The sequence below is a fragment of the Nocardia sp. NPDC058244 genome (genome assembly GCF_042882065.1).
In the GTDB taxonomy this organism is placed as follows: domain Bacteria; phylum Actinomycetota; class Actinomycetes; order Mycobacteriales; family Mycobacteriaceae; genus Nocardia.
This window is the reverse complement of record NZ_JBHVWX010000007.1, coordinates 458,082-514,016: the sequence shown is the minus strand read 5'-3', so window position 1 is coordinate 514,016 and position 55,935 is coordinate 458,082. Positions and strand designations below refer to the sequence as shown.

The following is a 55,935-nucleotide window of genomic DNA, read 5'->3' as shown; positions in this document are numbered from 1 at the left end:
GGAGGACCGGTAGACGTCGATGCGCAGGTCGGTCTCGTCGATCTGCACCTGCTCGACCTCGTCGGGCTCGGGGTAGATCAGCACGCCCGCGGCCGAGGTGTGGATGCGGCCCTGCGATTCGGTCACCGGCACCCGCTGCACCCGGTGCACGCCGCCCTCGAACTTGAAGCGCGACCACACGCCGTCGCGGGCCGCGTCCTTGCTCTTGATCGACAGCGTCGCGTCCTTGTAGCCGCCCAGGTCGGAATAGGTGACGTCGAGCGTCTCCACCTTCCAGCCGTGCCGCTCGGCGTAGCGGATGTACATGCGGGCCAGGTCGGCGGCGAACAGCGCCGATTCCTCGCCGCCCTCGCCGGACTTCACCTCGAGCACCACGTCGTCGCCGTCGTGCGGGTCGCGCGGGGCGAGCAGATCGGCCAGCGCCTGCTCGAGCTCCACCAGCTGGGTCTCCAGGCCGGGCACCTCGGCGGCGAACGCGGCGTCGTCGGCGGCCAGCTCACGGGCGGCCTCGAGATCGTCGCGCACCGACTCGAGCTTGCGGTAGGTCGACATCACCGGCGCCAGCTCGGCGAACCGCTTACCCACCCGCCGGGCCGCGCCCGCGTCGTTGTGCAACGACGGATCGGCCAGCTGCGTCTCCAGGCCTGCGTACTCGGCCAGAATGTCGTCGATGGCGGACGGCTGCGTCACGTGTGCTTCCTTATGTGCGGTGCGGGCGGGATCGGGTCGGGCGAGAAACCACCGACGCCCGGCCTGCGAAAGCAGAACCGGGCGTCGGGTGAGGCAACTAGCTGGCGTCGGCCTTCTTGCCCGCGCGCTTGCCGTAGCGAGCCTCGAAGCGAGCGACGCGGCCGCCGGTGTCGAGGATCTTCTGCTTGCCGGTGTAGAACGGGTGGCACTGCGAGCAGACCTCGACGGTGATCTGGCCGGACTCCTTGGTGGAGCGAGTCTGGAAGGTGTTGCCGCAACCACACACGACGGTGGTGTCGACATACGTGGGGTGGATTCCTGCCTTCATGGGCGTCCTCTCGATAATGGTCGCCGGGTCGTACACCGCTGGAGCGCGGGATACGTGAACCGGAACCGACTAGGCGGGATGTCTGCGAACTCGCAGACACACAGCGATCCAGTATGCCAGACCTGGCCGCACCCTCCGAAAACACCCCCGGCCCCCGGTTTGTTCCTGGCCGGGAAACGCAGCGGGGGCCCCGCCGAAGCGGGGCCCCCGTCGCGTCACTCGTCGAGCGCGCCCGGTGCGGTCTTGGAGACCGTCATCAGGAACTCGAGGTTGTTCTTGGACTTGCGCAGCCGATCCATCAGCAGATCGATCGCCTGGTGCGAATCCAGGCCCGAGAGCACCCGGCGCAGCTTGTGCACCACGGCCATCTCGTCGGGCGACATCAGCAGCTCGTCGTGGCGGGTGCTGGACGGGTTGATGTCCACCGCCGGGAACACGCGCCGCTCGGCGATCTTGCGATCGAGCTTGAGCTCGGCGTTGCCGGTGCCCTTGAACTCCTCGAAGATCACCGTGTCACCGGTGGAGCCGGTCTCGACCATCGCCGTGGCGATGATGGTGAGCGAGCCACCGTTCTCGATGTTGCGCGCCGCGCCGAGGAACCGCTTGGGCGGGTACAGCGCGGTCGAGTCGACACCACCGGAGAGGATGCGGCCCGAGGCGGGCGAGGAGTTGTTGTACGCACGGCCCAATCGGGTGATCGAGTCGAGCAGCACCACAACGTCTTTGCCCATCTCCACCAGGCGCTTGGCCCGCTCGATGGCGAGCTCGGCGACCGAGGTGTGGTCGGCCGGCGGCCGGTCGAAGGTGGAGGCGATGACCTCACCCTTCACCGAACGCTGCATGTCGGTGACCTCTTCGGGCCGCTCGTCGACCAGCACGACCATGAGGTAGCACTCGGGGTTGTTGACCGAGATCGCGTTGGCGATGTCCTGCATGATCGTGGTCTTACCCGCCTTGGGCGGGGACACGATCAGCGCGCGCTGGCCCTTGCCGATCGGCATGATCAGGTCGATCACACGCGTGGTCAGCTTGTTCTGGGTGGTCTCCAGGCGCAGCCGCTGATTCGGGTACAGCGGGGTGAGCTTCTGGAAGTCGGGACGGCGCTTGGCCGCCTCCACCTCGCCGCCGTTGACGGTGTCCAGGCGGACCAGCGGGTCGAACTTCTGGCGCTGGTTGCTCTGCTCGCCGTCACGCGGGGCGCGCACCGCGCCGGTGATCGCGTCACCGCGGCGCAGGCCGTTCTTGCGCACGAGGTTCATCGAGACGTACACGTCGTTCGGGCCGGCCAGGTAGCCGGAGGTCCGCACGAACGCGTAGTTGTCGAGGACGTCCAGGATGCCGGCGACCGGCTGCAGGACGTCGTCCTCGCGGATCTCGAAATCGCGGGCCTCGCCGCCGCCACCACCGGTGCCACCGTCGCGGTCACGACCACGACGACGCTCACGGAACCGGCGACCCCGGCGGCCGCGGCCGCCTTCCTCGTCGTCGCCACCGCGGTCGTCGCGGGGACCGCGATTACCGGCGTTGCCGTTCTGGTTCTGGTTGCGCTCGTTCTGGTTGCGCTCACCACGGTCGCCACCGGCGCGTTCGCCCCGGTCGCCGCCGTTGCGCTCGCCACGCTCACGCCTGCGCTCGCCCTGCTCGCCGCCCTCGGCCTTGTCGGCCTGCTTGGTCTCCTCGGCACGGTTCTCGGCCTGGGCGTTCTCGCCACCGCCGGAACGGGCCTGGTCACGGCCACGACGCTGCCTGCCACGGCCACGCTGACCGCCCTCGCGACCGGAATCCTCGGTCGACTCGGCGGTCTTGGACTCGGCCGTCCCCTGCTCGGCCGGGGCCTGCTCGGTCACGACGGCGGCGGCCTGCTTCTCGGCGGGCTCGGCCTTGTCGGCCTTGGCCGGCTTGTCGGCCTTCGCGGGCGCCTCGGTCTTGGGCGCTTCGGCCTTGGCGGGCGCCTCGCTCTTGGCGGCGGGCGCGTCGGCCGTCACGGCGGCGGCCTCGGCGGGCTTACCCGCCTTCGCAGGCGCTCCGGCCTGATTCTCCTTGATAGCGGCGATGAGATCGCCCTTGCGCATACCGGAGGTGCCTCGGATACCGAGCTCCCCCGCCAATGCGCGCAACTGCGGCAACAGCATTCCAGTCAGCCCCGATCGTGCGACGTCGGTGTGTTCGCTCATTTTCGAAATCTGTCCGGATTCACTTTCGCGGCCGCCCGAGTTCGTAGGGTTGGATTCCACCCCGGGTGTCGCGAGCAGGTCCGTATCTGTCACGGAAATCCTTTCCTTCCCTCGAATGCCGTGTGCTGAATCGAGGGTTCGTTCCGTAGACCCGGCACCCTGTGCCGAGCTCGGATTATGCGTCCGACCGGACGCCTGTGCCGTACTACCCGCCCCGCCGGACCGGAGGCTTCGCCACCAGAAGACAGTGGTGAGGAGAGATCATTCCAGTTGAGCGGCTTCTCGGCGTCGCAGCACCTCCATGGTGTGGAGGCTCGAGCCTGGAGCCTGCTGGAGCGATTGCCCTGATGAAGCACCGGCGTCTGATGCGCACGATGTACGGACTTGCACAGAATAGCTGCCAATTGCGAACAACGGCAAGGCAGGCACGCCGTCAGTCGATCACGACGCCGTCGGCAATGCCCGGTTCGACCACCCGCAGGCCGTCTGATTCCGCCTGTTTGCGCAGGTCAGCGGGGAAATCGTCGGTCGCGAGCGCCAAGATCGTCGGGCCTGCGCCGGAAACGGTGGCCGGAATACCCGCGGCCCGCAGCCGCTCGATCCAGGCCGTGGACAGCGGTAGCGCGGGAGCACGCTGGGTCTGATGCAGCCGGTCCGCGGTGGCGGGCATCAGCAGATCGGGGCGCTCGGTGAGCGCGACGACGGCCAGCGCCGCCCGGCTCACATTGAACGCGGCGTCGCCGTGCGGCACCTGCTCGGGCAGCAGCCCGCGGGTGTGCGCGGTGGACGAGCGTTCCTGCGGGATCAGCACCACCGGGCGCAGCGTCGCGGCCGGGGTCAGCCGCACGGCCCGGTAGGCGCGATTCTGCTCGGCATCGGATTCGGTCCACGACACGACGATTCCGCCGAGCACGCTGGCGGCGGCGTTGTCGGGATGACCCTCGAACTCCGAGGCCAGCTGCACCAGCTGATCGGCGCCGAGGCGCAGGTCCGGATCGAACTTGGCCGCCAGCCCGGCGCCGGCGGCCAGGCCGCCGACCACGGCCGAGGCGCTGGAGCCGAGGCCGCGCGAGTGCGGAATCACGTTGCGGCACACCACGTCGAGACCGTCGGCCCAGACGCCGAGCGATTCCAGCCCGCGCTCGATCGCCCGCACCACCAGATGCGTTGGGCCCCACGGCACGTCGTCGGCGCCCTCACCCTCGACCCGGATCTCGAGACCCGATTCGGTGGTTCGCACCACGATCTCGTCGTAGAGGCCCAATGCCATTCCCAGGCAATCGAATCCGGGACCGAGGTTGGCCGTGGACGCGGGAACGCGCACCGTCACCTCGAGACCGGCGGGCAGGGTGGCCGTCATCAGCCTGCTCTCGCGTGCGCTCAACTCAGGCCAGCTCGAGTTCGTGGGCGATCGCCACCGGATCGACAGCGACCGGCTTGACCTCGGGCATACCCGCCAACGCGTTGTCGGGGTCCTTCAGACCATTACCGGTCACCGTGCAGACCACCGTCAAACCCGAATCCAGCCAACCCTCCGCACGAGCGGCCAGCAGACCCGCCACACTCGCCGCCGACGCCGGCTCGACGAACACACCCTCGGTCGCCGCGACCAGGCGGTACGCGGCCAGGATCTCCTCGTCGGTGGCCGCGCGGAACGCGCCACCGGACTGCTCCTTGGCCTCCATCGCCCCGTTCCACGACGCCGGAGCACCGATCCGGATGGCGGTGGCCACGGTCTCCGGGTCCTTCACCGGCGCGCCGTTGACCAGCGGCGCCGCACCCGCGGCCTGCACACCCAGCATCCGCGGCAGCACCGAGGTCACACCATCGGCGTGGTACTCCCGGTACCCACGCCAGTAAGCGGTGATATTGCCCGCGTTACCCACCGGCAGCACATGCACATCCGGCGCCTTGCCCAGCACATCGCAGATCTCGAACGACGCGGTCTTCTGGCCCTCGATCCGCGCCGGGTTCACCGAGTTCACCAGACCGACCTCGGGGAAATCCGAGGTGACCTTGCGGGCCAGCTCGAGACAGTCGTCGAAATTGCCCTCGACCTGGATGATCTTCGCACCGAGCATCACGGCCTGGGCCAGCTTGCCCATCGCGATCTTGCCCTGCGGGATCAGCACCGCGCACTCCATGCCGGCGCGAGTCGCGTAGGCGGCGGCCGAGGCCGAGGTGTTGCCCGTCGACGCGCACAGCACGGCCTTCTGACCGCGGTACTTCGCGTCGGTCATCGCCATCGTCATACCGCGGTCCTTGAACGAACCGGTCGGATTGGCACCCTCGACCTTGAGGTACACCTCGCACCCGGTCAGCTCGGACAGGTGCGTCGCGGGGACCAGCGGGGTCCCGCCCTCGAACAGGGTGACCGGCTCCCAATCGGCCGCACCGGCCAGCCGGTCGCGGTAGGCCGCGATCAGACCCGGCCAGCGCGAGTGCACGCCGAGCTGGGGGGCGATGCCAGTGGTGCTCATGATTCTTCGGTGCCTTCCAGTCTGAGAACGCTGGTCACGGAGGTGACGGAGTCCATGTCCGCCAATGCCGCGACAGTATCGGCCAGCGAGGACTCCACCGCATGGTGGGTGACGACCACGAGCCGGGCGCCGTCGCCGTGACCCTGCTGACGCACGGTGGAGATGCTCACCCCGTGCTTGGCGAAGGTGTCGGCCACCGCGGCGAGCACGCCGGGACGGTCCGCCACCTGCAGGTTCACGTGGTAGCGGGTGGGGGTGTCCCCGATCGGCGCGATCGGCAGCTCAGCATAGACCGACTCGCCGGGAGCGCGGCCACCGTAGAACTTGTTGCGCGCGGCCATCACCAGGTCGCCGAGCACGGCCGAGGCGGTCGGCGCGCCACCGGCGCCCTGACCGTAGAACATCAGCCTACCGGCGTTGTCGGCCTCGACGACGACGGCGTTGAACGCACCGCTGACCGAGGCCAGCGGGTGCTTGCGCGGGATGAGCGCCGGGTACACGCGCACCGAGACGCGGTCCTTGCCGCCCTCGGCGGAGGTGGGCTCGCCCGGACCGGCCGCGACCCGCTCGCAGATGGCGAGCAGCTTCACGGTGCAGCCGACGGCCGAGGCGGTCTCCAGGTCCTCGGCGGTGATCTTGGAGATGCCCTCGCGGTACACATCGGCCGCGGTCACGCGGGTGTGGAAGGCCAGCGAGGCCAGGATGGCGGCCTTGGCGGCGGCGTCGAAGCCCTCGACATCGGCGGTGGGGTCGGCCTCGGCGTAGCCCAGGTCGGTGGCCTCGGCGAGCACGTCGTCGTAGGCGGCGCCGGTCTCGTCCATCGCGGAGAGGATGAAGTTGGTGGTGCCGTTGACGATGCCGACCACGCGGTTCACCCGGTCACCCGACAGCGACTGGATCAGCGGCCGGACCACCGGGATCGCGCCGGCGACGGCGGCCTCGAAGTACAGGTCGGCGCGGCTGCGCTCGGCGGCCGCGGCCAGCTCACCGGTGTAGTCGGCCAGCAGCGCCTTGTTGGCGGTGACGACGGACTTGCCCCCGCTCAGGGCGGCGCCGATCAGCGCGCGGGCCGGATCGATCCCGCCCATGACCTCGACCACCAGGTCGACGTCGTCGCGGGCGACCAGCGCCTCGGCGTCGGTGGTGAGCAGTTCGGCGGGCAGACCGCGGTCCTTGCCCAGGTCGCGCACGGCGACGCCGCGCAGCACCAGCGGCGCCCCGACCCGCGAGCGCAGATCCTCGGCGTGGTCGCGCAGCACGCGGACGACCTCGGTACCCACGGTGCCCATGCCGAGCACGGCGACACCCAGCGGGCGCCCCGATTCCTTGGTCCCGTTGTTCACCACGGTCATCCTTCCACCTCCAGGCTGAGCAGGTCCGCCACCGTTTCCCGGCGCAGAATCAGTCGCGCCACACCGTCACGCACCGCGACCACGGCGGGCCGGGTGAGCTGGTTGTAGCGGCTCGACATCGAATAGCAGTACGCGCCGGTCGCCGCGACGGCAACCAGGTCACCGGGGCCCGCGTCGGCGGGCATCCAGGTGTCACGAATGACGATATCGCCACTCTCGCAATGCTTTCCGACCACGCGCGCGACGACGGCGTGCGCGTCCGACGAGCGCGAGACCAGACGGCAATCGTAATCGGCCTGGTACAGCGCGGGACGGATATTGTCGCTCATGCCGCCGTCGACGCTGACGTAGCGGCGGCGCGCGCCGCCGTCGAGCTCGACGTCCTTGATGGTGCCGACCTCGTACAGCGTGACGGTACCCGGGCCCGCGATGGCGCGACCCGGCTCGACGGCGATGGTCGGCTCGGGCAGCCCGGCGCGGGCGGCCTCGGCGGCGACCAGGCCGCGCAGGTTGGCGGCGAACTCGTCCAGCGGCGGCGGGTTGTCGCTCGGCAGGTACGAGATACCGAGGCCGCCGCCCAGATCCAGGGTGGAGATCTGCGCGGTGCGCTCGATACCGAACTTGTCGATGGCCTCACGGAGCAGGCCGAGCATCCGGCGCGCGGCGATCTCGAAGCCGTCGAGCTCGAAGATCTGCGAGCCGATGTGGCTGTGCAGGCCGACCAGGCGCAGGTTGTCGGCCTCGAAGACCCGGGCCAGCGCCTCCATGGCGTCGCCACCGGCGATCGAGAAGCCGAACTTCTGGTCCTCGTGCGCGGTGGAGATGTACTCGTGGGTGTGCGCCTCGACGCCGACGGTGACCCGGACCAGCACGTCCTGGACCACGCCCGCCGCACCGGCGACCGCCTCGAGCCGCTCGATCTCGTAGAGCGAGTCGACGACCACGTGGCCGACGCCCGCGGCGACCGCGGTCTCCAGCTCGGGCACCGACTTGTTGTTGCCGTGCAGCGCGATGCGCTCGGCCGGGAAACCGGCGTGCAGCGCGATGGCCAGCTCGCCGCCGGAGCAGACGTCCAGCGACAGGCCCTCGTCGCGGATCCAGCGCGCGATCTCACCGCACAGGAACGCCTTGGAGGCGTAGTGCACGCGGGCGTTGGGCCCGAACGCGCGCACCATGTCGCGGCAGCGGGAGCGGAAGTCGTCCTCGTCGACGACGAACAGCGGGGTGCCGTACTGCTGGGCCAGCTCGGTGACCGGCACGCCGGCGACGCGGACGACGCCGTCCTCGCCCCTGGTGGCGTTGCGCGGCCACACGTTGGCGGGGAGGTCGATCATCTCGCTGGGATCGGTCGGGCGCTCGGCCAGGCTCGGGGCGTGCGGGATCTCTGCGTGCCGGGGACCGGCCGGGTGTGCACTCATGACTGCACCTCGCTGGCGCTCGGCTCCGTCACGAGCGCACAGTGCGCAGGGCTGTTGGTTCGTTCGCTGCGCTCTCTCACGCGGGGTGCGTCCTTCCTGAAAAGCTTGCCGGTGGTCACATGCGCTCCGGTGCGCTGACGCCGAGCAGGGCCAGACCGTTGGCCAGCACCTGACGGGTGGCCTTGACCAGTTCGAGCCGGGCGGCATTGAGGGGGGTGACGGCGTCGTCGCCCTTGGGCAGCACGCGCATGTCGTCGTCGGACTGGAACGGGTGATAGACCCCGGCCAGTTCCTCGAGGTAGCGGGCGACGCGGTGCGGTTCGCGGGTCTCCGCGGCGGTGGCGACCACGCGCGGGAAATCACCGAGGGTGCGGATCAGATCGCCCTCGCGCGCCGAGGTCATCAGCGCGAAATCCGGTGCGATGGTGGCGAACTCGGGGAACTTCGCGGCGTTGCCGAGAATGCTGCTGGTCCGCGAGTGCGCGTACTGCACGTAGTAGACCGGGTTCTCGCTGCTGGCCTTGGTCCACAGGTCGAGGTCGATGTCGATGCTCGAGTTCACCGAGGAGCGCACCAGCGAGTAGCGGGCGGCGTCGACGCCGATCTGCTCGACCAGGTCGTTGAGCGTCACCACGGTGCCCGCCCGCTTGCTCATCTTCACGGCCTGGCCGTCCCTGACCAGGTTCACCATCTGCCCGATCAGCACCTCGACGGTGTCGGGGTTGTCGCCGAACGCGGCCGCGGCGGCCTTCAACCGGCCGATGTAGCCGTGGTGGTCGGCGCCGAGCATGTAGATGGCCAGGTCGAAGCCACGCGCGCGCTTGTTCTGGAAGTAGGCGATGTCACCGGCGATGTAGGCGGCGTTGCCGTCGCTCTTGAGGACGACGCGGTCCTTGTCGTCGCCGTACTCGGTGGACGCGATCCACCAGGCGCCGTCCTTCTCGTACAGGTTGCCCGAGTTCTTGAGCTGCTCGACGGCGGACTCGACGGCCCCGGAGGCGAACAGCTCGCTCTCGTTGAAGTACACGTCGAAGTCGGTGCCGAAGTCGTGCAGATCCTGCTTGATCTGGGCGAACATCTGCTGCACGCCCTCGCGCCGGAACAGCTCGTGCCGCTCGTCGGCGGGCAGGGTGAGCGCCTCGGGGTGCGCGGCGACGATGCTCGCGCTGATCTCGGAGATGTATTCGCCCGCGTACCCGTCCTCGGGGGTCGGCTCGCCGAGCGCGGCCGCGACCAGCGACTTCGCGAAGCGGTCGATCTGCGCGCCGTGGTCGTTGAAGTAGTACTCCCTGGTCACGTCGGCGCCCTCGGCCGCCAGGATGCGGCCCAGCGCGTCACCGACCGAGGCCCAGCGGGTGCCACCGAGGTGCACGGGACCGGTGGGGTTGGCGGAGACGAACTCGAGGTTGATCTTGGTGCCGGACAGCGCGGAGCCGGTACCGAACTTCGCGCCTGCGGCCAGGATCTGCGCGACGATCGCGCCCTGCGCCGAGGCGGCGAGGCGGATGTTCAGGAAGCCGGGACCTGCGACGTCGGCCACATCGATGCCGTCGGTCGCCGAGAGCGCCTCGGCCAGCCAGCCCGCGAGTTCGCGCGGATTGGTTCCCACCCGCTTGGCCACCTGCATCGCCACATTCGTGGCATAGTCGCCGTGTTCGGGGTTGCGCGGACGCTCCACTGTGACCTGCTCGGGCAGGACCGACGAGTCCAGTCCGCGTTCGACAAGCACCTTCGCGGCGGTGGTGCGAAGGAGATCTGCAAGGTCAGCTGGAGTCACGAGTCTCTATCCTATTGGCTGGGCGCCTCGCAACCACGACCGCCCGGTACGAACGTCCCGATCCACACGTCGAAAGAGCACAACGAGCGATGCCGAGCAGGACCAGCGCCACATCAGCCAAGGCCGTCCGGGCCGCGGGGAAGTCGTCTCCGTCCCGCAAACCCGGCAAGGGCAACCTTCCGCACAAGAAGCGCGACGTGCCATGGGCCCTGCTGGGCGCCGGTGTCGCGATCGTCGCGCTGATCGGTCTGCTGGCCTACAGCCTGGTGCCCAAGTACCTCGACCAGGCCGCGATCCGGGAAGCCCAGACCGATCTCAAGGAATGGGTGCCCACCAAGGAGAACCAGGACCCGTCGGCGAAGATCAGCGGCGTCGTCAAGCAGGAGTACCCGGCCGGTCTGCACGTGACCGCCGCCCAGCGCGTCGCCTATGACAAGGCGCCCGCCTACGGCGGCCCGCACGACGGCGCGTGGGCCAACTGCACCGGCACCGTCTACGCCAAGCCGATCCGGATGGAGAACGCGGTCCACTCGCTCGAGCACGGCGCGGTCTGGATCGCCTACAACCCGGACAAGGTCGACGCGGCGGGCGTGGAGAAGCTGTCGAACTTCGTCAAGGGCCGGCAGTACTCGCTGATGTCGCCGTACCCCGGCCTCGACGCGCCGATCTCGCTGCAGTCGTGGGGCCACCAGCTCAAGCTCGACTCCGCCGACGACGCGCGGATCAAGCAGTTCATCTCCGCGCTGCGCGAGAACCCGTACGCCTACCCCGAGGTCGGCGCGAGCTGCTCGAACCCGATCTTCGACGCCAACAACCCGCCGCCGTTCGATCCGGCGCCGTACGGCCCCGAGGCCGTGCCGATGGACGGCAAGGGCCTGACCCAGGATCAGTCCGAGCTGGGCGCGGGCGCCGGCCTGCCCGGCGGCGCCGGTCTGCCGGGTCTGCCCGAGGGCTTCCCGATGCCGGGCACCCAGCCCGCGGGCCAGTAGTGGGTACCGACAGCGCGGTCGACCCCGACGACACCGCCGCCGAGCCGGGCGACACCGCGACGGGCGCGCGCCGCCCGGCCGGGGCGATCCTCGTGCTCGGCGCGATCGGCCTGCTGCTGCTGGGCGCCGTGGCGGGCGTGCTGTTGCGGATGCCGCTGAACGAGGCCGATACTCCGGCGCCGGGCCCTGTCGACGTGGGGTTCAGCCAGGACATGTCGGCCCATCACGCGCAGGCCGTCGACATGGCGGGCGCGGCGCTGATCGGCTCGACCGACAACGACGTGCGCAGGCTCGCCTACGACATCCTCACCACCCAGCAGAACCAGATCGGCCGCATGCAGGGCTGGCTGCAGCTGTGGGGCCAGCCGAACCAGAACGTGGACGGCTACATGGGCTGGATGACCGGGCACGGCGCGGGCGCGCACGGCCACGGCGGCGCGACCGCCACCGAGCACGCGATGTCGGGCCCGATGACGTCGATGCCCGGCATGGCAAGCCAGGAGGAGATGACCACGCTGCGGCAGTCCACCGGCGCCGCCATGGACACCCTGTTCCTGCAGCTCATGCTGCGCCACCACCAGGGCGGTGTGCCGATGCTCGACTACGCCGCCGAGCACGCCGACACCACCGAGGTGCGCACCCTGGCGGCCCAGATGTCGAAGACCCAGGCGGGCGAGTCCCAGCTGATGGAGAGCATGCTGGCCGCCCGCGGCGCCAGCCCGCTCCCGCTGAGCTGACCCGGGTGCCGGACCGGGTCAACCGCCCGGTCCGGCACCGTTTTTGGCGCACCGCACTCGATGCGATACGCTGTCGCTGCCCGATCGCCTCACCGCGACCGGCATCTATCCCGCCCTCGTAGCTCAGGGGATAGAGCGTCTGCCTCCGGAGCAGAAGGCCGCAGGTTCGAATCCTGCCGAGGGCACACGAGAAAGGCCCCCGACCCACGCGGTCGGGGGCCTTTCTGGTCTGCGGCAGTCGGGCGGGTATCCGCTCGCTCGGCCCGTCGGCGACTGCGGTGGCACCGCTGAGCAATCCCCGCGGAGCCGGTCGACGTCGCCGTAGCGAAACGACCCGGCCGAGGGCACACACCCCTCGTCGTCCGGTCGGCACTCCGCAACGGTCCGAACCCATCGTGGCCACATCTCACCGAAATCGAGCATCGAGCCCGAACACACCCCTAATTCCTTTCGTATGGAATAAGTCGGGGTCGGGATCGGCCGCGGACGAGGCCGGCGCGCTGGCACACTCCCGTCACACGCCAGGGACCCACCTTCGGCGGTTCGATGAGAAGCGAGGGGACGATGTCGAACCCGCAGGAACCTCCACACAATCAACCGCACGGCCAGTTTTCACAGGGACAGCCGCCGTACGGTGGTCCCGCGTACGGCCAGCAGCCACCGTACGGCCAGCCTTATCCCCCGCAGCCTCCGCAGCGCAAGAGCAAGGTGTGGTTGTGGGTTCTGCTCGGTGTGCTCGCCGTGATCCTGCTTGGTTGCGCGGGGTGCTTCACCGTGCTGAAAAGCGGGGTGGACAACGCCGCGGAGGACAGCGCGGCGCGTACATCGGTAGCTCCGGTGGGGTCGGAGGTACGCGACGGAAAATTCGGCTTCGTCGTCACCGCGGTCGATCCGCCGGTCGCCTCTGTCGGGGACAACGAGTTCCTGAAGTCGGACGCCCAGGGTGAGTACATCCTCGTACACGTCGATGTGACCAACACCGCGGGCGAGCCGCAGACCTACTTCGGATCGAATCAGAAGCTCATCGACGATCAGGGCAGGGAATTCGCGAACGATACGTCCGCCGAGATCAACCTGAACACCGACCTGTCCGCGGGGATCAATCCGGGGAACAAGAAGTCGGTGGTGATCGCCTTCGACGTGCCCAAGGGGACCGTCCCCGCCGCCATCGAATTCCATGATTCCATGTTCTCCAACGGCGTCCGGGTGGCCCTGCGGTAACAGGTCGGTGCCAGTCGCAACCTCTGTTGCGGTCGGGCGAAAGCGCCCCGGTATCGTCCGGGGCGCTTTCGCATTTCGTCTGTACCGCGCACGGGCACGCTGCGGCGTGAACGCTCTCGGCGCGGGTTCGTCGCACGTACGCATTCAGCGCATGTCGGGTTTCGGGGCGCGCCCCGGTGACGTCAGGAGCGAGCATGACCAATCCACCCGGTGATCAACCACCGTTCGGCCAGCAGTCGCCCGGAATGCCCTCGGGGCCGCCCGGATACCCGCACGCCGGGTTCGGGCCGGGACAGACACCACCGCCGCCGGGATCGCCGGATGTGTTCCCGCCGCAGCAGCAGCCGCCGAAGAAGAGCCGGACCGGGTTGTTCATCGCGCTCGGCGTGGTCGCGCTGGTCGTGATCGGCGCGCTGATCACGGGGGTGGTGCTGACGGTGCAGGGGCGCACACCGCTGGCCTCGGACGAGAAGAAGATCGAGGTCGCGATCCGCGATTTCTACGACACCCTCGACTCGGACGGTTTCATCGCGGCCGCGGCGCTGGCCTGCGCGGCCGATCGGTCCGAGATCGACAACCTGTCCCCCGAGCAGCGCCAGCAGTTCGATTCCGCGACGGTCTCGGTGACCATCGACAAGGTCGAGGACATCGTCATCACCGGCGACACCGCCAAGGCGACGGTGGTCGGCAAGCTGACGCTCTCGGTCGCGGGCGAGGAGCCCAACACCGAGGACAGCACCGAGGAGCACCTGAAGAAGGAAGACGGCACCTGGAAGATCTGCTCGGCGCCCGCCACCAAACACTGACCGAACGGTAACCCGATCCGCGCACGTCAGCCGGGGTATCTTCCTTAGGTAAGCCTCATCACAGGATGGGGACCCTGTGTGGAAGGACGCCGATGACGTCGCGAAGTTGGAAACCCCTGGCCGGGCTGATGGCGATCGCGGTGGCGGCGCTCGGTGTGAGCGCGTGCTCGTCCTCCTCGGGCGACGCCGACGAGATCACCGTCTACAACGCCCAGCACGAGTCCCTCACCAAGGAGTGGGCCGCGGCGTTCACCGCGGAGACCGGGATCAAGGTCGTCCTGCGGCAGGGTGGCGACACCGCCCTCGGCAACCAGCTGGTCGCCGAGGGCGCCAACTCCCCCGCCGACGCCTTCCTCACCGAGAACTCCCCGGCCATGGCCCTCGTCGAGAACGCGGGCCTGTTCGCCGACGTCGACAAGGCAACGCTGGACCAGGTGCCTGACCGGTACCGCCCGTCGACCGGCAAGTGGACCGGCGTCGCGGCCCGCGCCACGGTGTTCGTCTACAACAAGGACAAGCTGCCCACCGCGGGCCTGCCCGCCTCGCTGCTCGACCTGGCGCAGCCGCAGTGGAAGGGCCGTTGGGGCGCGGGCACCTCGGGCGCCGACTTCCAGGCGATCGTCGCGGGCCTGCTGGCGCTGAAGGGCGAGGACGTCACCCGCTCCTGGCTGCAGGGCATGAAGGCCAACGCGACCTCGCTGCAGAACAATGTCGCGACCATGAAGGCGGTGAACTCGGGCAACCCCGAGGGCGGCGTGATCTACCACTACTACTGGTACCGCGACCAGGCCAACACCAAGGAGGGCAGCGCCGATACCGCGCTGCACTACTTCAAGAACCAGGATCCCGGCGCCTTCGTCAGCGTATCCGGCGGCGGCGTGCTGAAGTCGAGCGAGAAGCAGGAGGCGGCGCAGAAGTTCCTGGCCTACATCACCGGTAAGCGGGGCCAGGAGATCCTGCGCGACGGCACCTCGATGGAGTACCCGGTGGCGAGCGATGTCGCCGCCAACCCCGCGCTGCCGCCGCTGGCCGACCTGCAGGCCCCCGCGATCGATCCGAGCAAGCTCGATTCGAAGAAGGTCACCCAGCTGATGACCGAGGCGGGACTGCTGTAGGTGGCCCTGCGGACCGCATCAACGGCAACACCCCGGGTCGGCAGGCCCGGGGTGTTCGTCACGCTCGTCGCGCTGGCGCTGACGGCGGCGACGTTCATCCCGCTGGGCTACATCGTCTCGGTGCTGTTCGACACCGGCTTGCGCGCGGCCGCTGAGCTGGTGTTCCGGCCTCGGGTCGGCGAATTGCTCACCAACACCATCGCTTTGGTGGTGTGGACGGTGCCGGTGTGTGTGGCGCTCGGGGTCGGGCTGGCCTGGCTGGTCGAGCGCACCGACGTGCCGGGCCGGGCGTGGTGGGGTCCGGTGCTGGTCGCGCCGCTGGCGGTGCCCGCGTTCGTCAACAGCTACGGCTGGGTGAGCGTGTTCCCGTCGATGTACGGACTGTCGGCGGCGGTCATCGTGGCCACGATGTCGTACTTCCCGCTGGTGTACCTGCCCGTGGCGGCCACGCTGCGCAGGCTCGATCCGGCGATCGAGGAATCGGCGCGCGCGCTCGGATCCGGTCCGGTGGAGGTGTTCTGGCGCATCGTCGTCCCGCAGATGCGGTTGGCGATCCTGGGCGGCGCGCTCTTGATCGGCCTGCATCTGCTCGCCGAGTACGGCGCGTTCGTGATGCTGCGCTACGACACGTTCACCACCGCGATCTTCGAGCAGTACCAGAGCAGTTTCGCCGGACCGGCGGGCAGCATGCTGGCCGGTGTGCTCGTCCTGTGCTGTCTGGCCCTGCTCGGCGGCGAGGCGCTGCTGCGTGGCAACGCGCGCTACGCCAGGCTCGGCGGCGGCGCCCAGCGCGCGGCGCGCCCGATCATGGTGGGCTGGTGGCGGATTCCGCTGTTCGGCGTGCTGGTCACGGTGGTCGTCGGCGCGCTGGGCGTGCCGCTGTGGACGATCGGGCGCTGGCTGTGGCTGGGCGGCGCGGCGGTGTGGGATACCGAGGTGATCGGGCGGGCGCTGGGCCAGACCATCGGCCTGGCCGCGGCCGCCGCGCTGATCACCACGCTGTGCGCGTTTCCCGTCGCGTGGATCGCGGTGCGCTCGACCAGCCGGTTCGCCCGGGTGATCGAGGGCGCGAACTACATCACCAGCTCACTGCCCGGGATCGTGATCGCGCTCGCGCTGGTGACGGTCACCATCCGCTGGGCCCCGCCGCTCTATCAGACGGTGACGCTGGTGATCATCGCCTACGCGCTGATGTTCCTGCCCCGCGCGCTGGTGAGCGTGCGGGCCGGGCTGGCGCAGGTGCCGGTCGGGCTGGAGGAGGTGTCGCGCTCGCTGGGCGAGTCGGGCTCGGCCACGTTCTTCCGGGTGACCCTGCGGATGACCGCGCCCGCCGCCGCCTCGGCCGCGGCACTGGTGTTCGTCGCCGTGTCCACCGAGCTCACCGCGACACTGCTGCTGGCGCCCAACGGGACTCGCACGCTGGCCATGCAGTTCTGGGGCCTGTCGGGCGAACTCGACTACGCCGCCGCCGCACCGTACGCGCTGATCATGATCGTCGCGGCGATCCCGGTGACCTACGTGCTGTTCACCCAGTCCAGAAAGGCGGCCGGGGTATGAGCGAGACGGCAGCGTGCGTGACCACGGAGGGCGCCCGCGCAGACCGAAAGGACACAGCATGAGTCGGCTTCTCGTGCAGGCGGTGTCGAAGACGTTCGGGGCGACCCGGGTGCTCGATCACATCGATCTCGACGTCCCCGACGGCACCGCCGCGGCGGTCGTCGGCGCGTCGGGCTGCGGCAAGACGACCCTGCTCCGGGTGATCGCCGGCTTCGAGGCACCCGATACCGGCACCGTGCGGCTCGGCACGGAAACCGTTGTGCGCCAGGATGTCTGCTTGCCGCCGCAGCACAGGCGGATCGGTTACGTCGCGCAGGACGGTGCGCTGTTCCCGCATCTGAGCGTCGCCGACAACATCGCCTACGGCCTGCACACCGGCTGGCGCGGCCTGGGCGAGCGACTGCGCCGCCACCGCGACCGCGACCGCGTGGCCGAGCTGCTGGCGATGGTGTCGCTGGATCCCGGGTACGCCGATCGCACACCGCATCAGCTCTCCGGCGGTCAGCAGCAGCGGGTGGCGCTGGCCAGGGCGCTGGCTCGCAAGCCCGATCTGATGCTGCTCGACGAGCCCTTCAGCGCCCTCGACACCGGCCTGCGCGCCACCACCCGGCAGGCGGTGGCCGACACCCTGCGCGCCGCGGGCATGACCAGCATCCTGGTCACCCACGATCAGGAGGAAGCCCTCAGCTTCGCCGCGCAGGTGGCGGTCATGCGCGACGGCCGGTTCACCCAGGTGGGCCCGCCCGAGCAGGTCTATCACCACCCGGCCGACCTGTTCACCGCCCGCTTCCTCGGCGACTGCATTCTGCTCGATGCGCTCTGCGAGGCCGATGTCGCCAAATCCGCGCTCGGCCCGGTCCCGGTCCAGCGCGACGCCCCCACCGGCGAGACCACCCTGATGCTGCGGCCCGAGCAGCTCACCGCCGAGGTCGTCACCGCCGAGCACAGCGGGACGGTGACCGAGGTCGACTTCCGCGGGCCCGATGTCCTGCTCACCATCGACCTCGTCGAGGGCGCGGGCACCGTCACGGTCCGCCGCACCGGCATCGCGGCACCGGCGCGCAGTGATCGCGTCCGCCTGACCGTGCGGGGCACCGGGACGGCCTACGCGAAACAGGCGCCCCACCCGATGGGTGGAGCGCCTGTCCCGATCAGAGCGAGCGGCGGGAATTGAACCCGCGTAAACGGCTTTGCAGACCGTTGCCTCAACCACTCAGCCACGCCCGCCTCGCCCTAGAGAGTGCCCGGTTCGACCGGTGTTGCCCAGAGTTACGCTCGCCGTGAGCGAAATGCCGTCGCGCCGACTGGGCGGCAGCGACCTGGCCCTATGCGATGATCAATGCCATGTCTCGGCCACGACCGCTTCCGCATGACCCGATCGCCGAAGCGCACCGGCAATGGACCGGGCACGGCTGGGGCGCGGTGGCCGACGGCATGGCCGCGGTGACGTCGCTGGTGCGGGCGCAGCAGATCGTCATGGCCAGGGTCGACGAGGCGCTGAAACCCTCTGGCCTGACCTTCTCCCGCTACGAACTGCTGCAACTGCTCAGTTTCAGCAAGACCGGCGCGCTGCCCATGGCCAAGGCCAGCGCGCGCCTGCAGGTGCATCCGACCAGCGTGACCAATACCGTGGACCGGCTCGAGGCGGCCGGCCTGGTGGTCCGGGTGCCGCATCCGAGCGACCGGCGCGCGACGCTGATCGAAATCACCGACGCGGGAAGGACATCGGTGGCCGAGGCGACCGCGGCCCTCAACGCCCAGGTGTTCGCCGAGCCCGGCCTGCCGCCGGACCGGATCCGCGCCCTGCTGACCCTGCTCGCCGAGTTCCGGCACGAGGCGGGCGACTACGAGGTTCCCGACGCGGAAAACCTCGCATTCCACGCGACCTGGCAACCGACCGGCGAATCACCGGCCGACCCGCTTGGCAGCTAGCGGAAATTGGTCCACGATGTAGCCCATGGTGCTGGTCCTGGGGGTATCGGCGGGTGCGGGTGGTGCCCGCGCCGTGCTGACCCACTCCGATCAGCCGCATCTGCCCCCGGTGGACCGGCTCCGGCTACCGCGCAGGGCGGGCGGCTCGGTCGACGAGGCGGTGTTGTCGGTGATCCGCCGGATGCGGGTCGCGGCACTGGCGCGCGGCGAGTGTGTCACCGCGACGGCGGTCACCTGCCGCAGCGAGGCGCACGCCGACGCGATCCGGGCGGCGATCGGTAGGTCCGAGGTCGGCATCGTCGACGAACCGCTCGCGCAGCTGCGCTATCTGCGCTTCACCGGGATGCTGCCCGACTGCGAGTCGGTGATCCTCTACGACCTGGGCTGCTCGGGTCTGACTGTCACCCATGCCGATTGCCGCACCGACACGATCCTGGCCAGCAGGCGCAGCACGGTCCTCAGCGGCGACGGCTACGACGCGCTGCTGCGCTGGCAGCTCGCCCGCGGCGGCGTGCTGGCCGACGCGCGCACCACCAGGGCGCATCGCGAGTCGCTGAGCCGGGCCAGGGTGGTGACGGCGACCGACGCGGACACCGGCGGTCGCGCCGTGGTGACCCGCAGCGACCTGGCCGAGCTGTGCGAGGCGGGGCTGCATCATTCGGCGTCGTTCGTGCGTCAGCTGGTCGAGGAGACGGGTGTGCGGCCGGGCGCGCTGGTGCTGCTCGGCGGGTGCACCCGCAATCCCTCGCTGCGCGCCGATCTGGCCCAGCGGATCGGGCTACCGATCGTCTACGACCCCGAACCGGACTATGTCTCCGCGCGCGGTGCGGTGCTGCTGGCCGCGCAGCGCCCAGCGGCCCGCCTGCGCATGCCGCGCCTGCGGGCGGGCAGCGCGGTGGTCGCCCGCGAGACCCGCCCCCGGCCGGGCAGGCGAAAACTCATCGCCGCGATGGCGGTGACGGCCACGCTCGGCGGCACGGTCGCCGGCCTGCTCGGCACCGACGACCCGTCGGCGCGGTCCCCCGAACCGGGAACCGCGCCGACGACTGCCCAGCTCACCGATGGTTCGCTGCGGCTGAAACAGAACTAGCTGTTGGTGAAGTTCGGCGCGCGCTTCTCGACGAAGGCGGCCATGCCTTCCTTCTGATCGTCGGTGGCGAACAGCGAGTGGAACACCCGGCGCTCGAACAGCACGCCCTCGGTCAGCGTGGTCTCGAAGGCCCGGTTGACGGCTTCCTTGGCGATCATCGCGACCGGCAGCGACATCGAGGCGATGGTCTGGGCGGTCTCGAGCGCGGCGTCGAGCAGCTGGTCGGCGGGCACGATCCGGGACACCAGCCCGGCGCGCTCGGCTTCCTCGACGCCCAAGGTGCGGCCGGTCAGGATCAGATCCATGGCCTTGGCCTTGCCGACCGCGCGGGTCAGCCGCTGCGAGCCGCCGATGCCGGGGATCACGCCGAGCTTGATCTCGGGCTGACCGAACTTGGCGGTGTCGGCGGCGATCAGGATGTCGCACAGCATCGCCAGCTCACAGCCGCCGCCGAGGGCGAAGCCCGCGACGGCCGCGATGGTCGGCTTGCGGAAGTCGGCCAGTCGATCCCAGCCGGCGAAGGCGTTGGCCGAGAACATGTCCATGTAGGACTTGTCCGCCATCTCCTTGATGTCGGCGCCCGCCGCGAAGGCCTTCTCCGAGCCGGTGATGACGACCGCGCCGATGGAGTCGTCGTTCTCCAGCTCGTCGAGCGCGGCGATGACGTCCTCGAGGACCTGCGCGTTGAGAGCGTTGAGCGCCTTGGGCCGGTTCAGCGTGATCCAGCCGACCGCGCCCTTGCCCTCGCCGCCGCCCTTGCGCTCCAGCAGAATCGTCTCGAAATCGGTCACCAGGCACCCTCTTGTTCTTCAGTGGTCACGGATGGTGCAGACGATACCGAGCCCCGCCGCCCCTCGGCCACGCGGGCAAACCGGCTAGTAGGCGTGGCGGAATGCCCGGTGTGCCCGAGCCGCTGAGGCACAATCGGGGCATGGCCACCGACCAATTCGCGCGGATCACCCGGCTGCGCGCGCTGATCGAACACGAGAACACCGGCGCGGACGAGCGGGCGACGGCCCAGCGCATGCTCGACCGGATTCTGCGGAAATCCCACGGCGACACCGTCTCCGCCGCGGCGCCGGATCGGGTGTACGGCGCCAGGCACCACCGGCCGGGCAGGCACGCGAGCACCGCCTCGATCGTCGAATCGGTCCGCGACGACATCGCCTTCGCCCGGACCTTCGCCGTGGTCGGCGGGCCGGGCGAGCTGACGGTGCACAGCCCGCTCGCGGCCGCGCCCGCCGAGCTCACGGTGGCGGTGAGCACGCCGTTCGCCGATCAGATCGTCGTCACCATCGCCGACATCCCGCCCGCGTGGGGCTGGGAGTGCGACGAGTTCGACCGCACCACCGCCACCGCGGATCTGCGCCGCCTCGCCGACGAACTGGCCGAGATCATCGACAGCTACAACCACAACGGCGCCGACGTGGGCCCGCGGTTCTTCCGCACGATCCGCGCGCAGGAGACCACGCTGATCCGCTGACTCAGTCCGGCTGTCCCGGCCCGGCGAGCAGCACGATCAAGCCGACGGTGAGCACGACCGCGCCGATCGCCAGCACCACACTCGCGACGACCGGACCGCCGTCGGTCCGCTCGGCCACCGTCTGTCCCACCGCGATCGCCACCGCCGCCGCCCCGCCGAGCACCAGGACCGGCTCTCGCCGCGCCGCGTACAGCACCAGAAAAGCCACCCCGACCAGGGCGGTCAGCGCGGGCCGCCACAGCGATTCGCCGGGTGTCACCGATTGCGCCCCGCCCACCATGATCAGTCCGCCGATCAGGTACCCGGCCCAGTCGGCGACGAACAGCCGCGTCCAGGCCAACCCGATCCACAGCGCGCCGAACAGCATCAGCAGCACGCCCGGCCACGCGGACCGGTAGTCGAACACCGCCGAGGTGGAGGTCACCGCGCTCGCGACGCCGAACCCGCCCATCGCGACCATCCCGAGCACGGTCGGCACCAGCAGATATCCGAGCACCGCGACGAGTAACCCGGCGACCGCGGCCGCGATCTCGGCCTCGTCGCCGAAGGCCGTGACCACCGCACCGCAGACCATGCCGGCGGCCAGCGCCAGCAGCACCGCCGCGAGCCGGCTGCGCCCCGCCGACGCGATCGGCACCCGCCGGAAGATCCCGTCGCACCCACCGGCCAGCAGGACCGCGCCGGTAATCGCGCACCCGGCCACGACCAGCAGCAACACCACCCGTCCGGTCTGCGCCACGTCCGACCACGCCCGCCCGAGGAACAGCACCACCCCGGCCGCCACCAGGCCCGCGCCCAGATACGCGACGATCTCGGCGATCATCCGGCCCGCGCTCGCCCGGCCGGCCCGGTCCTCGGCGTCGACCGCCCGCAGCACCGCACCGCGCTGGTCGCCGCTGATCACGCCCGCCGCCACCAGCCGCTCCAGCGCCACACCCACCCTGTGTTCGCGAACCATCCGTCGAGTATGTCGACCGGGGTGCGCGATCCGGCCGAAACCGGCCCGCCGCGTTTCGCGCCGGAGTGACGCAGTTCATACTACAATTAGTTGGACGTCCTAGTATTGGTCGTACTATCTGCTGCGGAGGCAGTCATGAGCGAGTCCAGCGCCCTGCATGTGCCGGTCCATCCCGTGCGATTCGTGACCTCGGCGGCCCTGTTCGACGGGCACGACGCCGCGATCAACATCATGCGGCGCATCCTGCAGGCCCAGGGCGCCGAGGTGATCCATCTCGGCCACAACCGGTCGGTGCGCGAGATCGTCGACGCGGTGCTCGAGGAGGACGTGCAGGGCGTCGCGGTCAGCTCGTATCAGGGCGGGCACATCGAATTCTTCGAGTACCTGGCCACGGCGCTGGGTGAAGCGGGCGCTGGCGAGGTGCGGATCTTCGGCGGTGGCGGCGGCGTGATCGTCGCCGAGGAGATCGAGCGGCTGGCGCGCGCCGGGGTGCGGATCTTCTCCCCCGAGGACGGCCAGCGCCTCGGCCTGCCCGGCATGATCAACGAACTCGTCCGGGAGTGCGACGTCGACCTGACCGCCACCCCGCCCGATCTCGACGCCCTCTACACCGGCGACCGGAACGCCCTGGCGCGCACCATCACCTGCCTCCAGCAGGGCGCGCTGCCCGCGGCGGACCGGACCGCGATCCTGGCCGCGGCCGACAAGCGCCGGGTACCGGTGCTCGGCATCACCGGCACCGGCGGCTCCGGAAAGTCCTCACTCACCGACGAATTGGTGCGCAGGCTGCGCACCGATCAGCAGGACAAGCTGCGCATCGCGGTCCTCGCGGTGGACCCGACCCGGCGCCGGGCGGGCGGCGCGCTGCTCGGCGACCGCATCCGGATGAACGCCCTCGACGGCGACCACGTGTACTTCCGTTCGCTGGCCACCCGGGGCAATCACGAACTGCCCGACGACATCGACACCATGATCGCGGCCTGCCGCGCCGCGGGCCACGACCTGGTGATCCTGGAGACCCCGGGCATCGGCCAGGGCGACGCGGGCATCGTCGACCACGTCGACGTGGCGCTGTACGTGATGACGCCGGAGTTCGGCGCGGCCTCCCAGCTCGAGAAGATCGACATGCTCGACTACGCCGACGTGGTCGCGGTCAACAAGTACGAGCGCCGTGGCGCGGCGGACGCGGTCCGCGATGTCGCGCGCCAATTGATCCGCAACCGTGGCGAATTCGGCGCGCAGCCGGCCGACATGCCGGTCTACGGCACCAGCGCGGCCACCTTCGACGACGACGGCGTCACCGCCCTCTACCAGCACCTGACCGGACTCCTCGGCGCGCGCGGACTATCCCTCGAACAGGGCGCGCTCCCCCGCGTAGACACCAAGGTCTCGACCCGGTTCGCCCAGCTGGTGCCCCCGTCCCGGGTCCGCTACCTGGCCGAGATCGCCGAGACCGTGCGCTCCTACCACGCCGACACCGCCGCGGAAGTCGCTGCGGCCCAGCGTGTTCAGCGGTTTCGGCTGGTACACGAGGAACTGCCCGGCGACGCCGCCGTCGCCGACCTGCTGACCGCCGCGCGCGACACCCTCTCCCCCGCGTCGACCGCGCTGCTGGCCGAATGGCCCACCGTCACCGCGAGTTACGCGGGTGCGGAGCAGATCGTGCGGGTCCGCGATCGCGAGATCCGCACCCCACTCCGGCGGGAATCCCTGTCCGGCTCCAGCATTCCCCGCGTCGCCCTGCCGCGCTACACCGACGACGGCGAACTGCTGCGCTTCCTGCGCGCGGAGAACCTGCCGGGCCGATTCCCGTTCACCGCCGGGGTCTTCCCGTTCAAGCGGGACAACGAGGACCCGGCCAGGATGTTCGCCGGGGAGGGCGATCCGGCGCGGACCAACCGCCGGTTCAAGGTGCTCAGCGCGCACGCCGAGGCGACCAGGCTGTCCACCGCGTTCGACTCGGTCACCCTCTACGGCCACGATCCGGCCGAGCGTCCCGACATCTACGGCAAGGTCGGCACCTCGGGTGTCTCGGTGGCCACCATCGAGGACATGCGCACGCTGTTCGACGGTTTCGACCTGTGCGCGCCGACCACCTCGGTGTCGATGACCATCAACGGACCGGCCCCGACCATCCTCGCGTTCTTCCTCAACACCGCGATCGACCAGGCGCTGGACCGGTTCACCGAGGCCGAGGGGCGCGCGCCGACCCCGGACGAGGCGGCCGAGGTCAGGGCGCGCACGCTCGCGACCGTGCGCGGCACCGTGCAGGCCGACATCCTCAAGGAGGACCAGGGGCAGAACACCTGCCTGTTCTCCACCGAGTTCAGCCTGCGGATGATGACCGACGTGCAGGAATGGTTCGTGCGCAACGATGTGCGCAATTTCTATTCGGTGTCGATCTCCGGATATCACATCGCCGAGGCCGGGGCGAACCCGATCAGCCAGCTCGCCTTCACACTGGCCAACGGCTTCACCTATGTGGAGACCTACCTCGCGCGCGGGCTGGCGATCGACGACTTCGCGCCGAATCTGTCGTTCTTCTTCTCCAACGGCATGGACCCCGAATACACCGTGATCGGCCGGGTCGCCCGGCGGATCTGGGCGGTCGCGATGCGCGACCGGTACGGCGCGGGCGAACGCGCGCAGAAACTGAAGTATCACGTGCAGACCTCGGGGCGTTCGCTGCACGCGCAGGAAATGCAGTTCAACGACATCCGGACCACGCTGCAGGCGCTGATCGCGGTCTACGACAATTGCAACAGCCTGCACACCAATGCCTTCGACGAGGCGGTGACCACCCCTACCGAGGATTCGGTGCGGCGCGCGCTGGCCATCCAGCTCATCATCGCCAAGGAATGGGGGCTGGCGGTCAACGAGAATCCGCTCCAGGGCAGTTTCGTCGTCGACGAGCTCACCGATCTGGTCGAGGAGGCGGTGCTGCTGGAATTCGAGCGGATCAGCGAACGCGGCGGGGTGCTCGGCGCGATGGAGACCGGGTACCAGCGCGGTCGCATCCAGGACGAGTCGATGCGCTACGAACAGCGCAAACACGACGGCTCCTTGCCGATCGTCGGCGTGAACACCTTCCGTGGGCACGACGACGAGGCCGCGCACGGGCCGCTGGAACTGGCCCGCGGCACCGAGCAGGAGCGCCGTTCCCAGCTGGACCGGCTGCATACATTCGTCGACGAGAACGCCGAACGATCCCATCGCGCGCTGGCCAGGTTGGCCGAGGTCGCCCATACCGACGGCAATATCTTCGAGGTGTTGATGGACGCCGCGCGGGTGTGCACCCTACAGCAAGTCACCGATGCTTTCTTCGCTGTCGGTGGTCAGTATCGACGGACCGTCTGAACCGATCGCCGCGAGCACGAATCCGTACAGACCTGGCGCGCGCGTGTGACAATTGCCGCCAGCACCAGCCAGCGGCGGCGATGGGACGTACAGCAATGGACCTGACCGACCTCGACATCATCGATGCGCACATCCATCAATGGGATCCGAGAGCGACGCCGCGCGAATTCAGCAAGCTCGCCACCCTGCTGCGCTACCTGCCGCTGCCGATCGATATCGCGGCGAAGCTGGCGCCGCGGCGCGACCGCGAATTCGTCGGCGATCCCACCGCCTATACCGGCCCGTATCTGCCCGCCGACTATCGCAACGACCTGGGGACAACGGCGGTCCGCGGCATCGGGCACTGCGAAGTGGAATGGACCGGCTGGAAGCCCGACGAGACCCGCTGGGTGGCCAGCCTGCCGTTCGGCGTCGACACCCCGGCCCTGACCGCGATCATCGGGGCGGCCGATCCCGCCGCCGCGGACTTCGGCGCGGTGCTCGACGCGCACCAGTCGGCCTCGCCGCTGCTGCGCGGGATCAGGTCCATGGTCGCCCACCACCCCGATCCGGGCGTGAAGTCGTTCGCGCCGACCGACGGCCACCTGACCTCCCCCGGCTTCCTGAACGGCTTCGGCCTGCTCGCCGAGCGCGGCCTGTCCTTCGACGCCTGGGTGTATTCGGGGCAGCTGGCCGAGGTGACCGCGCTGGCCGAGCGATTCCCCGAGGTCACGATCGTGCTCGACCACCTGGGGACGCCCGCGGGCATCTTCGGCCCGGTCGGCAAGGACACCGGGCACACCGCCGCCCAGCGCGCCACGCTGTTCGACCGCTGGCGCGACGACCTCACCGACCTGGCCGCCCAGCCCAATGTGGTGACCAAGATCAGTGGCCTGATGATGCCGGTCCTCGGGCACCCGGTGCCCCCGCGCGGCGTCCCGACGCCGGTGCCCACCCTGATCGACCGGATTCGCCCGATGCTCACGCACGCGCTGACGGTGTTCGGCGCCAACCGGCTGATCTGGGGCTCGAACTTCCCGGTCGACAAGCCGATCACCAGCCTCACCGGCGCGGTCGAGACCGTCGCGGGCGTACTCACCGAGGCGGGGGTGGGCGCCGAGGACCTGCGGAAGGTTTTCGGCGGCAATGCGGTCCGGGTCTACCGCATCGACACGGCGGCGACGGAGTGACGGCCGTGTCGGTGGCCCGGTTTAGCATCGCCGCATGAAGGCAACCGGCACGTTCGAAGTCACCGCGTTCGACCCCACCGACCTGCGGCCGCAGCCGCCCATCGACACCGGGCTGCCGGTCGGCGTCACCCTGATGACGAAGGTCTACGCCGGCGAGATCACCGGCACCTCGGCGACGCTGTTCACCGCGGCGTTCGACATGTCCACCGGCGCGGGCACCTACATCGCCATGGAGTCCTTCGAGGGTGCCCTGGCAGACAGGTCCGGCGCGTTCAACTTCGTCCACTCCGCCACCACCGGCGGCACCGATCGCACCGACGAGTTCTTCCACATCGTCCCCGCCAGCGGCACCGGCGACCTCACCGGCATCACGGGCACCGGCGCCCTCTACGTCGACGCCACCGGCGGCCACCACATCTGGTTCGACTACGAGCTGCCCTGACTCAGCTGTCGAATTCCTGGTACAGCGAACGTAGTTCGCGCAGGCCGGCCGCCGCGGTCTGCTCGTCCTCGGTGGACATGCGCAGCGCGCGGCGCAGCGGGATCGGGTCGAGATCCTCGATGACGGCGTGGAATTCGACGCGGGGTAGTTCGGGAAGGTGCAGGTCGTCGCCGTAGGGGTCGTCGGATTCGTCGGTGCGGGCGGACTTCTCGACGCCGCCGATGAGGGTGTCGAGGTCGAGGCCGCGCAGGGTGAGGATCTCGCCGGGTTGCTCGTCGAGGCGCTCGGCGAGCAGGTAGCAGACCGCGGCGACGTGTTTGCAGGGCCAGCCCATGTCCGGGCAGCTGCAGGAGAAGTCGAGCTCGGACGCCGTGGTGGGCAGCAGGTGCGGGCCGAGCGCGGGTGGCAGTGCGCCGGAGGCGATCTCGGCGAGCATGCCGGGCGCCGCCCTGATCTCGGCGAGCAGCAGGTCGATCTCCTCCGCGCGCAGCGGCCGCATCGCCAGTACCGAGGTGAACGGGCTGGGCTGGCTGCCCTGCACCTCGGCGGTGACGGCACCGCGTTCGATCCGGTAGTTCACTACCTGGCCGACCCTGGCGTAGGTGCGCCCGCGCGAGAGCCTGCCCGCGTCGGCCACCTGCTCCACCGCGTCCAACAGGGATCGGCCCCACCAGGTCCGGCCGAAACCGCCGCGCGCCGCGGCACCACCGGTGACCGGCCTGCGCGGCCCGAACTGACTGAAATCGGCCACTAGTCGCCCACCGCCTCGGCGCCGAGGGTGAACAGTTCGCGCAGTTCGTCGGTGCTCAGTTCGGTGATCCAGTTCTCGCCCGCGCCGACGGCGAGCTCGGCCAATTGCTTCTTTCCGCTGATCATCTCGTCGATCCGCTCCTCGATGGTGTCGACGCAGACCAGTTTGCGGACCTGCACCGCGCGCTGCTGGCCGATCCGGAACGCCCGGTCGGTGGCCTGGTTCTCCACCGCCGGATTCCACCAGCGGTCCAGGTGGATCACGTGATTGGCGGCGGTGAGGTTGAGCCCGGTGCCGCCCGCCTTGAGCGAGAGCAGCATCAGCGGCGGGCCGTGCTCGGTCTGGAACCCGGTCACCATCTCGTCGCGGCCCTTCTTGGACACCCCGCCGTGCAGGAACGGGATGGGGGTGCCGAAGCGCTCGGTGAGGAACGGCAGCACCAGGTCGCCGAACTCGCGGAACTGGGTGAACAGCAGGGCCTTCTCGCCGTCGGCGACGACGGCGTCGAGCACGTCCTCGACCAGGGCGAGCTTGCCGGAGCGGTGGCTGCCGCGGCGCAGGATCGGCGAGCCGTCGCCGAGGAAGTGCGCGGGGTGATTGCAGACCTGTTTGAGCCGGGTCAGCGCGCCGAGCACCGCGCCCTTGCGTGCCATGCCCTTCGCGTCCTTCAGTTTGGCCAGCATGTCGTCGACGACGGCCTGGTAGAGCGCGGCCTGCTCGACGGTGAGGTTGGCCCGCACCGTCATCTCCAGCTTCTCCGGCAGATCGCTGATGACGGCCGGATCGGTCTTGAGCCTGCGCAGCACGAACGGGTCGGTGATCAGCCGCAACCGGTCGACGGCCTGCTGATCGCGTTCGCGTTCGATCGGCACGGCGAACTTGGCCCGGAACGACTGCGGGCTGCCGAGCAGTTTCGGCATGGCGAAGTCGAACAGCGCGCGCAGTTCCTCGAGGCGGTTCTCCACGGGCGTTCCGGTGAGCGCCAGCCGGTGTCGCGCGGGCAGTGCGCGCGCCGCGCGCGACTGGCGGGTGGCGGCGTTCTTGATGTGCTGGGCCTCGTCGAGCACGATCCGCTCCCACCGCTGCTCGCTGAGCAGGGTCGCGTCGCGGGCCAGCAGGGCGTAGGTCGTCACCACCAGGTCCGCGTCGGCCACCGCCGCGGCGAAGGCCGTGTCGGTGAGCCTGCCCGGTCCGTGGTGGACGAGCACCCGCAGGTCGGGGGTGAATCGCTGGGCCTCGCGCTGCCAGTTGCCGACCACCGACATCGGGCAGACCAGCAGGGTGGGGCCGACTTCCGCGGGACCGGCGTCGACCGTGCTCGTCTCGCGTTCGTGCGCGAGCAACGCCAATACCTGCACCGTCTTGCCCAGGCCCATGTCGTCGGCCAGGATCGCACCGCAGCTGAGCCTGCTCATCGTGGCCAGCCAGCTCAGGCCGCGTTCCTGGTAGGGCCGCAGCTCGGCTTTCAGGCCCACCGGCACCGGCACCGGCTCGGGTTCGCCTTCCCTGGCGAACAATTCGGCCGCCCAGCCGACGGCGGTGACCTCGGTGACCGGCACATCGTCGACCCGTTCGGCGGCGAGTTCGCCGATCATGTCGGCCAGCGTGATCGGCGTGTCGTCGGCGTGCAGCGCGACGTAGCGTGCGGCCGCGGCGAGCACCCGGTGATCGGCCTGCACCCACTCCCCGCGCAGCTGCACGAGATCGGACTTGCTGCGGATCAGCCGCTCCATCTCGGCCTTGGTGAGCACCAGGTCGCCGAGCGCCAGTTCCCAACGGTAGGACAGCAATCCGCTCAGGCCGACGGTGGTCTCGGCGGCGGCCGGACTGCTCACCCGCAGCCGCATGCTCGGTTCGGCGATGTTCCAGGCGCGTGGCAGCAGCAGGCGGATGCCGGCTTCCTGCAGGGCGTGCGCGCCGTGCGCGACCAGGTCGGCGACGACCGCGGTGGGCAGCAGCAGGTCGAGCCCGCGCGGGTCGGTGGGCAGATCGCGCAGGCGTGGATACGCCTTGCGGGCGTGGCCGAGTTTCTCCGCCGCGGTCCGGACGAGAACCGGATCATCATCGAGGACAACGGGTTTGGGCGCGTCGTCGACCGGGCGCAGGCAGACCTGTAACCGCCACAGCGCCACCGATTCGTCGACGGCGCCGAACTCGCCGTCGGGTTCGCACAGGCGCAGGACCAGTTCCGGTTCGTCGGCGGCGTAGCCCGCCCGCCACTGGTCCAGGGTCTCCGCCAGCCGGTAGGAGCCCGCCTCGAGCGGGGTGTCACCGACCAGAGCCTGCAGCAGCGGGTGCGTGAGCGTGCGATGCGCGAGGTATTCGCGCGCGATCGGGTCGGTGAGCTCGGTGACCAGGTCCTCGAGCACCGCCGACGGCGACCCGGCCACGCGCAACGCGGCGGGCATCGCGGCGGCCAGCTCGGCCAGCCACGCCCGCTGCCGCTGCCCGCCGACCAGCCGCCAGCGCACCCACCACTGGCCGTCGGCCCGCTCGACCTGCGGCACCACCCGGCCCGCCCGCACCCACCGCTCGACACCGCGAGCGACATGCCCGAGGAAGCGCAGATCACCGGCGATGTGCTCGCGCCCGAGCCTGCTGCGCAGCACGACGGCCGCCGTCGGCGGCGCGAGCGCGTGCGCGCGCACCTCGGCGGTACCGGACTGCCCCGCGGCATCGACGACGAGCACCTCGGCGCGATGCCGGAACCTGGCGCGTTCGAGGATGTCGCCCAGCACCGAGCCGACCGCCACCGGCGCCCCGTCGTGCCACAGCAGCAGGCCCGACCCGGGGGACCACAGACCGTGCAGCATGGGCTCCATCCAAGCAGCCGGCACCGACAACCGGCGCGGCGCCTCCTCCCCCTGGATTTCTCGCCGATCCCGGAACATACTTGGATATCCCCTGGTCACGGGCCGGACCATCCACCGGCGACAACTGCATAACGACCCAGGCGAACCGGGCTCGCTCCGGCTCGGCCGATGAACCCCCTGTAATGCGTGTGGAGGGCAGTGATGACGATTCTGCTCCAGGTTCTCGAGCAGAGCTATACCCCGACAACCCCGTGGGAACGGCGCAAATTCACTTTCATCGACACCGGAAAGATCGTCGGCATGCGCCTGGACGGCCAATCCGGTGTGTGGCTCGACCTGTCCAGACCCGGCGAATCCCAGCGTCTGGCGCACACGGTCGATCCGCGCGAGTCGATCACCTTCCTGTTGACCGTGTTCGCCAAGATCGCCGAATGCGAGGACCGTGGCGGGTCCTGGCTGGTCGGCCACGACGGCACGCACGTGTCCTCGATCGCGGCGACGCGGTTCCCACCGAATTCCAGCGAAGTGGCCGCCGACGACATCCTCGCCCGCGCCTGGCTCTAGACCCCGCACGGGTTGTTGTCGGTACCTCCGGCTACAACCCGCAGGTACGCGGACTCGGGCCTGGCTGCTGGTGCTCGCGGTCGCGGGCTGTGGCGTTCTCACCCCGGATGAACCGGTCACCCCGGCACCCGGCAGTCCGACGCGTGCCGAGGTGACGGACCGCAAGAGTCCGAGTTGCCCGACCAACATCGGACCGCGCAGGAATATCGAATACCTGCGAGCGGGGGAATGTAATGTACGGGGAAATTCAAGGAGGCGAGAATGGACAAGCGCCGCCGATCAAGAGTCACGACACTTCTATTCATCCAAATTTTCCGGTAGTCGAGCCGGACGATCACCGAAGTCGCTCGGCCGGTACAGCCTTGCCTCGACCTGGGTGACGTGGCTGGCACCGGTACTCGTTGCGATTCCTGCCGGACTGGCATTGTCCTGGTGGCGGCGCGCCCGGGTTTTCGCACTGGCATCCACGGTGACGTTCGGCCTCGGCGCTGCCGCGGTCGCCGCAGTCGTGATTTCTTTCGAGGTCAACGGGTTCGCGCCCGACTGACCTGCCCGGAGTAGCCGGGTCAGAGTGGCCGCGGTCCCCAGACCCGAACCCAGCGTGCCGAGGGCGCTGGTGCCCTTCTGATGGTCGCCGGACCGTGTGGTTTGCAGCTTCTGGATCGGCAGAACCAATCCCGGTAACCAACGAATCCAGCTCGGCCACAATATATTTCAACACTACAACTACATCTACGACATCGCCTCAGGAGAACGCCGTTACCGGACGAGCCGACGGGCGGCACCGCCCGGACCAGACCCCGCGCGGGTTTGTTGTCGGTGCCTCCGGCTACAACCTGCAAGTATGCGGACTCGAGCGTGGCTGCTGGTGATGGTGCTCGCGGTCGCGGGTTGTGGCGTTCTCACCCCGGATGAACCGGTCACCCCGGCACCCGGCAGTCCGACGCGTGCCGAGGTGACAGCCCTGCTCGATCAGGTGCGGGTGATCGCGGCCCGCCCGCGGCCCGGTGGCTACGAACGTGGCTGCAAGGCGGGTCAGGCGTGTGTTTTCGGCGCGGCCTGGTCCGACGACACCGAGGCTCCCGGCGGCCACGACGGCTGCGATACGCGCAACAACGTCCTCGCCGCTCAGTTGCGCGAGGTGGTGCTGCGTGGTCGCTGTGTCGTCGTCGAGGGCGTCCTCAGCGATCCCTATACCGGCACCGACATCACCTTCCGCAAGTCCGACGGCGGGCGCGTCCAGATCGACCACGTCTACCCCTTGGCCGCCGCCTGGGACATGGGCGCCGCCGCCTGGCCGCCCGCCCGGCGTCTGCGCTTCGCCAACGATCTGTCGGTGAATCTGCTGGCCACCGGCGCCGCCACCAACCAGTCCAAGGGTGACGACACCCCGGCCGACTGGCTGCCCCCGGCCCGCGCCAACCACTGCTTCTACGCCGCCAAATACCTCACCGTCGCCGTCGACTACGACCTCCCGATCACCGCCGCCGACAACGCCGCCCTCCACGACATCGCCCGTGGGTGCCCTTAGGCCGAGTGGTCGGCGCCGGACGAGTCGGCATCCGCTGTGCCGAGTAGGCACGCCGTCACCGAGCCCGACCGCGACGCCCGGTTGGACCGCCGCGCCGGGTCAGCACTGCGTACCGGGTCAGCGCTGCGTACCGGGTCAGCGCCGGCTCAGGCGCCCGTCGCGACCGGCCGCTTCGGGTCGTTGGACCACTGCGACCAGGAGCCCGGGTACAGCGTGGCCGGGATGCCCGCGACGGCGAGGGCCGCGATCTGGTGGGCGGCGGTGACGCCGGAGCCGCAGTACACCGCGACCGGGCCCTCGCCGAAGGCAGCGAAGCGGGCGCGCAGGGCGTCGGCGGTGTGGAAACGTCCGGTGGCGTCCAGGTTCTCGGCGGTCGGGGCGCTCACCGCGCCGGGGATGTGCCCGGCCTGCGGGTCGACCGGCTCCACCTCGCCGCGATAGCGTTCGCCCGCGCGGGCGTCCAGGAGCACGCCGGACCAGCCCGCCGCGGCGTCGGCGTCGATCACCGGCAGGCCGCCGGGGCGGACCACCAGGTCACCGGCCTCGGGGTCCGGCTCCGCGCCGGTGGCGAGCGCGCCGTCCGCGGCGGTCCAGGCGGGCAGGCCGCCGTCCAGGATGCGGACGTCCGCGACACCGGCCCAGCGCAACAGCCACCAGGCCCTGGCCGCGGCCATCCCGCCGGTCGCGTCGTAGACCACCACCGGTTCGCCCTCGCCCAGTCCCCAACTGCGCGCGCACTTCTCGAAGGTGCCCGGATCGGGGAGCGGATGGCGGCCGCGCGCGGGTGCGGGCGCGGCGGCGAGCTCGGTCTCCAGGTCGACGAAGACCGCGCCCGGGATGTGCCCGTCGAGATAGTGCTGCGGGCCGTTCGGATCACCGAGCGCCCACCGCACATCGAGCAGGTGGATCTTCTTGTCCGCCAGTTCTTCCCGGAGTTCTTCCGGGGAGATCAATACCGCGCCCACTGCCACTCCTCACCACGTCGTACCCGCTGAAGCCCCCGCAGTCGCCACCCTACGCAGTGTGGCGGTTCACCGGTGCCGAACCTGCCCGTGACCTCGGCCCGACGCCGGGATCGAGCGCGCGGGGCACGAACTGGACCGGCTCGGTCTCGCCCCGATCAGGCCACTTTCCCGGTACTGGCAGGCGACAGCGGCCGGTCGGACGGGCAATATCGGCACAATGTCGCAGGTCACCACCACGTCGCCCGATGAGGTCACCGAGCCGAGGGCGGGCATCGCGCAGCCGCTCGGCGCGGGCGCGATCACCGCACTGGTCGGGTTCACCAGTTCGTTCGCGGTGGTGCTCAGTGGCCTGCGGGCGGTCGGTGCGAGTCCGGCGCAGGCGGCATCCGGGCTGATGATCCTGTGTTTCACGCAGGGCATCGGCATCCTGCTGCTCAGTTTCCGGTACCGGATCCCGATCACGCTGGCCTGGTCGACACCGGGTGCGGCACTGCTGGCGAGCACCGGGCTGGTGGCGGGCGGCTGGCCCGGCGCGGTGGCGGCGTTCGCGGTGACCGGCGTGCTCGTCGTCATCACCGGGTTGTGGCAGCGGCTCGGGTCGCTGGTGGCGGCGATCCCGGTGCCGATCGCGCAGGCGATGCTCGCCGGTGTGCTCGTCCCGCTGTGCCTTGCGCCGGTGCAGGCGTTGCGCACCTCCCCCGCGGTGGTGGTCCCGGTCATCCTGGTGTGGCTGGTGCTGCAGCGGTACGCGCCGAAGTGGGCGGTGCTGGTCGCCTTCGTCACCGCGGCGGTCGGCACCGGGATCGACATCGCGGTCCGCGACCGTCACCTCGACCTCGCCGCCATGGTGCCGACGCTGGAATGGACGGCGCCGCACTGGCATTGGCAGGCGATCGTCGGCATCGCGGTGCCGCTCTACATCGTCACGATGGCCTCGCAGAACATTCCCGGTGTCGCGGTGATGCGCTCGTTCGACTACCAGGTGCCGTGGCGCGCGTCGATGCTCGTCACCGGGATCGGCACCATCGCCGGCGCCGCGGCGGGCGGCCACGCGATCAACCTCGCCGCCATCAGCGCCGCCCTGTCGGCCGCCCCCAGCGCGAGCCCCGACCCGAAACGCCGCTGGATCGCCGCCGCCACCGCGGGCGGGTCCTACCTGATCCTCGGCCTCGCCTCGGCCGCCCTGGTCACCCTGATCGCCGCGGCCCCGGCGGGCACCCTGGAAACCGTCGCGGGCCTGGCCCTGCTGGCCACCCTCGCCGCCGCCCTCACCGGCGCCCTGTCCGACCCCGACCACCGCATGCCCGGCCTGGTCACCTTCCTGGTAGCCGCCTCCGGCACCACCCTCTTCGGCATCGGCGGCGCCTTCTGGGCCCTCCTAGCCGGCCTCCTCATCCGCCGCTTCCTCCCCCGAAACGCCTAGCCGACTCGACCGAACCGCGCCAATACCACCTATAGCATCTAGACCCCAGAGGGGGTATTCTCGACGCAGTGGGTTGGCGCATCTACCTCACCAAGCAGGTCCTGAACTGGGTCGACAGCTTGGACGATGTCATGTTCGACCACTACGAAGCAGCGCGTCAGGAACTGGAGGCAAGGGGACCCGCACTCGGACGCCCGTGGGTCGACTCCCTGCGTACATCGAGGCATTCGAATATGAAGGAGCTACGCATCCCCGGCTCGAACGCCAGGATCATTTTCGCGTTCGACCCGAAACGATCGGCAATTCTCTTGATCGCCGGTGACAAGACGAACCAGTGGCAGCAGTGGTATCGAGACAACATCCCGATCGCCGACCGCATATTCGACGAGCACATAGGAAGACTGGGCTGATGGAGCTATTCGACACCAGCGACTCGCGCCATCCGCGCGGTGGATACGACCAGGCGCGAGTCGCCGCCACGCGGAAGAAGATGCGTTCCGTCGAGCGGGCCTACCGGCTCGCCGAACTTCGAGAAGCGCAGCAGCTCAATCAGACCGAGCTGGGCAACAAGATCGGAATCGGGCAACGCACCGTGTCGAAGATCGAGCACGGCGAGATCGAGCGGTCACGGATCGAGACGATTCGCAAGTATGTCGAGGCCCTCGGTGGCGAAATCCAGGTCGTCGCGCGATTCGGCGACGAGGCCTACACGATCGCCTGACCGCCGTCGGGCGATCGAGTCGACGCTGTTCAGGATCAGTTCGGGCCGGCTAGGCGGTCGAGGAGGGGGATGGTGCGGGGGCCGACGAGTTCGCGCATGACGAGGGCCATGTTGGTGCGTTCCACGCCGGGGATCTTGAGGATCTGGCCCGCGATGCGGTAGAGGTCGTCGGCGTCGCGGGCGACGATGCGGACGGTGAGGTCGGTGGAGCCGGTCATGCCGCAGACCTCGGTGACCTCGGGGACGTCGGCCAATTCGTCGACGACGGCGTCGAGCTGGTGCTGGTCGACGACCACCGCGACGAAGGCCGCCAACGGATAGCCGAGGGCGCGGGGTTCGACGCGGCGTTCGAAGCTGCCGAGGACACCGCCGCTGTCCCAGCGGGCCAGCCGCGCCTGGACGGTGTTGCGGGACAGGCCGAGGCGGGCGGCCAGTTCGACGCCGGTAGCCCGGGGATTGGCGACCAGCTCGCGCAGCAGCCGGGCGTCGGTGGCGTCGAGAGTCACAGCGTCGGGTTCGCGACTGGTCATACAACGCAGTATGACAGCGCGCGACGGGTCCAGACCGTGCATTCTGCGCACTGCCGTGTCGGTCGCTTGCGCAGTCGGCTTTATCGTGGATGCTGAGTGATACATATCGCACTCAGCGATTGTCGTACTTGCATCGGCCCACAAGGCGCGATGGTGAGGAGGCGATCTCGATGTCGGAGAAACAGACCTACCCGGTCCAGTTGGTACAGCCGGACGGCAGACGGGTGTTCGATCGCGAACACGCCGCACTGGTCGCCGACATCGATGCCGAGCGGTTGCGACAGCTCTATCAGGACCTGGTCGTGACCCGCCGGATCGACGTCGAGGCCACCGCCCTGCAACGGCAGGGACAGCTCGGCCTGTGGCCACCGCTGCTCGGCCAGGAGGCCGCCCAGGTGGGCTCGGCGCACGCCCTGCACCCCGACGACTACGTATTCTGCTCCTACCGCGAGACCGCGGTGGCCTACGTCCGCGGCGTCCCGCCCGAGCAGCTGACCACCCTGTGGCGCGGCACCGCCCACCACTGCTGGGACCCCGACGCGGTCAACATGACCAACGCCAACATCGTCGTCGGCTCGCAGGGGCTGCACGCCACCGGCTACGCCTACGCCGCCCATCTCGACGGCGCCGACATCGCCACCATCACCTATTTCGGCGACGGCGCGACCAGCCAGGGCGACATCGCCGAAGCGCTCGGCTTCGCCGCCACCTGGAGCGCGCCGGTGGTCTTCTTCTGCCAGAACAACCAGTGGGCGATCAGCGAACCGGTCGCGGTGCAGAGCCACGTGCCGCTGGTGCGCCGGGCCGACGGCTACGGCATCCCGGGCGTGCAGGTCGACGGCAACGACGTGCTGGCGGTGCTGGCCGTCACCCGCCAGGCGGTGGAGCGGGCCCGCACCGGCGGCGGCCCGACCTTCGTCGAGGCGATGACCTACCGGATGGGCCCGCACACCACCGCCGACGACCCGTCGCGCTACCGCACCGCCGCCGACACCGAGTACTGGGAACACCGCGACCCGATCGAGCGCATCCGCCTGCTGCTCGACCGCGAGGGCCACCTCGACCCGGAGTTCACCCGTCGGGTCGCCGACACCGCCGACGACGTCGCCCGCCGCGTGCGCACCGCGACGCTGGCGATGCCCGACCCCGACCCGGCGCGCATGTTCGACAACGTCTACGCGACCGAGCACCCCCTGATCACCGAAGAGGCACAGCAGTTCTCGGCCTACCTCGCCGAAGGAGCGCAGTCATGATCACCACCTTCGCCGCCGCCCTGAACACCGGCCTGCGCCGCGCCATGGAGGACGACGCCAAGGTGGTGCTGCTCGGCGAGGACATCGGCAGGCTCGGCGGCGTGTTCCGGGTGACCGACACCTTGCAGAAGGACTTCGGCGACAACCGCGTCATCGATACCCCGCTGGCCGAATCCGGCATCGTCGGAACGGCTTTCGGCATGGCGCTGCGCGGCTACCGGCCGGTGGTGGAGATCCAGTTCGACGGTTTCGTCTATCCCGCCTTCGACCAGATCGTCTCCCAGGTCGCCAAGATCCACTACCGCACCGGCGGCAAGGTGAAGGCACCGTTGACGATTCGCATTCCCTTCGGCGGCGGCATCGGCGCGGTGGAGCATCATTCGGAATCGCCGGAGGTGTATTTCGCGCACACGGCCGGTCTGCGGGTGGTCTCGCCGAGCACCCCGGCCGACGCCTATTCGATGATCCGCCAGGCCATCGCGCTGGACGATCCGGTGGTGTTCTTCGAACCGAAGCGTCGCTATTGGGACAAATCCGACGTAGATTTCGACGGCGAACCGGATCTGCCGCTGCACCGGGCCAGGGTGTGCACGCGGGGCGCGGACGCGACCGTCGTCGCCTACGGCGGCACCGTCGCCACCGCGCTGACGGCGGCCAGGATCGCGGCCGAGGAAGGACATTCGCTGGAGGTGATCGATCTGCGCAGCCTCTCGCCGATCGACGTCGACACGATCGCCGAATCGGTCGACAAGACCGGCAGGCTGGTCATCGTGCACGAGGCGCCGGTCTTCGCCGGGCTCGGCGCCGAGATCGCGGCCAGGATCACCGAGCGCTGCTTCTATCACCTCGAGGCGCCGGTGCTGCGCGTCGGAGGCTACGACATCCCCTACCCCCCGGCTAAGCTCGAAAAGCACCACCTGCCCGACCCCGACCGCATTCTGGCGGCGGTCGATCGCTGTCTAGCCGCGTGATGAAAGGTGCCTGGAGTGCCCGAACAAGCCGCCGACGACGGTCATGTTCTCGAATTCCGCCTCCCCGACCTGGGCGAGGGTCTCGCCGACGGTGACCTGGTGTCATGGGCCGTCGCCGTCGGCGACACGGTGGAACTGAATCAGACCATCGCGGAGGTGGAGACGGCCAAGGCGGTCGTCGCGCTGCCGTCGCCGTTCTCCGGGGTGGTGGTGGAGCTGCTGGCGCGGCCGGGCGACACCGTGCCGGTCGGCGCGCCGCTGATCCGGGTGCGCAACGATCTCGAGGTCGCCGCGCCGCCGACGGCGGAGCAGGTCACCCGCAACGACGTCCTGGTCGGCTACGGCCCCGAGGCCGAAGCCACCTCGCGCAGACGCGCCGCCACCCCGGCGGCGGCGATGGCGGCGAGCACGCCGAGTACCCATCGCGCGGCGGCCACGCCCGCGGCCCGCAAGCTGGCCAAGGAACTCGGCATCGATCTGTGGTTCGTCGCCGGCTCGGGGCCGGAGGGCGCGGTCACCGTGGAGGACGTGCGCTCGGCCGTTCCGGTGACGGCGCCGCGCACCCCCGCGCGCGTCGTCGCGGCAACGCCGGCGCCGCTCGACGGGCATGCCGGTGACGCCGACGGCGGGCTGATCGCGCCGACCGCGCGCGAGGAGCGCACCCCGATCACCGGCGTCCGCAAGCGCACCGCCGCCGCGATGCAGGCCAGTTCCCGCACCATCCCGCAGGCCAGCACCTTCGTCACCGTCGACTGCACCGCCTCGATGGAACTGCTCGACCACCTGCGCACGACCAAATCCTTCGAGGGCCTCACCCTCACCCCGCTGGCCCTGGTGGCCAAGGCGGTGCTGGCGGCGATCGCGGAGTACCCGGGGATCAACGCCGCCTGGGACGAGCAGAACCAGGAGATCGTCACCAAGCACTACGTGAACCTGGGCATCGCGGTGGCGGCCGAGCGCGGCCTGCTGGTGCCCAATCTCAAGGAGGCGCAGTCGCTGAGCCTGCGCGAGCTGTGCCGGGAGATCGGCTGGTCGGCCGAGACCGCCAGGTCGGGCAATGCCACGCCCGCCGATCTGCGCGGCGGCACCTTCACCATCACCAATGTCGGGGTGTTCGGTGTCGACAGCGGCGTGCCGCTGGTGAATCCGGGCGAGGCCGCGATCCTGTGCCTCGGTTCGATCCGCAAGCGGCCGTGGGTGTTCCGCGACGAACTGGCCGTGCGCTGGGTCACCACGCTGGGCCTGAGCTTCGATCACCGGATGGTCGACGGCGAGCTCGGCGCCCGCTTCCTCGCGACCACCGCCGGCTTCCTCGAGGACCCGTTGACGCTGCTCAGCCGCGTCTGAGCGATATACCCGACCCGTCACACCGCCGAAACACGACGCCGATCGGCGGTAAAAATGGCGGGCTACAAACGGGGGCATGAGCGAGTTACATCCCGTCGACACCCGGCTGCCGTTCGCGCGGCAGCTGGTGTTCGGCATCCAGCACGTCTTGATCATGTACACGGGATGTATCACCGTGCCGCTGGTGTTCGGCGCGGCGGCCGGCCTCGACCGGTCGACCATCGGGCTGCTGATCAGCGCCGACCTGCTGGTCGCCGGGATCATCACGCTGGTGCAGAGCCTCGGTGTCGGCAAGCTGGCGGGCGCGCGCCTGCCGATCGTGTGCGGCGCGACCTTCGTCGGCCTGAACCCGATGATCCTCATCGCCAAGGAGTACGGTCTCGACGCCGTGTACGGGTCGATGCTGATCGGCGGTGTCGTCGGCATCGCGCTGGCCTGGCCGTTCGCCCGGGTGGTTCGGTTCTTCCCGCCGCTGGTCACCGGGACCGTGCTGACGGTGGTCGGGGTGTCGCTGATCGGGGTCGCCGGGGGCCTGATCATCGGCACCGACCCGAAGTCGCCGAGTTTCGCCGCGCCGTCGAACATCGGGCTGGCCGCGGTCGTCGTGCTGATCGCGGTCGGCTTCGTCTGCCTCGGGCGCGGGGTGTGGTCGCAGCTCGGCGTGCTCATCGCGCTGGTCGCCGGGATCGCGATCGCCATCCCGATGGGCCTGGTGACGACGAAGGGCATCGGCACCGCCGACTGGATCGGCATCCCGCAGCCGTTCCACTTCGGCGCGCCGCAGTTCCCGGTGACCGCCGTGGTGGCGATGAGCATCGTGATGGCCGTGGTGTTCGCCGAGTCCACCGCCAGCATGCTCGCGATCAGCGAGATCACCGGCAAGCCGATCAGCAAGGGCGATCTGGCCCGCGGCCTGGTCGGCGACGGCCTCTCGGGCGTGCTCGGCGGCGTCTTCACCGCGTTCGTCGACACGATCTTCAACCAGAACGTCGGCGCGGTGGCGGCGACGCGGATCTACAGCCGCTACGTGACCGCGGTGAGCGGCGCGATCCTGGTGGTGCTCGGGCTGGTGCCACGGATCGGCGAGGTCGTCGCGGCGATCCCGAAGCCGGTGGTCGGCGGGGTCGGGCTGGTGCTGTTCGCGACGGTCGCGGTGGTCGGGGTCAACACGCTGCGCCAGGCCGACCTGCTCGACCGGGTGAACGCGACCATCGCGGCCACCGCGATCGGCATCGGCCTGCTGCCCGAGCTGACCAGCGGCATGTTCACCAAGTTCCCGACCTCGGCGCAGATCCTGCTCGACAGCGGGGTCACGCTGGGCGCGGGTGCCGCGTTCCTGCTGAACCTGATCTTCAATCACACCCGCCTCGGCACCATGGCCCGCGCCGCGATCGCACCGGCCGCGCCGGTGCCACCGCAGCCTGCCGCGGTCACCGGCTGACACCGGGCGCGACACCACGACTCGGCCTATTCTCGACGCAGCGGCACCGCGTCGGGAACGGGCCGAATTCGTCAGGTGGGCACCATGATCGAGATCAGCATCGTCGAGACCTCGGCCGCGCGAGCCGATGCCCTGCGCCCCGCGTGGCGGCCCGATCTGGTGCCGGGCGTCGCCACGGCCGTGCTGCTGCGGGCGATCGCGAAGGGGACCGCGTATCAGCTCGTCTCGGTCGGCGTCGTCGGCGTGGACAACACCACGCCCCTGTTCACGGCGCCGGTCACGGCCGCGACCGGCAGCTACGGGGTGGCCGCCCAGTACACCGCCGAGACGCACACGACCGATCCGGGCATCGTCTTCGTCAACGCCTTCGACCTGCCCGTGGCCCGGATCGACGAGTTCATCGGGCACTGGCACACCCGCGCCGGGCTGATGTCGCGCGCGCCCGGATTCCGGGACAACCGCCTGCACCGGGCCATCGACCCCGATGTCCGCTTCCCGCTGATCAATATCGCGCACTGGGACGGCGAGCAGGCCTGGCACGCCGCGGGCGCGAACCCCGAGTTCCAGCAGCGGTTGTCGACCGCGCCCGGCTACGCCGTCGCCCATCCCGCCCTGTACACCGTGGTGGCGGAATTTCCCGCCGGACGGTGACGGGCGCCCGTTAGGGTGCGGACATGGAGATCACAGGCAAGGTCGGCATCGTCACCGGCGCGGGCGGTGGCATCGGCGCCGCGCTCGCGCATCGGCTCGTCGCGGGTGGCGCGCGGGTCGTCGTCGCCGACATCGACGCGGATACCGCGGCGAAGGTCGCGGGTGAGCTGGGCGCGAACGCGGTCGCGGTCGGCGGTGACGTGGCCGACGAGCGGGTGATCGCCGAGCTCATCGCGACCGCGGAACGCGCGTTCGGCCCGGTCGATCTCTACTTCGCCAACGCGGGCATCGGCGGCGGACCCGGCCTGGAGAGCACCGAGGAGCAGTGGGCCGCGGCGCTGGAGGTGAACGTGCTGGCGCATGTGCGCGCCGCGCGGCTGCTGGTCCCCGGCTGGGTCGAACGCGGCGGCGGGTACTTCGTCACCACCGCGTCGGCGGCCGGGTTGCTCACCCAGATCGGCTCGGCGCCCTACTCGGTGACCAAGCACGCGGCCGTCGGCTTCGCGGAATGGCTCTCGGTCACCTACGGCGACCAGGGTGTCCGGGTGAGCTGCCTGTGCCCGATGGGCGTGGATACCCGCCTGCTCAGCGGCGACCTGATCCCCGACGCGCCGGAGGCGGCCGCGCTGGCGATCAAGGCCGTGACGACGGCGGGCGCGGTGCTCTCGACCGAGGAGGTCGCCGAGACCGTCGTCGAGGCGATGGCCGCCGAGCACTTCCTGATCCTGCCGCACCAGGAGGTGCTGCAGATGTACCGCAACAAGGGCTCCGACTACGACCGGTGGATTTCCGGCATGCGCCGGTTCCAGGCGATGCTGCGCGGGTGAGTTCCGAGATCGGTCGGAACAATTCACCCGAGGTAGCCGCGCGATCGCTCGATCCCTGCCACGATGGTCGGTAGCCGCCGGTCACGATCCGTTGACCGGCGCAGATCTACGCGGAGATCCGGCGATGGCAACACTGGTGTACTTCAAGAAGGTTCGCGACGAAACCACGCAGGTCGAGTACCATTTCGGCCCCAGCCGCGACCAGCTCGACTCCTCGCTCGTGATCGATAAGACCACCTTCTCGGCGCTACCCGGCCCGCCCGGCTACAGTCCGGCGGGCCAGATCATCCTGCGCGCCCGCCGGGCCAGCGAATGGCCGGAGGTCGGCGTCATCGCCTCCTGAGCGCCGCTACTCGGTGACGAGTTCGGCCGCGGCGGTCCGCACGACCTCGGGGATCGCCACCGGTTTGCGGGTGTCGGCGTCGACGTAGACGTGCACGAAATCGCCCGTCGCGGCGAGCTCGAGCCCGGCCTCGGTCTCCTTGAAGATCGCCAGGTCGTAGGTGATGCTCGAGGTGCCGAGGCGGGCGATGCGCAGCCCGACCTTGAGCTGGTCGGGAAAGCTCACCGAGCCGTGGAACCGGCACCCGGTCTGGGCGACGACGCCGAGCGCGGGCAGTTCGGTGATGTCCATGCCGGTGGCACGCATCAGCCAGGCGTTCACCGCGGTGTCGAAGTAGGAGTAGTAGGTCACGTTGTTCACGTGGCCGTACTGGTCATTGTCGGCCCACCGGGTCGGCATCGGCCACAGGACGGGATAGCTCACGCTGTCATCATGCAGCATGGGCCCGCTCAGGCCGAAGACGACAGCGCGGCGACGTTCCCCTGCCGATGGTCGCGCGGGCTCACCCCGAAGTGCCGCTTGAACGCGGTGCTGAGCGCGAAGGCGCTGCCGTAGCCGACCTGGTGGGCGATGGCCTCGACCGTCGCGTCGGACTCGGCCAGCAGGTCGGCGGCCAGCGACAGCCGCCATTCGGTCAGGAACGTCATGGGTGGCTCGCCGACCAGTTCGGTGAACCGGCGGGCCAGCGCGGCCCTGGACATGCCGACCGCCTCGGCCAGCGCGACCACCGTCCACGGGTGGGCCGGATTGTGCTGGAGCAGGCGCAGGGCCTTGCCGACCAGCGGATCGCTGTAGGCGTGATACCAGGCGGGGGCGTCGTCGCGGGCGAACCAGGCGCGCAGGGCGGCGATCAGGACCAGGTCGAGCAGGCGGTCCAGCACCGCGGTCTGCGCGGGCAGGTCCTTGGTGGCCTCGTCGACGAGCAGATCGAGCAGGCGGGTGTCGAGATCACCGCGCGGCAGCACCGCGACCTGCGGCAGGGCCCGCAGCAGCCGCCTGCTCACCGCGCCGGCGGATTCGTAGGTGCCGGTGACCATCAGCGTCTCGCCGTCGGAGTCGGTGCCCCACTGCCGGACACCGAGACTCAGTGTCTCGCACAGGATCTCGCCATCGGGAGTGGTGGTGACCTGGCCCGGCTGGATGATGATCTGCGGGTCGGTCGCCGGATCGTCGGCCACCGTATACGGCTGCGGCCCACGGAATATCGCGACATCACCCGCGCCGAGCTGCCGTGGCGGCTGGGAATCGGTACTGACCCAAGCCTTTCCACGGATCATCGCGAGCACCGTCAACGGCGCCTCGTCCTGGATCCGCAGCGACCACGGCGGGTTCAGCAGCGAGCACATCAGGAACGCGCCGCGCGCCCGCGGCCCTTCGAGCAGTCCGGCCAACGCATCCACATCGTCCACAGTAGACGACCGCGCATGTTCGCGAGCGGCACGACGATGTTGCCCGAGGCCGTCGGACGATGTACTTATCTCATGACAAACACCGCTTCCCACCAGCAGCTTTTCCTCGTCACCGGCGGCACCGGCAAGACCGGCAGCCGCGTCGCGGCGCTCCTCGAGGCCGCGGGCCACCCGGTCCGGCTCGGCTCGCGGACCGCCGATATCCCGTTCGACTGGACCGATCGGGCCACCTGGGGCCCCGCCCTCGCCGGTGTCGATTCCGTCTACCTGTCCTACCAGCCGGATCTCGCCGTCCCCGGCGCGCCGGATGTCATCCGCGCGTTCACCGCGGCCGCCGCGGCGGCGGGCGTGAAAACGGTGGTCCTGCTGTCGGGCCGCGGCGAGCCCGAGGCGCGCGAATGCGAAGAGATCGTGGAGAATTCGGGCCTGGCCTGGACCGTGGTGCGCTGCGCCTTCTTCGCGGAGAACTTCAGCGAGGGCGCGTTCCTGCCCGACGTCCTCGCCGGCGCGGTCGCGCTGCCCAACGGCGATGTGCCCGAACCGTTCGCGCACGCCGACGACATCGCCGAGGTCGCCGTGGCCGCGCTCACCGATCCCCGGCACACGGGCGAGATCTACGAGATCACCGGCGCGCGGGCGCTGACCTTCGCCGAGGCCGTGGGCGAGATCGCCGCCGCCAGTGGCCGCGAGATCGCGTTCATCCCGGCCACCCGCGCGGAATTCGTTGCGGCCCTGAGCGAATACCAGGTCCCCGACGACGTGATCAGCCTGCTCGACTACCTCTTCGGCACCATCCTCGACGGCCGCAACACCCCGACCGCCGACGGTGTGGAGCGCGCGCTGGGCCGGGCGCCCCGCGATTTCAGCGAGTACGCCAAGGAAACCGCCGCCACCGGGATCTGGACGCCCCAGGAGTGAGCCGGGCGCCCGATCACCACGCGCCGACCGCGGGCGGCGCGTGGTGATCTCGGTCCGCCCGCGTCCGGCATCGGGCGCGGGTACCGTCGAATCGGTGACTCCAGCGACGATCGACCGCGAACTCCGGCTGGCCAGGGCCGCGGTGTTCGGCGTTTTCACGCTCAACGGTTTCCTGCTGGCCATGTGGGTGGTCCACATTCCGGCGATCACCGACCGGACCGGAGTGTCGTCCTCGCTGCTCGGGATGTTCGTGCTGCTGCTGGCGGGGGCCGCGATCGTGGGGATGCGGCTCGCGGGCCCGGCGGCCGACCGGTTCGGCAGCCGCACCCTGGTCGCGGTCGCCGCGACCGCCATCTCGGTGACGGTGCTCGGTCCCGCGCTGGCGACCGGCCCGGTGAGCCTGGCGATCGCGCTGGCCTGTTTCGGGCTCGGCAACGGCGCGCTCGACGTCTCGATGAACACGCAGGCGGTGCACGTCGAACGGGCCTATCACCGGCCGATCATGTCGGCGTTCCACGCCATGTTCTCCGGCGGCGGGTTCGCGGGCGCGCTGGTCGGGGCCGCCACCCAGCGCCTCGGCTGGTCACCGCAGCTGACGCTGACCATCGCGGGGATCGCGGGCCTCGCCGTCACCGCGGTGCTTGTGCCACACCTGATTCCGCACCACCGGTCGGATCCGGGCTCACGGCCGGAGCATTACGACGCCCCGGTCGACGACCCCGACCGGGCGTACGACGCGGACCCGACTGACCGTGCGCACCCGACCGACCGTGCGCACCCGGCCGAATCGGTGACCCGCGACGGACGCCCGGAAATCGCCCCGGCCGTGCGCGCCGAACCGGCAGGCACCGACGCCACCCGATCGACGATCACGCCGTCGGACCCGCCCACCGAGCCGAAGCGAGCGCTGCACGCCGACGCGCGCAGCCGAAAAGTGCTCTCCCTCGGTGTGATCGCCTTCGTGCTGCTGCTCGCCGAGGGCGTCGCGGCCGACTGGAGTGCCCTGCAGGCCCGCGAGCACCTGGACGTGTCCGAGTCCGACGCCGCGCTCGCGTTCGGCGCTTTCTCCGCGACCATGACCCTGGGCCGGTTCCTGGCCGACCGGGTGAGCGGGGCGATCGGCCCGGTCGCCATCCTGCGCTACGGCAGCCTGCTGGCTGGGGCCGGTTTCGCGGTGGTCATCGCCTCGCCGTGGTTGCCGCTGACCCTGGTGGGCTGGGCGATGTGCGGTCTCGGACTCGCCGGTGGCGTGCCCCAGATCTTCACCGCCGCGGGCAATCTCGGCGGTACCACCGCCGCCACAGATATGTCGCGGGTCTTCACCATCGGCTATCTCGGACTGCTCGCCGGGCCCGCCGTGATCGGCTGGCTGACCGCGCTCGTCCCGCTCACCGCGGCGCTGGCGGTGCCGCTCGTGCTCACCCTGGCCTGCGCCGCGCGGGCCGAGGTCGTCAGTCGGTGAAGGTGATCCGGACCGACATCGGCGTGCTCTGCAACGCGCGGAAGGTCGCCGCGGTCAGCCCGGCGAAGACCGGGTTCGGCGCGAAGCTGCGCGCCCGCGCGACCACATCGTCGGCCGGACGCAACTCCGCGATCCCGGTGCGCCACCGGGAACCCTGCCGGACACGGACTTTCGGTTCGGCGCCGATATTGGCCGCCCAGCCGGACCTGGTGCCGTGCTGGCTGATCACCCACGCGCCGGTGTCGTCGAACGACACCGACACCGGGACCACCCTGGCCTGGCCGGACTTGCGGCCGGTCGTCTCCAGGTCGGTCGCGAACGAGGTGCGGATGCCGATCCGGCCCAGCGCGCGGACCGTCGGATTGGCGAGATAGCGCCCGACCGCGCGTTCGAACCGGAACTTGCGCAGGGCCGGGTCCTTCGATGGCTGGGTCACGGTCGAACTCCTTCTGCTCCGGAACGCGTCGACACCATGGTGTTTCAGCATGGCCGCCGCCGTGAGCCACGGCGTGCGGTCGGGATCGGGGTCGGCGCCCGCGCCGAGGCGATGCAGCTGGTCGGTGTGCCACTGCAGGTCGAGGGCGCCTTCGAGACTCTTGACATTGGGCAGCGTCGCCACCCGCGCCGGCAGGCCGAGCGAGATGCTCGGCGAGTGCAGGCGCTCGGTGCGCTGATGCAGGATTTCGGCGGCCGCGCCGGGATGGACCGCGCTGGGCCGCCCGAGGCCGACCACATCGCACTCCCCCGACTCGACCGCGTCGAGCATGGCGAGGCGGGACCGGAACCCGCCGGTGACGGCCAGCGGCACCGAGCCCGCGGCCGCCCGCACCGACCGCGCGTACTCGAGGAAGTACGCCTCGCGCGCCACGGTGCTCGCCGAGCGGGCCACCGGCCTGCCCATCATGGCGGGCGATTCGTAACTGCCGCCGCTGATCTCGATCAGGTCGAGCCGTTCGGCCGCGAGGCGCCGCACCACCGCGCGCGACTCGTCCTCGGTGAAGCCACCGCGCTGGAAGTCGGCGGAGTTGAGCTTGATCGCGACCGCGAAGGACGGCGACACCTCGGCCCTGATCGCGCGGACCACCTCCAGCACGAACCGCGAGCGCCGCTCGGGATCGCCGCCCCAGCGATCGTCGCGCTGATTGGCCAGCGGCGAGAGGAACTGCGAGACGAGATAGCCGTGCGCGCCGTGGATCTGCACGCCGTCGAAGCCGGCCCGCTCGGCGATTCGCGCGGTGGTGGCGAAGCGGTGCACGATGTCGACGATCTCGGCGTCGGTGAGCGCGCGCGGCGCGGGAATGCCGGGCAGGCCGAGGCCGATCGCCGACGGCGCCACCGGCTGCGCCGCGGTCATCAGCGGATTCGCCTGGCGGCCGGGGTGATTGATCTGCATCCAGACCCGGGCGCCCGCCCCGGTCGTGTGGGCCGACCAGCGGCGCAGGTCGTCGAGGTGGCGCTCGTCCTCGACGACGACATTGCCCGGTTCGCCGAGGTGCCTGCGGTCGACCATGACATTGCCGGTGACCACCAGGCCGAAGCCGCCGGTGCCCCACCGGCGGTAGAGCCGGTCGAGACGTTCGTCCGGCCCGGCCTCCGGATTGCCGAGGCCCTCGCTCAGCGCGGCCTTCATCAGCCGGTTGCCGAGTACCTGGCCGCAGGGCAGGGCGAGCGGGTCGCTCAGGGCTGTCATCGTCGGTTCCTCCACGGATCGCGCCCACTACACCGATCGGTGTACTTGCTCGAACGGTAGTACACCGATCGGTATACTTCAATCGAACCGACCGAAAGGACGTCGAATGGCCGCACGCGACGGACTCGTGCAGAGCGCGATCGATCTGGTCCGCCGCAACGGCGTGACCGGGACCGGCGTCGCGCAGCTGCTCGACCACAGCGGGCTCTCCCGCCGGACGATCTATCTGAACTTCCCCGGCGGCAAATCCGAGCTGATCACCGAGGCCACCCGGGTCGCCGGGCGGGCGATGACGACGCTCATCGAGACGTTCAGCGCGAACGCAAAGCCGGAGACCACCATCGCCTCCTTCGCCGACGCGTGGAAACACGTCGTGGAGTCCAGTGACTTCCTGGCCGGCTGCCCGGTCGTCGCCGCGGCGCTGGGCCGCTCGGAATCCCCGTCGGCGGCCGACGCCGCTGGCGAGGCCTTCGCGGATTGGGAGCAGGCCCTGGCGACCAGGCTGCGCGCGGAGAACATCGCCCCCGACACCGCCCGATCGCTGGCGACGACCGTCATCGCCACGATCGAGGGCGCGGTGGTGATGTCACTGGCCAAGCACAGCACCGAGCCGCTCGACCGCGTCGGCGCCCACCTCACCGAACTGATCAGGGCGCATACGCCGGCGTGACGTCACAGGTACATGCCGACCTCGGCCGCATCCTGGGTGACCGACTGGATCTGGATCTCGCCGTCGCGACGGGCGACCAGCTCCGCCAGCGTCGCGCCCGCACGACCGATCGGGTCGCCCGTCGGACAGTCCTGGGCGGCGAGCCAGTCGCGCGCCTCGGTGGGTGACAAGCGGCCGACCTCGATCTGGGCCAGGCAGCGGCCGGGGCGCACGACCGCCGGGTGCAGGCGGGACAGGTCCTCGTTGGTGGTGACGGCGATCAGCACATTGCGGCCCTGCCCGAGCATGCCGTCGGTGAGGTTGAGCAGGCGCGACAGCTTCTGTCCCGCGGCCTCTTTCGCCTCGCCGCGGATGAGTTCGTCGCAGTCCTCCAGCACGAGCAGGCGCCAGCGGCTGCCGTCGTCACCGTCGGCGCCGGCGGCCACCTCCATGAGATAGCCGGGATTGCTGAACAGTTCTTCGGGATCGACGACGCAGTCCACCTGACACCACGACGACCACGCCCGCGCGAGCGCGCGCAACGCGGTGGTCTTGCCGGTGCCCGGTTCGCCGTGCAGCAGCACCAGCCTGCCCCGGATCTCGGCGACCTCGAGCGCCATCAGCCGATCCATGCTCGCCGCGACCGGCGCGGCGTAGTTGCCGCGGATCTCCGCCCAGGCGGGCGCGCTGATCTGGCGGCGCCTGCGCAACGGCCTGCGGACATCCATGTGCCAGAAGCCCATCTCCACGGTGGCGCCGGCGCCAGGGGGCTGCACGGCGTCGGCCGTGGCGGCGGCCAGCACCTCGACGGCGAGTTCGTCGCTGACCGCGGTCACCTCGACCGTGGCCGACCCGCCCGCCCAGCGCACCGCCCGCAGCGACCAGCCCTCGCCTTCGACCAGCAGGGCGCTGCTGTCGTCGTCGGCGACCGAGCGCACGATCCGCGAGCCCGCCGGGCGCAGCGGCGCGTCGGGCCGCACCCGGTCCAGGTGTGCCTGGCGGGCGAAGGACTGGTCGCCGCGCAGGAACGGCGCGAGCGCCAGCGCGTCGATCGCGTCGCGAGTGGAGTAGGTGGAGTCGATGGCCGCCGACCACGGAAACCGCTCGCCCGGATCGTCCGGCTGACGCGGCGGATCGACGAGCCTGAGCTGTTCGTTACGTGTGGACACCGCGCCCATCCTCGCGGCACCGGCCCGGCAATGTCCAATGACTTCTGGGCCCGCGGATCGGCCGCGACGCCGAAAAACGCCTGGCACATGCGGTCGATCCGTCGGTAACGTCGGGGTCGTGACGTCCACGCAGCGCGAGCAGGCCGCAACCGAACCCACCGCGACGGCCGGGCTCAAGGAGTGGATCGGGCTGGCGGTGCTCGCCCTGCCGACGCTGCTGATCTCGATGGACCTGAGCGTCCTCTATCTCGCCATCCCGCAGATCAGCGAGTCGCTGCAACCGAGCAGCTCCCAGCTGCTGTGGATCCTCGACATCTACGGCTTCCTGGTCGCCGGCTTCCTCATCACCATGGGCACCGTCGGTGACCGGATCGGCAGGCGCAAGCTGCTGATGATCGGCGCGCTCGCGTTCGGCGTCGCCTCGATCGTCGCCGCCTACTCCACCAGCGCGAACATGCTGATCGGCACCCGGGCGCTGCTCGGCATCGCGGGCGCGACGCTGATGCCGTCGACCTTGGCGCTGATCCGCAACATGTTCCACGACGATCGCCAGCGCACCACCGCGATCAGCGTGTGGATGACCAGCTTCATGATCGGCATGGTGATCGGCCCGCTGGTCGGCGGGGCGATGCTGGAGAACTTCTGGTGGGGCTCGGTGTTCCTGGTCGCGGTGCCCGCGATGGTGCTGCTGCTGGCGACCGGGCCGATCCTGCTGCCCGAGTACAAGGACCCGAACCCCGGCAAGCTCGATGTGCTCAGCGCGCTGCTGTCGCTGCTGTCGGTGATGGCCGTCATCTACGGCATCAAGGAGCTGGCCAAGGACGGCTGGGCGGTCGACGCGCTCGCGGTGCTGGCGGCCGGTCTGGCGCTGGGCACGGTGTTCGTGCTGCGCCAGCGCCGGCTCACCGACCCGCTGATCGACCTCGAACTGTTCGGCAATGTGCGGTTCAGTGGTTCGCTGGTCGCGCTGATGGTGGCGATGCTCGCCATGGGCGGGCTGTTCCTGCTGCTGTCGCAGTATCTCCAGCTGGTGCTCGGGCTGTCCGCCTTCGAAGCCGGGCTGTGGACCGTGCCGCAGGCCGCGGCGATGGTCGTGGCCGCCGGGGTGGTGAGCGCCCTCGCACCGCGGGTGCGGCCCGCCTATCTGATGGCGGGCGGTCTGGTGCTCGCGATGGCCGGATACGCGCTGTTCACCCAGCTCTCCGGTGCCGACGATCTCGCGCTGATCGTCACCGGCATGGTGGTGTTCTCGCTCGGCCTGAGCCCGATGTTCGTCCTCGGCCTCGACCTGATCGTCGGCGCGGTGGACCCGGCCCGCGCCGGTGCCGCCTCCGCGATCTCCGAGACCGGCCAGGAACTCTCGGCCGCCCTCGGCGTCGCCGTGATCGGCAGTATCGGCACCGCCGTCTACCGCGGCCAGATGGCCGACAACCTGCCCACCGGCCTGCCGACGGAGGTCGTCCACGCCGCCGAGGACACCCTGGCCGGCGCCCTCCAGGTCGCCGCGGGCCTCCCCGCAGCCCTCGGCGCCGAACTCACCACCGTGGCCCGCCAGGCCTACACCCATGCCCTCCAGGTGAATTCACTCGTCGGCATCGGCCTCACCGCCATCGCCGCCACCCTGGTCCTGGTCCTGCTCCGCCACCTCCCCGCCCCGAACGAAGCGAAGTCCGCCCCGGACACCGAGCCCGCCTAGGCCGGGTATTCCGCGTGGACGTCACCGCCGAACAGCTTCCAGTAGAAGGCGTTCATCTTCGCGGCGGCGGGTGCGTGGCGGGCCAGGATGGCGGCGACGACAGGTGACACGTCGGCCGGGATATCCCCGGCGGCGCACCGGCGGACGTATGCGTTGCGGGCGACGGGGGCGCAGCCGGCCGGTGTCGTCACGCCGCAGATATCGGTCACCAGCCAATTGACCAGTCGCATGGCGGCGTAGTCGCCGTCGTGCGTGACATGGCGGCGCGCGAAATCACGCTCGGCGGGCGACAGGTCGAACCGCGGTGAGGTGACCAGTCCGAAGTCGGTGAGATAGACGCGCTCACCGTCGGCGCGCAGATTGCCGAGATGTCCGTCCATATACAGCAATTCGCGGTCGCGCAGAAACGCCATGATCTCCGCCAGCTGCCGCTCGAACACCACAGCCTTGCCGACCGGATCCGCGCCAAGCCACTCCGGCATCGCGGACGGGATGTATTCGCTGAACAGGACCAGGCTCGACGTGGCCGCCGCCAGCGCTTCCAGACGTTTCCGCACCTCGGGCGACCCGCCAAGCGCGGCGACCACCGTGTCGATATCGGCGTGTTCGGCCGCGACCGCCGCCCGTCCGGGCAGCACCCGCCAGTGATGGAGCATCGGGAACGCCTGGGTCTCCCCCGCCAGCACCCCTTCGGTGGCAACGATATTCGCGGCGAGCTCGCGCCAGGCGTTGAAACTCGGGCCGCCGACACCGTACTGACAGAACATCGGCAGCTCGAACAAATTCGCGGTGGAACCCCGATTCGCCAGCTCCCGATCGGTCAACGGAATGCGCTTGGTGAATACCGGCACGCCGTCGATATCGGCAACCGCCGCACCGCCACCCACTCCCACACCGACGACCCGGCCCGCATCCACGAGCTCAGCGAGCTGAAAGTCGTTGCGGGAAGCCAGAACTGCCGCGAGTCTCCAGTGGCGTTCGCTCCGGCCGACTGTCATCTCACGATTCTGCCAGCGAACACCGTCCACCGGGCCGCCGCCGGTTTCAGCAGGACCCGCCGGAAGTCCGGCGCGCGCTCGCCGAGGCGAGTTGCGCTCGGCAAGCCTGCTGGATCTCACGTTCGAGCTGGTCTCGCGGTCGCCCCCAACCCGCTTCCCACTCGTCCGCGAGGTCGGCTATCCGGCCCAGCGGCAGCTCCACGACGCCGCCGTCATAGTCGGACCGGAGAATGATTTCGTACACCTTGTTCAGCACCCAGAGTTCGGAAGCTCGGCCGTCGGCGTGCATACGCGCGAGATCGGTGAACGCCACCTGCGCCGCGGCCGCGGCCGAATCGGGAACGGCCGTACCGCAGTCGGCCAGCGCCGCGGGCAATATGTCGCGGATCTCGTGGATTTCCGTGCCGCCCAGACCAGCCAGTTCCCTGAGCGATGCACCGTCGTGGCCGTCCACCAGCCAATGCGCGGCACACAGCGGAATCCTTCCGGACGGAACGGTATCGAGCGCGACCCAAGCGGCAACCAGTCCCGGGGACGGCATTTCCCCTGGGTCAGGTGTCGGCCGATCACTCATGCCGGGAATCCTGCCCGACCGGATCGGTCCGCGACCAGCGAATTTCGGTCGCCAGCGGAGACGACGAGATCCCGCCCGATCGGATCGGGCGGGATTCGTCGTCTCGTCGAGTTGTCCCCTCCACGAGCGTTCTGGGTGCGCCTACTTGGCGGGCGCCTGGTTCGGCATCGGGGAGTTGATGGTGGTGAAGTACTGGACCGCGGCCATGATCGCGACGGGGGCGGTGATGAAGATCTGGCCGGCGAGGGTGCCCAGGGCGCCGATGGCCATGATGCCCGCGATGCAGCCGACTGCCGCGGCCGGGATGAACGGGCCGAACATGCCGACGATGGTGGCCGAGGCGATGGTGGCGCCCGCGATACCGCCGAGCACGCAGCCGACGGCGCCGCCGCCGAGGCCGCCGACCAGGGTCGCGATGCTGGCGCCCAGGGAGATGGTGCCGGTCATGCGGCTCCAGGCGGCCTGCTCACGGTCGTACTCGCTCTTCCACGGCGCCTTGTCCTCGAAGGGCAGCGCGACCGGCTTGTAGGTGGCGTGCGCCAGGTCGAACTGCGGAGTCAGGGTGGCGGTGCGGCCGGAGATGTCGGCGGCGATCGGGAAGACGAAATCGTCGACACGGAAGGACAGTTCGCTGCCGGCGACCGTGTCGCCGTTCGCCGCCTTGATCTTGAACACGCCGTCCTCGACCACCATCGAGCCCGCGTCGGTACCGATGATCGTGGCGGTCTCGGTCGTGGTCGCGGTGTAGTTGATCGGCGCGTTCGGGTCCGCGGCCGGTGCCGCGTGGCTGGTGCCGGCCGCGATGCCGAGGGCAACGCTGACGGTGGAAGCCAACAGGGCGAACTTGGTGATTTTCACGGGGGTGAGCCTTTCGTGTTCCTCGTGGTGAGCTGCGCGGCGCAGAAGCTGCGGACCGAACGAACCGAGACCATAGCTAGGTAAGCCTCACCTATCAAGACCTTGCTTAGGCTAACCTCCTGTGAGACAGAGTTGGACGCGAGAGAGAAACCCCTGATGAAGAGTCCGCGGTTGTGCGGGTGGTTGCTGGCGGTATTCGTGCTGGTCGCGGCGTGTTTGCTCAGCCTGCTCATCGGCACGAAATCGATTCCGGCCGACGAGGTCTGGCTGGCGTTGACCGGGACCTCCACCACACCCGACCACGTGACGGTGATCGAGTACCGCGTCCCCCGCACCCTGCTGGGCCTGCTCGCGGGTCTGGCACTGGGCGTCGCGGGCTGCTTGATGCAGGGTCTGACCCGGAATCCACTGGCCGATCCCGGCCTGCTCGGCGTCAACGCGGGCGCGGCTTTCGCCATCACCATCGCGGTCGGCCTGCTCGGCGTGAGCGACATCACATCGTATGTCTGGTTCGGATTCGCCGGTGCGGCACTGGTTTCCATCGTCGTCTACCGGCTCGGCACCGCGGGGCGCACCGGCACCGACCCGGTCCGCCTCACCCTGGCCGGCGTCGCCGCCACCGCCGTGCTCAGCGGACTCACCCGGGGCCTGATCCTGGTGGACCCCAAGGCCTTCGACGAGATGCGCCGCTGGGACTCCGGTTCACTGGCCGGGCGTGGCTACGAGATCGTCGCGGGCGCGACACCGTTCATCCTGGTGGGCCTGGTGATCGCCGCGCTGTGCGCGCGTTCGCTCAACGCCGTCGCGCTCGGCGACGATCTGGCGCAGTCGCTGGGCGTGCACGTCTCCCGGACCCGGCTGTGGACCGCACTCGCCCTGGTGCTGCTGTGCGGCACCGCGACCGCCGCGGTGGGCCCGGTCGCCTTCGTCGGCCTGGCCGTTCCGCACATCGCCCGCTGGCTGGTCGGCCCGGATCAGCGCTGGATCTTCGCGTATTCGCTGGTGCTGGCGCCGATCCTGGTGCTCACCGCGGACGTGCTGGGCCGCCTCATCATCCGTCCCGACGAAGTCCCCGCCGGCCTGATCACCGCGTTCCTCGGCGCGCCGGTGCTGATCTGGCTGGCCCGCCGCGCGAAGGTAGGTGCCGCCGCATGAGCGCCGGAATCGATTTCGGCCGCACCATACTGGTCGTGCGCCCGCCCAAGCTGGGCATCACCGCCCGGATCGGGGTGCGCACGATCGTGGTGTGCGCCGTGCTGCTGGTGATCTCGTTCGCGACCGCGGTGCTGGCCCTGGGCAGCGGCGA

53 protein-coding genes and 2 tRNA genes (2 of these 55 running past the window's edge) are annotated in these 55,935 nt (G+C 70.1%); 32 read left to right on the top strand and 23 right to left on the bottom strand.

Going from position 1 to position 55,935, the window contains the following annotated elements:
- From prfA to argS, 8 genes are all read right to left on the bottom strand, one after another.
- Positions 1-690, bottom strand: the 5' portion of a protein-coding gene (gene prfA / locus ACFVW6_RS24510) for a peptide chain release factor 1 (protein ID WP_357349486.1). It extends 381 nt beyond the left edge of the window; only the first 690 of its 1,071 coding nucleotides appear in the window; its start codon is at positions 688-690; its stop codon lies off the left edge, out of view.
- A gap of 97 nt (positions 691-787) precedes the next feature.
- On the bottom strand, positions 788-1,018 hold the full coding sequence (gene rpmE, locus ACFVW6_RS24505; RefSeq protein ID WP_022567395.1) for a 50S ribosomal protein L31: 231 nt from the start codon (positions 1,016-1,018) through the stop codon (positions 788-790).
- 215 nt (positions 1,019-1,233) lie between these two features.
- Entirely contained in the window at positions 1,234-3,285 is a 2,052-nt protein-coding gene (gene rho, locus ACFVW6_RS24500) for a transcription termination factor Rho (protein ID WP_357349488.1), read from the bottom strand.
- A 340-nt stretch (positions 3,286-3,625) separates the two neighbouring features.
- Positions 3,626-4,552 carry a homoserine kinase gene (gene thrB, locus ACFVW6_RS24495; protein ID WP_365011341.1) on the bottom strand — a complete coding sequence of 309 codons (927 nt, stop codon included), beginning with the start codon at positions 4,550-4,552 and terminating at the stop codon, positions 3,626-3,628.
- Positions 4,553-4,577: 25 nt separating this feature from the next.
- On the bottom strand, positions 4,578-5,672 hold the full coding sequence (gene thrC / locus ACFVW6_RS24490; RefSeq protein WP_365011104.1) for a threonine synthase: 1,095 nt from the start codon (positions 5,670-5,672) through the stop codon (positions 4,578-4,580).
- The gene (locus ACFVW6_RS24485) at positions 5,669-7,024 is read right to left on the bottom strand and encodes a homoserine dehydrogenase (RefSeq protein WP_378830067.1); all 1,356 of its coding nucleotides are present in this window, start codon (positions 7,022-7,024) and stop codon (positions 5,669-5,671) included. The genes thrC and ACFVW6_RS24485 overlap by 4 nt, the downstream gene beginning before the upstream one ends.
- A complete protein-coding gene (gene lysA / locus ACFVW6_RS24480) occupies positions 7,021-8,442 on the bottom strand; it encodes a diaminopimelate decarboxylase (protein ID WP_355284627.1) in 1,422 nt (473 codons plus the stop codon). Before lysA ends, ACFVW6_RS24485 begins: the two co-directional genes overlap by 4 nt.
- Positions 8,443-8,557: 115 nt before the next feature.
- Complete coding sequence (gene argS / locus ACFVW6_RS24475; RefSeq protein WP_378830066.1) at positions 8,558-10,219, bottom strand: arginine--tRNA ligase; 1,662 nt, start codon at positions 10,217-10,219, stop codon at positions 8,558-8,560.
- An 89-nt stretch (positions 10,220-10,308) separates the two neighbouring features.
- On the opposite strand from argS, the gene ACFVW6_RS24470 reads away from it, so the two are divergent.
- The 8 genes from ACFVW6_RS24470 to ACFVW6_RS24435 all read left to right on the top strand — a co-directional run bounded on the left by ACFVW6_RS24470 (position 10,309) and on the right by ACFVW6_RS24435 (position 17,818).
- Positions 10,309-11,208 carry a DUF3105 domain-containing protein gene (locus ACFVW6_RS24470; RefSeq protein ID WP_357349496.1) on the top strand — a complete coding sequence of 300 codons (900 nt, stop codon included), beginning with the start codon at positions 10,309-10,311 and terminating at the stop codon, positions 11,206-11,208.
- Complete coding sequence (locus ACFVW6_RS24465) at positions 11,208-11,945, top strand: DUF305 domain-containing protein (protein ID WP_355284618.1); 738 nt, start codon at positions 11,208-11,210, stop codon at positions 11,943-11,945. Before ACFVW6_RS24470 ends, ACFVW6_RS24465 begins: the two co-directional genes overlap by 1 nt.
- A gap of 112 nt (positions 11,946-12,057) precedes the next feature.
- Positions 12,058-12,130, top strand: a tRNA-Arg gene (locus ACFVW6_RS24460).
- Between the two features lie 523 nt (positions 12,131-12,653).
- Positions 12,654-13,166 carry a DUF4352 domain-containing protein gene (locus tag ACFVW6_RS24455; protein ID WP_378830065.1) on the top strand — a complete coding sequence of 171 codons (513 nt, stop codon included), beginning with the start codon at positions 12,654-12,656 and terminating at the stop codon, positions 13,164-13,166.
- A gap of 194 nt (positions 13,167-13,360) precedes the next feature.
- Positions 13,361-13,972, top strand: coding sequence for a hypothetical protein (locus tag ACFVW6_RS24450; RefSeq protein WP_378830064.1), 612 nt, complete (start codon positions 13,361-13,363; stop codon positions 13,970-13,972).
- Between the two features lie 92 nt (positions 13,973-14,064).
- Positions 14,065-15,087, top strand: a complete 1,023-nt coding sequence (locus ACFVW6_RS24445; protein WP_357349501.1) for an iron ABC transporter substrate-binding protein — start codon at positions 14,065-14,067, stop codon at positions 15,085-15,087.
- Positions 15,088-16,644 (top strand): ABC transporter permease, encoded by a 1,557-nt coding sequence (locus tag ACFVW6_RS24440; protein ID WP_378830062.1) that lies wholly within the window; start codon positions 15,088-15,090, stop codon positions 16,642-16,644.
- 58 nt (positions 16,645-16,702) lie between these two features.
- Positions 16,703-17,818 (top strand): ABC transporter ATP-binding protein, encoded by a 1,116-nt coding sequence (locus ACFVW6_RS24435; protein WP_378830060.1) that lies wholly within the window; start codon positions 16,703-16,705, stop codon positions 17,816-17,818.
- On the opposite strand, the gene ACFVW6_RS24430 is transcribed toward ACFVW6_RS24435, so the two are convergent.
- Positions 17,800-17,871: transfer RNA gene (locus ACFVW6_RS24430), tRNA-Cys, on the bottom strand. The two genes, ACFVW6_RS24435 and ACFVW6_RS24430, sit on opposite strands and share 19 nt — an antisense overlap.
- Positions 17,872-17,988: 117 nt before the next feature.
- Here ACFVW6_RS24430 and ACFVW6_RS24425 point away from each other — a divergent pair.
- A complete protein-coding gene (locus ACFVW6_RS24425; RefSeq protein ID WP_378830059.1) occupies positions 17,989-18,576 on the top strand; it encodes a MarR family winged helix-turn-helix transcriptional regulator in 588 nt (195 codons plus the stop codon).
- 25 nt (positions 18,577-18,601) lie between these two features.
- Complete coding sequence (locus ACFVW6_RS24420; RefSeq protein ID WP_387792793.1) at positions 18,602-19,666, top strand: hypothetical protein; 1,065 nt, start codon at positions 18,602-18,604, stop codon at positions 19,664-19,666.
- On the opposite strand, the gene ACFVW6_RS24415 is transcribed toward ACFVW6_RS24420, so the two are convergent.
- Entirely contained in the window at positions 19,663-20,457 is a 795-nt protein-coding gene (locus tag ACFVW6_RS24415) for an enoyl-CoA hydratase (protein ID WP_378830057.1), read from the bottom strand. The two genes, ACFVW6_RS24420 and ACFVW6_RS24415, sit on opposite strands and share 4 nt — an antisense overlap.
- A 140-nt stretch (positions 20,458-20,597) precedes the next feature.
- Between ACFVW6_RS24415 and ACFVW6_RS24410 the strand changes: the two genes are divergently transcribed.
- Entirely contained in the window at positions 20,598-21,149 is a 552-nt protein-coding gene (locus ACFVW6_RS24410) for a hypothetical protein (protein ID WP_378830056.1), read from the top strand.
- A 1-nt stretch (position 21,150) separates the two neighbouring features.
- Here ACFVW6_RS24410 and ACFVW6_RS24405 read toward each other — a convergent pair whose 3' ends face one another.
- Entirely contained in the window at positions 21,151-22,107 is a 957-nt protein-coding gene (locus ACFVW6_RS24405; protein ID WP_378830055.1) for a DUF2157 domain-containing protein, read from the bottom strand.
- Positions 22,108-22,242: 135 nt separating this feature from the next.
- Between ACFVW6_RS24405 and icmF the strand changes: the two genes are divergently transcribed.
- The 3 genes from icmF to ACFVW6_RS24390 all read left to right on the top strand — a co-directional run bounded on the left by icmF (position 22,243) and on the right by ACFVW6_RS24390 (position 27,075).
- Entirely contained in the window at positions 22,243-25,464 is a 3,222-nt protein-coding gene (gene icmF / locus ACFVW6_RS24400) for a fused isobutyryl-CoA mutase/GTPase IcmF (protein WP_378830053.1), read from the top strand.
- A gap of 80 nt (positions 25,465-25,544) precedes the next feature.
- Entirely contained in the window at positions 25,545-26,633 is a 1,089-nt protein-coding gene (locus ACFVW6_RS24395; RefSeq protein ID WP_378830052.1) for an amidohydrolase family protein, read from the top strand.
- Between the two features lie 34 nt (positions 26,634-26,667).
- On the top strand, positions 26,668-27,075 hold the full coding sequence (locus ACFVW6_RS24390; protein ID WP_378830051.1) for a DUF3224 domain-containing protein: 408 nt from the start codon (positions 26,668-26,670) through the stop codon (positions 27,073-27,075).
- Between the two features lies 1 nt (position 27,076).
- Here ACFVW6_RS24390 and ACFVW6_RS24385 read toward each other — a convergent pair whose 3' ends face one another.
- Together ACFVW6_RS24385 and ACFVW6_RS24380 are read right to left on the bottom strand one after the other, a co-directional pair.
- Complete coding sequence (locus ACFVW6_RS24385) at positions 27,077-27,826, bottom strand: SWIM zinc finger family protein (RefSeq protein ID WP_378830050.1); 750 nt, start codon at positions 27,824-27,826, stop codon at positions 27,077-27,079.
- Positions 27,826-30,639, bottom strand: coding sequence for a DEAD/DEAH box helicase (locus ACFVW6_RS24380; protein ID WP_378830048.1), 2,814 nt, complete (start codon positions 30,637-30,639; stop codon positions 27,826-27,828). Before ACFVW6_RS24380 ends, ACFVW6_RS24385 begins: the two co-directional genes overlap by 1 nt.
- Positions 30,640-30,840: 201 nt before the next feature.
- Between ACFVW6_RS24380 and ACFVW6_RS24375 the strand changes: the two genes are divergently transcribed.
- A complete protein-coding gene (locus ACFVW6_RS24375) occupies positions 30,841-31,203 on the top strand; it encodes a hypothetical protein (RefSeq protein WP_355283490.1) in 363 nt (120 codons plus the stop codon).
- A 297-nt stretch (positions 31,204-31,500) separates the two neighbouring features.
- On the opposite strand, the gene ACFVW6_RS24370 is transcribed toward ACFVW6_RS24375, so the two are convergent.
- Positions 31,501-31,878: a hypothetical protein gene (locus tag ACFVW6_RS24370; RefSeq protein ID WP_378830047.1), complete on the bottom strand. Its 378-nt coding sequence runs from the start codon at positions 31,876-31,878 to the stop codon at positions 31,501-31,503.
- A 169-nt stretch (positions 31,879-32,047) separates the two neighbouring features.
- Between ACFVW6_RS24370 and ACFVW6_RS24365 the strand changes: the two genes are divergently transcribed.
- Positions 32,048-32,734 (top strand): HNH endonuclease family protein, encoded by a 687-nt coding sequence (locus ACFVW6_RS24365; RefSeq protein WP_378830045.1) that lies wholly within the window; start codon positions 32,048-32,050, stop codon positions 32,732-32,734.
- A 146-nt stretch (positions 32,735-32,880) separates the two neighbouring features.
- On the opposite strand, the gene ACFVW6_RS24360 is transcribed toward ACFVW6_RS24365, so the two are convergent.
- Positions 32,881-33,699, bottom strand: coding sequence for a sulfurtransferase (locus tag ACFVW6_RS24360; RefSeq protein ID WP_378830044.1), 819 nt, complete (start codon positions 33,697-33,699; stop codon positions 32,881-32,883).
- 217 nt (positions 33,700-33,916) lie between these two features.
- On the opposite strand from ACFVW6_RS24360, the gene ACFVW6_RS24355 reads away from it, so the two are divergent.
- From ACFVW6_RS24355 to ACFVW6_RS24345, 3 genes are all read left to right on the top strand, one after another.
- On the top strand, positions 33,917-35,122 hold the full coding sequence (locus tag ACFVW6_RS24355; protein ID WP_378830043.1) for a benzoate/H(+) symporter BenE family transporter: 1,206 nt from the start codon (positions 33,917-33,919) through the stop codon (positions 35,120-35,122).
- A gap of 68 nt (positions 35,123-35,190) precedes the next feature.
- On the top strand, positions 35,191-35,532 hold the full coding sequence (locus ACFVW6_RS24350) for a type II toxin-antitoxin system RelE/ParE family toxin (protein ID WP_355283475.1): 342 nt from the start codon (positions 35,191-35,193) through the stop codon (positions 35,530-35,532).
- A complete protein-coding gene (locus tag ACFVW6_RS24345; RefSeq protein WP_355283472.1) occupies positions 35,532-35,843 on the top strand; it encodes a helix-turn-helix transcriptional regulator in 312 nt (103 codons plus the stop codon). The genes ACFVW6_RS24350 and ACFVW6_RS24345 overlap by 1 nt, the downstream gene beginning before the upstream one ends.
- A gap of 35 nt (positions 35,844-35,878) precedes the next feature.
- On the opposite strand, the gene ACFVW6_RS24340 is transcribed toward ACFVW6_RS24345, so the two are convergent.
- Entirely contained in the window at positions 35,879-36,373 is a 495-nt protein-coding gene (locus ACFVW6_RS24340; RefSeq protein ID WP_357349531.1) for an Lrp/AsnC family transcriptional regulator, read from the bottom strand.
- 170 nt (positions 36,374-36,543) lie between these two features.
- Between ACFVW6_RS24340 and pdhA the strand changes: the two genes are divergently transcribed.
- The 7 genes from pdhA (at position 36,544) to ACFVW6_RS24305 (ending at position 43,206) form a co-directional block, all read left to right on the top strand.
- A complete protein-coding gene (pdhA, locus tag ACFVW6_RS24335; protein ID WP_378830041.1) occupies positions 36,544-37,626 on the top strand; it encodes a pyruvate dehydrogenase (acetyl-transferring) E1 component subunit alpha in 1,083 nt (360 codons plus the stop codon).
- Complete coding sequence (locus tag ACFVW6_RS24330; RefSeq protein ID WP_355283463.1) at positions 37,623-38,597, top strand: alpha-ketoacid dehydrogenase subunit beta; 975 nt, start codon at positions 37,623-37,625, stop codon at positions 38,595-38,597. The genes pdhA and ACFVW6_RS24330 overlap by 4 nt, the downstream gene beginning before the upstream one ends.
- A 15-nt stretch (positions 38,598-38,612) precedes the next feature.
- Positions 38,613-39,944 carry a dihydrolipoamide acetyltransferase family protein gene (locus ACFVW6_RS24325; protein WP_378830040.1) on the top strand — a complete coding sequence of 444 codons (1,332 nt, stop codon included), beginning with the start codon at positions 38,613-38,615 and terminating at the stop codon, positions 39,942-39,944.
- 76 nt (positions 39,945-40,020) lie between these two features.
- Positions 40,021-41,385, top strand: a complete 1,365-nt coding sequence (locus ACFVW6_RS24320; RefSeq protein ID WP_378830039.1) for a uracil-xanthine permease family protein — start codon at positions 40,021-40,023, stop codon at positions 41,383-41,385.
- A gap of 84 nt (positions 41,386-41,469) precedes the next feature.
- Complete coding sequence (locus tag ACFVW6_RS24315; protein ID WP_378830038.1) at positions 41,470-42,036, top strand: antibiotic biosynthesis monooxygenase family protein; 567 nt, start codon at positions 41,470-41,472, stop codon at positions 42,034-42,036.
- Positions 42,037-42,059: 23 nt separating this feature from the next.
- The gene (locus tag ACFVW6_RS24310; RefSeq protein WP_378830037.1) at positions 42,060-42,863 is read left to right on the top strand and encodes an SDR family oxidoreductase; all 804 of its coding nucleotides are present in this window, start codon (positions 42,060-42,062) and stop codon (positions 42,861-42,863) included.
- 124 nt (positions 42,864-42,987) lie between these two features.
- Positions 42,988-43,206: a hypothetical protein gene (locus tag ACFVW6_RS24305; protein ID WP_355283449.1), complete on the top strand. Its 219-nt coding sequence runs from the start codon at positions 42,988-42,990 to the stop codon at positions 43,204-43,206.
- Between the two features lie 6 nt (positions 43,207-43,212).
- Here ACFVW6_RS24305 and ACFVW6_RS24300 read toward each other — a convergent pair whose 3' ends face one another.
- Together ACFVW6_RS24300 and ACFVW6_RS24295 are read right to left on the bottom strand one after the other, a co-directional pair.
- Positions 43,213-43,647 carry an acyl-CoA thioesterase gene (locus ACFVW6_RS24300; protein ID WP_378830036.1) on the bottom strand — a complete coding sequence of 145 codons (435 nt, stop codon included), beginning with the start codon at positions 43,645-43,647 and terminating at the stop codon, positions 43,213-43,215.
- 8 nt (positions 43,648-43,655) lie between these two features.
- The gene (locus ACFVW6_RS24295) at positions 43,656-44,606 is read right to left on the bottom strand and encodes an AraC family transcriptional regulator (protein WP_355283446.1); all 951 of its coding nucleotides are present in this window, start codon (positions 44,604-44,606) and stop codon (positions 43,656-43,658) included.
- An 81-nt stretch (positions 44,607-44,687) separates the two neighbouring features.
- On the opposite strand from ACFVW6_RS24295, the gene ACFVW6_RS24290 reads away from it, so the two are divergent.
- Together ACFVW6_RS24290 and ACFVW6_RS24285 are read left to right on the top strand one after the other, a co-directional pair.
- Complete coding sequence (locus ACFVW6_RS24290) at positions 44,688-45,533, top strand: NAD(P)H-binding protein (protein ID WP_378830035.1); 846 nt, start codon at positions 44,688-44,690, stop codon at positions 45,531-45,533.
- Between the two features lie 94 nt (positions 45,534-45,627).
- On the top strand, positions 45,628-46,995 hold the full coding sequence (locus ACFVW6_RS24285) for an MFS transporter (protein ID WP_378830034.1): 1,368 nt from the start codon (positions 45,628-45,630) through the stop codon (positions 46,993-46,995).
- On the opposite strand, the gene ACFVW6_RS24280 is transcribed toward ACFVW6_RS24285, so the two are convergent.
- Entirely contained in the window at positions 46,985-48,685 is a 1,701-nt protein-coding gene (locus tag ACFVW6_RS24280) for a nitroreductase family deazaflavin-dependent oxidoreductase (RefSeq protein WP_378830033.1), read from the bottom strand. The two genes, ACFVW6_RS24285 and ACFVW6_RS24280, sit on opposite strands and share 11 nt — an antisense overlap.
- Positions 48,686-48,791: 106 nt before the next feature.
- Between ACFVW6_RS24280 and ACFVW6_RS24275 the strand changes: the two genes are divergently transcribed.
- Positions 48,792-49,355, top strand: a complete 564-nt coding sequence (locus tag ACFVW6_RS24275; RefSeq protein ID WP_357349547.1) for a TetR family transcriptional regulator C-terminal domain-containing protein — start codon at positions 48,792-48,794, stop codon at positions 49,353-49,355.
- Between the two features lie 2 nt (positions 49,356-49,357).
- On the opposite strand, the gene ACFVW6_RS24270 is transcribed toward ACFVW6_RS24275, so the two are convergent.
- On the bottom strand, positions 49,358-50,512 hold the full coding sequence (locus ACFVW6_RS24270) for a DUF5925 domain-containing protein (protein WP_378830032.1): 1,155 nt from the start codon (positions 50,510-50,512) through the stop codon (positions 49,358-49,360).
- A 109-nt stretch (positions 50,513-50,621) separates the two neighbouring features.
- On the opposite strand from ACFVW6_RS24270, the gene ACFVW6_RS24265 reads away from it, so the two are divergent.
- Positions 50,622-52,199 (top strand): MFS transporter, encoded by a 1,578-nt coding sequence (locus ACFVW6_RS24265; protein WP_378830031.1) that lies wholly within the window; start codon positions 50,622-50,624, stop codon positions 52,197-52,199.
- On the opposite strand, the gene ACFVW6_RS24260 is transcribed toward ACFVW6_RS24265, so the two are convergent.
- From ACFVW6_RS24260 to ACFVW6_RS24250, 3 genes are all read right to left on the bottom strand, one after another.
- Entirely contained in the window at positions 52,196-53,197 is a 1,002-nt protein-coding gene (locus ACFVW6_RS24260) for a serine/threonine protein phosphatase (RefSeq protein WP_387792773.1), read from the bottom strand. The genes ACFVW6_RS24265 and ACFVW6_RS24260 overlap by 4 nt on opposite strands.
- 46 nt (positions 53,198-53,243) lie before the next feature.
- Positions 53,244-53,771 carry a hypothetical protein gene (locus ACFVW6_RS24255; protein ID WP_378830028.1) on the bottom strand — a complete coding sequence of 176 codons (528 nt, stop codon included), beginning with the start codon at positions 53,769-53,771 and terminating at the stop codon, positions 53,244-53,246.
- Positions 53,772-53,912: 141 nt separating this feature from the next.
- Positions 53,913-54,629 carry a hypothetical protein gene (locus ACFVW6_RS24250; protein WP_355283424.1) on the bottom strand — a complete coding sequence of 239 codons (717 nt, stop codon included), beginning with the start codon at positions 54,627-54,629 and terminating at the stop codon, positions 53,913-53,915.
- Between the two features lie 156 nt (positions 54,630-54,785).
- Between ACFVW6_RS24250 and ACFVW6_RS24245 the strand changes: the two genes are divergently transcribed.
- A complete protein-coding gene (locus tag ACFVW6_RS24245) occupies positions 54,786-55,784 on the top strand; it encodes an iron chelate uptake ABC transporter family permease subunit (RefSeq protein ID WP_378830027.1) in 999 nt (332 codons plus the stop codon).
- A protein-coding gene (locus ACFVW6_RS24240; protein WP_378830026.1) for a FecCD family ABC transporter permease crosses the window boundary here: on the top strand, positions 55,781-55,935 show its 5' end (the start). 901 nt of this gene lie beyond the right edge of the window; only the first 155 of its 1,056 coding nucleotides appear in the window; it begins with the start codon at positions 55,781-55,783; its stop codon lies beyond the right edge, outside the window. Before ACFVW6_RS24245 ends, ACFVW6_RS24240 begins: the two co-directional genes overlap by 4 nt.

Excerpts from the sequence above, each read along its gene's own strand:
- ACFVW6_RS24270 (WP_378830032.1), bottom strand. The coding sequence starts at position 50,512 with ATGGGCGCGGTGTCCACACGTAACGAACAGCTCAGGCTCGTCGATCCG.
- thrB (WP_365011341.1), bottom strand. The coding sequence starts at position 4,552 with ATGACGGCCACCCTGCCCGCCGGTCTCGAGGTGACGGTGCGCGTTCCC.
- ACFVW6_RS24340 (WP_357349531.1), bottom strand. The coding sequence starts at position 36,373 with ATGACCAGTCGCGAACCCGACGCTGTGACTCTCGACGCCACCGACGCC.
- pdhA (WP_378830041.1), top strand. The coding sequence starts at position 36,544 with ATGTCGGAGAAACAGACCTACCCGGTCCAGTTGGTACAGCCGGACGGC.
- ACFVW6_RS24275 (WP_357349547.1), top strand. The coding sequence starts at position 48,792 with ATGGCCGCACGCGACGGACTCGTGCAGAGCGCGATCGATCTGGTCCGC.
- ACFVW6_RS24450 (WP_378830064.1), top strand. The coding sequence starts at position 13,361 with ATGACCAATCCACCCGGTGATCAACCACCGTTCGGCCAGCAGTCGCCC.
- ACFVW6_RS24470 (WP_357349496.1), top strand. The coding sequence starts at position 10,309 with ATGCCGAGCAGGACCAGCGCCACATCAGCCAAGGCCGTCCGGGCCGCG.
- ACFVW6_RS24395 (WP_378830052.1), top strand. The coding sequence starts at position 25,545 with ATGGGACGTACAGCAATGGACCTGACCGACCTCGACATCATCGATGCG.
- ACFVW6_RS24390 (WP_378830051.1), top strand. The coding sequence starts at position 26,668 with ATGAAGGCAACCGGCACGTTCGAAGTCACCGCGTTCGACCCCACCGAC.
- ACFVW6_RS24310 (WP_378830037.1), top strand. The coding sequence starts at position 42,060 with ATGGAGATCACAGGCAAGGTCGGCATCGTCACCGGCGCGGGCGGTGGC.
- icmF (WP_378830053.1), top strand. The coding sequence starts at position 22,243 with ATGAGCGAGTCCAGCGCCCTGCATGTGCCGGTCCATCCCGTGCGATTC.
- ACFVW6_RS24425 (WP_378830059.1), top strand. The coding sequence starts at position 17,989 with ATGTCTCGGCCACGACCGCTTCCGCATGACCCGATCGCCGAAGCGCAC.
- ACFVW6_RS24290 (WP_378830035.1), top strand. The coding sequence starts at position 44,688 with ATGACAAACACCGCTTCCCACCAGCAGCTTTTCCTCGTCACCGGCGGC.
- ACFVW6_RS24355 (WP_378830043.1), top strand. The coding sequence starts at position 33,917 with ATGTCGCAGGTCACCACCACGTCGCCCGATGAGGTCACCGAGCCGAGG.
- ACFVW6_RS24375 (WP_355283490.1), top strand. The coding sequence starts at position 30,841 with ATGACGATTCTGCTCCAGGTTCTCGAGCAGAGCTATACCCCGACAACC.
- ACFVW6_RS24280 (WP_378830033.1), bottom strand. The coding sequence starts at position 48,685 with ATGACAGCCCTGAGCGACCCGCTCGCCCTGCCCTGCGGCCAGGTACTC.
- lysA (WP_355284627.1), bottom strand. The coding sequence starts at position 8,442 with ATGAGTGCACACCCGGCCGGTCCCCGGCACGCAGAGATCCCGCACGCC.
- ACFVW6_RS24365 (WP_378830045.1), top strand. The coding sequence starts at position 32,048 with ATGCGGACTCGAGCGTGGCTGCTGGTGATGGTGCTCGCGGTCGCGGGT.
- ACFVW6_RS24405 (WP_378830055.1), bottom strand. The coding sequence starts at position 22,107 with ATGGTTCGCGAACACAGGGTGGGTGTGGCGCTGGAGCGGCTGGTGGCG.
- ACFVW6_RS24260 (WP_387792773.1), bottom strand. The coding sequence starts at position 53,197 with ATGACAGTCGGCCGGAGCGAACGCCACTGGAGACTCGCGGCAGTTCTG.
- ACFVW6_RS24420 (WP_387792793.1), top strand. The coding sequence starts at position 18,602 with ATGGTGCTGGTCCTGGGGGTATCGGCGGGTGCGGGTGGTGCCCGCGCC.
- ACFVW6_RS24320 (WP_378830039.1), top strand. The coding sequence starts at position 40,021 with ATGAGCGAGTTACATCCCGTCGACACCCGGCTGCCGTTCGCGCGGCAG.
- rpmE (WP_022567395.1), bottom strand. The coding sequence starts at position 1,018 with ATGAAGGCAGGAATCCACCCCACGTATGTCGACACCACCGTCGTGTGT.
- ACFVW6_RS24330 (WP_355283463.1), top strand. The coding sequence starts at position 37,623 with ATGATCACCACCTTCGCCGCCGCCCTGAACACCGGCCTGCGCCGCGCC.
- ACFVW6_RS24255 (WP_378830028.1), bottom strand. The coding sequence starts at position 53,771 with ATGAGTGATCGGCCGACACCTGACCCAGGGGAAATGCCGTCCCCGGGA.
- ACFVW6_RS24315 (WP_378830038.1), top strand. The coding sequence starts at position 41,470 with ATGATCGAGATCAGCATCGTCGAGACCTCGGCCGCGCGAGCCGATGCC.
- ACFVW6_RS24300 (WP_378830036.1), bottom strand. The coding sequence starts at position 43,647 with ATGCTGCATGATGACAGCGTGAGCTATCCCGTCCTGTGGCCGATGCCG.
- ACFVW6_RS24435 (WP_378830060.1), top strand. The coding sequence starts at position 16,703 with ATGAGTCGGCTTCTCGTGCAGGCGGTGTCGAAGACGTTCGGGGCGACC.
- ACFVW6_RS24410 (WP_378830056.1), top strand. The coding sequence starts at position 20,598 with ATGGCCACCGACCAATTCGCGCGGATCACCCGGCTGCGCGCGCTGATC.
- ACFVW6_RS24445 (WP_357349501.1), top strand. The coding sequence starts at position 14,065 with ATGACGTCGCGAAGTTGGAAACCCCTGGCCGGGCTGATGGCGATCGCG.
- ACFVW6_RS24345 (WP_355283472.1), top strand. The coding sequence starts at position 35,532 with ATGGAGCTATTCGACACCAGCGACTCGCGCCATCCGCGCGGTGGATAC.
- ACFVW6_RS24245 (WP_378830027.1), top strand. The coding sequence starts at position 54,786 with ATGAAGAGTCCGCGGTTGTGCGGGTGGTTGCTGGCGGTATTCGTGCTG.
- thrC (WP_365011104.1), bottom strand. The coding sequence starts at position 5,672 with ATGAGCACCACTGGCATCGCCCCCCAGCTCGGCGTGCACTCGCGCTGG.
- ACFVW6_RS24305 (WP_355283449.1), top strand. The coding sequence starts at position 42,988 with ATGGCAACACTGGTGTACTTCAAGAAGGTTCGCGACGAAACCACGCAG.
- ACFVW6_RS24380 (WP_378830048.1), bottom strand. The coding sequence starts at position 30,639 with ATGCTGCACGGTCTGTGGTCCCCCGGGTCGGGCCTGCTGCTGTGGCAC.
- ACFVW6_RS24485 (WP_378830067.1), bottom strand. The coding sequence starts at position 7,024 with ATGACCGTGGTGAACAACGGGACCAAGGAATCGGGGCGCCCGCTGGGT.